This window comes from Agreia sp. Leaf283, from assembly GCF_001422485.1.
Lineage (GTDB): Bacteria > Actinomycetota > Actinomycetes > Actinomycetales > Microbacteriaceae > Agreia.
Genome location: NZ_LMNF01000003.1, coordinates 1 through 57671 on the forward strand (window position 1 = coordinate 1; position 57671 = coordinate 57671).

General features: G+C 68.2%; 49 protein-coding genes, 1 tRNA gene and 1 pseudogene (1 of these 51 running past the window's edge). 23 read left to right on the forward strand and 28 right to left on the reverse strand.

Annotation, left to right across the window (positions count from 1 at the left end; translation table 11 throughout):
* Positions 1 to 1368, reverse strand: a pseudogene (locus ASF51_RS13640) (hypothetical protein); the annotation flags it as partial.
* Positions 1369 to 1521: 153 nt separating this feature from the next.
* Here ASF51_RS13640 and ASF51_RS13645 point away from each other — a divergent pair.
* Entirely contained in the window at positions 1522 to 3180 is a 1659-nt protein-coding gene (locus ASF51_RS13645) for a cell wall-binding repeat-containing protein (protein WP_082480024.1), read from the forward strand.
* A 7-nt stretch (positions 3181 to 3187) separates the two neighbouring features.
* Here the strand turns inward: ASF51_RS13645 and ASF51_RS13650 are convergent, their stop codons facing one another.
* The 3 genes from ASF51_RS13650 to ASF51_RS13660 form a co-directional block, all read right to left on the reverse strand.
* Positions 3188 to 4498 (reverse strand): O-antigen ligase, encoded by a 1311-nt coding sequence (locus ASF51_RS13650; RefSeq protein ID WP_235497260.1) that lies wholly within the window; start codon positions 4496 to 4498, stop codon positions 3188 to 3190.
* A complete protein-coding gene (locus ASF51_RS13655; RefSeq protein WP_082480026.1) occupies positions 4495 to 5871 on the reverse strand; it encodes an O-antigen ligase in 1377 nt (458 codons plus the stop codon). Before ASF51_RS13655 ends, ASF51_RS13650 begins: the two co-directional genes overlap by 4 nt.
* Positions 5872 to 6030: 159 nt before the next feature.
* Complete coding sequence (locus tag ASF51_RS13660; protein ID WP_055930924.1) at positions 6031 to 7209, reverse strand: acyl-CoA dehydrogenase family protein; 1179 nt, start codon at positions 7207 to 7209, stop codon at positions 6031 to 6033.
* A 177-nt stretch (positions 7210 to 7386) separates the two neighbouring features.
* Between ASF51_RS13660 and manA the strand changes: the two genes are divergently transcribed.
* On the forward strand, positions 7387 to 8622 hold the full coding sequence (gene manA / locus ASF51_RS13665) for a mannose-6-phosphate isomerase, class I (protein ID WP_055930927.1): 1236 nt from the start codon (positions 7387 to 7389) through the stop codon (positions 8620 to 8622).
* A 67-nt stretch (positions 8623 to 8689) separates the two neighbouring features.
* On the opposite strand, the gene ASF51_RS13670 is transcribed toward manA, so the two are convergent.
* Positions 8690 to 9415: a hypothetical protein gene (locus ASF51_RS13670; protein WP_157412162.1), complete on the reverse strand. Its 726-nt coding sequence runs from the start codon at positions 9413 to 9415 to the stop codon at positions 8690 to 8692.
* Positions 9416 to 9770: 355 nt separating this feature from the next.
* Positions 9771 to 10730 (reverse strand): GlxA family transcriptional regulator, encoded by a 960-nt coding sequence (locus ASF51_RS13675; RefSeq protein ID WP_055930933.1) that lies wholly within the window; start codon positions 10728 to 10730, stop codon positions 9771 to 9773.
* Positions 10731 to 10940: 210 nt separating this feature from the next.
* Between ASF51_RS13675 and galE the strand changes: the two genes are divergently transcribed.
* The 4 genes from galE (at position 10941) to ASF51_RS13695 (ending at position 17637) form a co-directional block, all read left to right on the forward strand.
* Positions 10941 to 11900 (forward strand): UDP-glucose 4-epimerase GalE, encoded by a 960-nt coding sequence (gene galE, locus ASF51_RS13680; RefSeq protein ID WP_055930936.1) that lies wholly within the window; start codon positions 10941 to 10943, stop codon positions 11898 to 11900.
* Between the two features lie 170 nt (positions 11901 to 12070).
* Positions 12071 to 12391: a WhiB family transcriptional regulator gene (locus ASF51_RS13685; RefSeq protein ID WP_055930939.1), complete on the forward strand. Its 321-nt coding sequence runs from the start codon at positions 12071 to 12073 to the stop codon at positions 12389 to 12391.
* Between the two features lie 82 nt (positions 12392 to 12473).
* Positions 12474 to 16214, forward strand: coding sequence for a glycosyltransferase (locus ASF51_RS13690; protein WP_055930941.1), 3741 nt, complete (start codon positions 12474 to 12476; stop codon positions 16212 to 16214).
* Positions 16204 to 17637, forward strand: coding sequence for a DUF5719 family protein (locus tag ASF51_RS13695; protein WP_157412163.1), 1434 nt, complete (start codon positions 16204 to 16206; stop codon positions 17635 to 17637). The genes ASF51_RS13690 and ASF51_RS13695 overlap by 11 nt, the downstream gene beginning before the upstream one ends.
* A gap of 8 nt (positions 17638 to 17645) precedes the next feature.
* Here ASF51_RS13695 and ASF51_RS13700 read toward each other — a convergent pair whose 3' ends face one another.
* On the reverse strand, positions 17646 to 18095 hold the full coding sequence (locus tag ASF51_RS13700) for a metallopeptidase family protein (RefSeq protein ID WP_055930946.1): 450 nt from the start codon (positions 18093 to 18095) through the stop codon (positions 17646 to 17648).
* A 98-nt stretch (positions 18096 to 18193) separates the two neighbouring features.
* Between ASF51_RS13700 and ASF51_RS13705 the strand changes: the two genes are divergently transcribed.
* Both ASF51_RS13705 and ahcY read left to right on the forward strand, forming a co-directional pair.
* Positions 18194 to 18400 carry a DUF3499 family protein gene (locus ASF51_RS13705; RefSeq protein ID WP_055930949.1) on the forward strand — a complete coding sequence of 69 codons (207 nt, stop codon included), beginning with the start codon at positions 18194 to 18196 and terminating at the stop codon, positions 18398 to 18400.
* Between the two features lie 35 nt (positions 18401 to 18435).
* Positions 18436 to 19920 carry an adenosylhomocysteinase gene (gene ahcY / locus ASF51_RS13710; RefSeq protein ID WP_055930952.1) on the forward strand — a complete coding sequence of 495 codons (1485 nt, stop codon included), beginning with the start codon at positions 18436 to 18438 and terminating at the stop codon, positions 19918 to 19920.
* A gap of 39 nt (positions 19921 to 19959) precedes the next feature.
* On the opposite strand, the gene ASF51_RS13715 is transcribed toward ahcY, so the two are convergent.
* On the reverse strand, positions 19960 to 20835 hold the full coding sequence (locus ASF51_RS13715) for an RDD family protein (RefSeq protein WP_082480036.1): 876 nt from the start codon (positions 20833 to 20835) through the stop codon (positions 19960 to 19962).
* 17 nt (positions 20836 to 20852) lie between these two features.
* Between ASF51_RS13715 and ASF51_RS13720 the strand changes: the two genes are divergently transcribed.
* On the forward strand, positions 20853 to 21848 hold the full coding sequence (locus ASF51_RS13720) for a stage II sporulation protein M (protein WP_055930955.1): 996 nt from the start codon (positions 20853 to 20855) through the stop codon (positions 21846 to 21848).
* A gap of 99 nt (positions 21849 to 21947) precedes the next feature.
* Here the strand turns inward: ASF51_RS13720 and ASF51_RS13725 are convergent, their stop codons facing one another.
* From ASF51_RS13725 to ASF51_RS13750, 6 genes are all read right to left on the reverse strand, one after another.
* Positions 21948 to 22559: a hypothetical protein gene (locus ASF51_RS13725; protein WP_157412164.1), complete on the reverse strand. Its 612-nt coding sequence runs from the start codon at positions 22557 to 22559 to the stop codon at positions 21948 to 21950.
* Between the two features lie 475 nt (positions 22560 to 23034).
* Entirely contained in the window at positions 23035 to 24366 is a 1332-nt protein-coding gene (locus ASF51_RS13730; RefSeq protein WP_055930961.1) for a DUF58 domain-containing protein, read from the reverse strand.
* A 25-nt stretch (positions 24367 to 24391) separates the two neighbouring features.
* Positions 24392 to 25366, reverse strand: coding sequence for a MoxR family ATPase (locus tag ASF51_RS13735; protein ID WP_055930964.1), 975 nt, complete (start codon positions 25364 to 25366; stop codon positions 24392 to 24394).
* A gap of 103 nt (positions 25367 to 25469) precedes the next feature.
* Positions 25470 to 26681, reverse strand: coding sequence for a DUF4350 domain-containing protein (locus tag ASF51_RS13740; protein ID WP_082480038.1), 1212 nt, complete (start codon positions 26679 to 26681; stop codon positions 25470 to 25472).
* The gene (locus tag ASF51_RS13745; protein ID WP_055930966.1) at positions 26678 to 27361 is read right to left on the reverse strand and encodes a DUF4129 domain-containing protein; all 684 of its coding nucleotides are present in this window, start codon (positions 27359 to 27361) and stop codon (positions 26678 to 26680) included. The genes ASF51_RS13740 and ASF51_RS13745 overlap by 4 nt, the downstream gene beginning before the upstream one ends.
* Positions 27362 to 27374: 13 nt before the next feature.
* Positions 27375 to 28616: a hypothetical protein gene (locus tag ASF51_RS13750; RefSeq protein ID WP_200926138.1), complete on the reverse strand. Its 1242-nt coding sequence runs from the start codon at positions 28614 to 28616 to the stop codon at positions 27375 to 27377.
* A 125-nt stretch (positions 28617 to 28741) separates the two neighbouring features.
* Here ASF51_RS13750 and mtrA point away from each other — a divergent pair, with 125 nt between their 5' ends.
* The 6 genes from mtrA to secA all read left to right on the forward strand — a co-directional run bounded on the left by mtrA (position 28742) and on the right by secA (position 37474).
* The gene (gene mtrA / locus ASF51_RS13755) at positions 28742 to 29422 is read left to right on the forward strand and encodes an MtrAB system response regulator MtrA (RefSeq protein ID WP_055930972.1); all 681 of its coding nucleotides are present in this window, start codon (positions 28742 to 28744) and stop codon (positions 29420 to 29422) included.
* Positions 29423 to 29428: 6 nt separating this feature from the next.
* Positions 29429 to 31120 carry an MtrAB system histidine kinase MtrB gene (gene mtrB, locus ASF51_RS13760; RefSeq protein WP_326941729.1) on the forward strand — a complete coding sequence of 564 codons (1692 nt, stop codon included), beginning with the start codon at positions 29429 to 29431 and terminating at the stop codon, positions 31118 to 31120.
* Entirely contained in the window at positions 31117 to 32805 is a 1689-nt protein-coding gene (locus ASF51_RS13765; RefSeq protein ID WP_055930975.1) for a GerMN domain-containing protein, read from the forward strand. Before mtrB ends, ASF51_RS13765 begins: the two co-directional genes overlap by 4 nt.
* A 91-nt stretch (positions 32806 to 32896) precedes the next feature.
* On the forward strand, positions 32897 to 33712 hold the full coding sequence (locus ASF51_RS13770) for a ComF family protein (protein ID WP_157412165.1): 816 nt from the start codon (positions 32897 to 32899) through the stop codon (positions 33710 to 33712).
* Between the two features lie 11 nt (positions 33713 to 33723).
* Positions 33724 to 34449 carry a ribosome hibernation-promoting factor, HPF/YfiA family gene (gene hpf / locus ASF51_RS13775; RefSeq protein ID WP_055930979.1) on the forward strand — a complete coding sequence of 242 codons (726 nt, stop codon included), beginning with the start codon at positions 33724 to 33726 and terminating at the stop codon, positions 34447 to 34449.
* A 169-nt stretch (positions 34450 to 34618) separates the two neighbouring features.
* Entirely contained in the window at positions 34619 to 37474 is a 2856-nt protein-coding gene (secA, locus tag ASF51_RS13780) for a preprotein translocase subunit SecA (RefSeq protein WP_055930983.1), read from the forward strand.
* Positions 37475 to 37574: 100 nt separating this feature from the next.
* Here secA and ASF51_RS13785 read toward each other — a convergent pair whose 3' ends face one another.
* Complete coding sequence (locus ASF51_RS13785; RefSeq protein WP_235497261.1) at positions 37575 to 38078, reverse strand: Rv3235 family protein; 504 nt, start codon at positions 38076 to 38078, stop codon at positions 37575 to 37577.
* 281 nt (positions 38079 to 38359) lie between these two features.
* On the opposite strand from ASF51_RS13785, the gene ASF51_RS13790 reads away from it, so the two are divergent.
* Positions 38360 to 38974 (forward strand): hypothetical protein, encoded by a 615-nt coding sequence (locus ASF51_RS13790; protein WP_055930986.1) that lies wholly within the window; start codon positions 38360 to 38362, stop codon positions 38972 to 38974.
* A 17-nt stretch (positions 38975 to 38991) separates the two neighbouring features.
* Here ASF51_RS13790 and ASF51_RS13795 read toward each other — a convergent pair whose 3' ends face one another.
* Positions 38992 to 39273, reverse strand: coding sequence for a helix-turn-helix domain-containing protein (locus tag ASF51_RS13795; protein ID WP_055930989.1), 282 nt, complete (start codon positions 39271 to 39273; stop codon positions 38992 to 38994).
* Between the two features lie 86 nt (positions 39274 to 39359).
* On the opposite strand from ASF51_RS13795, the gene ASF51_RS13800 reads away from it, so the two are divergent.
* The 3 genes from ASF51_RS13800 to ASF51_RS13810 are packed head-to-tail and all read left to right on the forward strand — an operon-like array spanning position 39360 to position 42779.
* Entirely contained in the window at positions 39360 to 40004 is a 645-nt protein-coding gene (locus ASF51_RS13800) for a flagella basal body P-ring formation protein FlgA (protein ID WP_055930993.1), read from the forward strand.
* Between the two features lie 5 nt (positions 40005 to 40009).
* Positions 40010 to 41281 (forward strand): P-loop NTPase, encoded by a 1272-nt coding sequence (locus ASF51_RS13805; protein ID WP_157412166.1) that lies wholly within the window; start codon positions 40010 to 40012, stop codon positions 41279 to 41281.
* A 4-nt stretch (positions 41282 to 41285) separates the two neighbouring features.
* A complete protein-coding gene (locus ASF51_RS13810; RefSeq protein WP_055930996.1) occupies positions 41286 to 42779 on the forward strand; it encodes a sensor histidine kinase in 1494 nt (497 codons plus the stop codon).
* A gap of 157 nt (positions 42780 to 42936) precedes the next feature.
* Here ASF51_RS13810 and ASF51_RS13815 read toward each other — a convergent pair whose 3' ends face one another.
* Entirely contained in the window at positions 42937 to 43185 is a 249-nt protein-coding gene (locus ASF51_RS13815; protein WP_044442296.1) for a WhiB family transcriptional regulator, read from the reverse strand.
* Positions 43186 to 43465: 280 nt separating this feature from the next.
* On the opposite strand from ASF51_RS13815, the gene ASF51_RS13820 reads away from it, so the two are divergent.
* Positions 43466 to 43831 (forward strand): hypothetical protein, encoded by a 366-nt coding sequence (locus ASF51_RS13820; RefSeq protein WP_235497262.1) that lies wholly within the window; start codon positions 43466 to 43468, stop codon positions 43829 to 43831.
* 22 nt (positions 43832 to 43853) lie between these two features.
* Here the strand turns inward: ASF51_RS13820 and ASF51_RS13825 are convergent, their stop codons facing one another.
* On the reverse strand, positions 43854 to 44201 hold the full coding sequence (locus ASF51_RS13825; protein WP_055930999.1) for a DUF2200 domain-containing protein: 348 nt from the start codon (positions 44199 to 44201) through the stop codon (positions 43854 to 43856).
* A gap of 18 nt (positions 44202 to 44219) precedes the next feature.
* Complete coding sequence (bcp, locus tag ASF51_RS13830) at positions 44220 to 44702, reverse strand: thioredoxin-dependent thiol peroxidase (protein WP_055931006.1); 483 nt, start codon at positions 44700 to 44702, stop codon at positions 44220 to 44222.
* Between the two features lie 84 nt (positions 44703 to 44786).
* On the opposite strand from bcp, the gene ASF51_RS13835 reads away from it, so the two are divergent.
* Positions 44787 to 44859, forward strand: a tRNA-Lys gene (locus tag ASF51_RS13835).
* Between the two features lie 120 nt (positions 44860 to 44979).
* Here the strand turns inward: ASF51_RS13835 and ASF51_RS19435 are convergent.
* The 3 genes from ASF51_RS19435 to ASF51_RS13850 form a co-directional block, all read right to left on the reverse strand.
* Complete coding sequence (locus ASF51_RS19435; protein ID WP_055931007.1) at positions 44980 to 46530, reverse strand: hypothetical protein; 1551 nt, start codon at positions 46528 to 46530, stop codon at positions 44980 to 44982.
* Positions 46531 to 46619: 89 nt separating this feature from the next.
* Complete coding sequence (locus tag ASF51_RS13845; RefSeq protein WP_055931010.1) at positions 46620 to 47633, reverse strand: alpha/beta hydrolase; 1014 nt, start codon at positions 47631 to 47633, stop codon at positions 46620 to 46622.
* Positions 47630 to 48364, reverse strand: a complete 735-nt coding sequence (locus tag ASF51_RS13850; protein ID WP_055931013.1) for an alpha/beta hydrolase — start codon at positions 48362 to 48364, stop codon at positions 47630 to 47632. The genes ASF51_RS13845 and ASF51_RS13850 overlap by 4 nt, the downstream gene beginning before the upstream one ends.
* A gap of 36 nt (positions 48365 to 48400) precedes the next feature.
* Here ASF51_RS13850 and arfB point away from each other — a divergent pair, with 36 nt between their 5' ends.
* A complete protein-coding gene (arfB, locus tag ASF51_RS13855; RefSeq protein WP_055931015.1) occupies positions 48401 to 48823 on the forward strand; it encodes an alternative ribosome rescue aminoacyl-tRNA hydrolase ArfB in 423 nt (140 codons plus the stop codon).
* Between the two features lie 22 nt (positions 48824 to 48845).
* Here arfB and ASF51_RS13860 read toward each other — a convergent pair whose 3' ends face one another.
* Positions 48846 to 50639, reverse strand: a complete 1794-nt coding sequence (locus ASF51_RS13860; protein WP_055931018.1) for a glycoside hydrolase family 15 protein — start codon at positions 50637 to 50639, stop codon at positions 48846 to 48848.
* Between the two features lie 56 nt (positions 50640 to 50695).
* Between ASF51_RS13860 and ASF51_RS13865 the strand changes: the two genes are divergently transcribed.
* Positions 50696 to 52072 (forward strand): glucose-6-phosphate dehydrogenase, encoded by a 1377-nt coding sequence (locus tag ASF51_RS13865; RefSeq protein ID WP_055931021.1) that lies wholly within the window; start codon positions 50696 to 50698, stop codon positions 52070 to 52072.
* An 86-nt stretch (positions 52073 to 52158) separates the two neighbouring features.
* Here the strand turns inward: ASF51_RS13865 and ASF51_RS13870 are convergent, their stop codons facing one another.
* The 5 genes in view from ASF51_RS13870 to ASF51_RS13890 are tightly spaced (at most 11 nt apart) and all read right to left on the reverse strand, a layout consistent with a single transcriptional unit that may run on beyond the window.
* Positions 52159 to 53511 carry an AMP-binding protein gene (locus tag ASF51_RS13870; RefSeq protein WP_055932159.1) on the reverse strand — a complete coding sequence of 451 codons (1353 nt, stop codon included), beginning with the start codon at positions 53509 to 53511 and terminating at the stop codon, positions 52159 to 52161.
* A gap of 11 nt (positions 53512 to 53522) precedes the next feature.
* Positions 53523 to 54194 (reverse strand): phosphohydrolase, encoded by a 672-nt coding sequence (locus ASF51_RS13875; protein ID WP_235497263.1) that lies wholly within the window; start codon positions 54192 to 54194, stop codon positions 53523 to 53525.
* Complete coding sequence (locus ASF51_RS13880) at positions 54187 to 56157, reverse strand: hypothetical protein (RefSeq protein ID WP_055931024.1); 1971 nt, start codon at positions 56155 to 56157, stop codon at positions 54187 to 54189. Before ASF51_RS13880 ends, ASF51_RS13875 begins: the two co-directional genes overlap by 8 nt.
* Complete coding sequence (locus ASF51_RS13885) at positions 56154 to 56873, reverse strand: hypothetical protein (RefSeq protein WP_055931027.1); 720 nt, start codon at positions 56871 to 56873, stop codon at positions 56154 to 56156. The genes ASF51_RS13880 and ASF51_RS13885 overlap by 4 nt, the downstream gene beginning before the upstream one ends.
* Positions 56870 to 57671, reverse strand: the 3' portion of a protein-coding gene (locus tag ASF51_RS13890; RefSeq protein ID WP_055931031.1) for an AAA family ATPase. 773 nt of this gene lie beyond the right edge of the window; only the last 802 of its 1575 coding nucleotides appear in the window; its start codon lies beyond the right edge, outside the window; the stop codon is at positions 56870 to 56872. Before ASF51_RS13890 ends, ASF51_RS13885 begins: the two co-directional genes overlap by 4 nt.

Below are 57671 nucleotides of genomic sequence, written 5' to 3' on the forward strand. Positions count from 1 at the left end.
CTGAGTGGTGCAGCCGAGCACGGTTCCGGGTGCGGGGTTTCCCGGCAGGGGCATGGAGGTGACGCAGGTGACGTACTTGCCCTTCTGCGTGATCGGCATCGACCAGCTGTAGCCGTGGTTCACTCCGAGGCCGGGCACGGCGACGTTCAGCTCCGGGCGCGGCACCGAAGCGGTCGAGTAGGCGGTGGTGTTCGAGCCATTCGGCAGATAGACGTCGATCTTGACCTGGTTGGAGGTCGAGAGGGAGGAGGCGTCAGCGGCCCAGCCGGTGAGGGCGAGGGTGCCGCCCGTTGCCGTGGCCTTCTCGTACGCTCCGACCGGAGCGACTGGAGGCCCCATGGGCACCGGGCCGAACCAGTTCTTGTAGAGCGTGTAGAAGTTCAGGTTTCCGAACGCCGAACACGTGTCCGGGTTGCCGTTGATGGCCGCCTGGTTGGGCTGGTAGGGCGTGTAGTAGTAGAGAGCGGCGGTCGCCTTGTTGCGCACGACCACGTTCGACGAACCGCAGGCGGCGTTGGGGGAGAAGCGAATGGAGCTGTTGCCGCCCACGGGGTACCACGTGAAGAAGTTGCTCGTACCCGGCGGGTTGCCGTAACGCTTGAACTGGTACGCCGCCCAGTAGACCTGGTTGTAGAAGCCGGCGTAGTTCGCGTCGCAGTCAGCGGTGTCGGGGCACGCGTATCCGGTGGCGGCCGCGTATTGACGGGCGCTGGGCCAGCTGTCCGTGATGAGCGACTGCTCCTTCTGGAGCAGCACGAGCATCGCCTTCTGGCTGATACCGCAGGCGACGCCGACCTTGTAGATGATCGTTGCCGCCGACTCCACGCCGCCGCCGTTGTAGGCGTTGCACATCGCGCTCGCCGGGCGGGACGTGGTCATCGTGGAGTAGTCCTTGAGACAGACGTAGCCGGCCCTGCACGAAGAGAGCATGGCATTGAGGAAGTTCTGCACGGAATCCGCGTTCGCGGCGTTGCCGTCGTAGAAGAGCTCGTCGCTGATGATGAATCCCGGATCGAAGCCGGAGGCAGCCAGCGGCGATACGAACGGCGAGAGGGAGTTGTGCTCGGGAACCTGCGACTGCAGCTTCTCCTGCGCATCCGCCTGTGCGGCGAGCTCTTCCGTGCTGGAATCTGGCGTGACGTTGGGGTCGGCAGCCTGGAAGCCGCCAGGGTCCACTGGATCGACGGGATCGGAGGAACCGTCGGTCACGGGGGCGTCTGCAGGAGGAGCGGGCGTGTCTTGGGGAGCAACCGGCGCCGTTGTCGACGTGCTGGTCGGTTCGGGGGTCGGCGTCACTGTCGACGCGGCTGCTGCCTCGGCCTGCACCAATCCTGTTGCGATCAGCGCGATGCTGACGATCGCTGACACCAATGTCCTACGAATATTCCCCATGCGTGTGATGTTACAGTCACACGGCCTGCAACCGAAAGGATGCGTTAATAATCCTCGATTGCGCGGAGCCGGTCTGGCGCATCCCGCACCGGTGTCGGTATCGTCACCCAAGAGGGGGTGTCTGAGGTCATGGGCAGAATTCGATTGGGGCGAGCGGCCACCGTGCTTCTCGTCGGCCTGTTGGCAGCGGTCGGGTTGAGCGCCGTCCCGCCCTCGACTCCTCCGGCCTGGGCGGCCACGCAGGAAGACGAGGTCTTCGCGCGTGTGAACTCGGAGCGCTCGGCGAACGGGCTCCAGCCGCTCTCCCGCGACTCGACCATCGAGGCCGCCGCAGAACAATGGGCGCAACACCTCAGCGACTCCGGAACTTTTGAGCACAGTTCGAACGACTGGCGAAGCGCCCGGATCCCGGCCGGCTGGAATTCGCAAGGCGAGAACATCGCCAGGGGATATACGAGCTCGGATGCCGTGATGACCGGCTGGATGAACTCCGACGGGCATCGCCGCAACATCCTCAGCAGCAGCTACACGCGGATCGGGATCGGCTACGTGGCGGCCGGCAACTACTGGGTGCAGATCTTCGCGGGTTACTCCGGCGACACTCGACCGCCGCTGTCTGCGGGTACTCCGACCCTCACCGGAACGCCCGCCGTCGGGCAGACCCTGACGGCGCAGACCGGCACCTGGGGTCCCAGCCCCGTCTCGCTGTCCCTGCAGTGGTTCAGGGGCGGCACTGCGATCGCCGGGGCGACCGGCACCACGTATACGACGACCTTCCTCGATTCGGGCGCGAGGCTGAGTGTCTCGGTCACCGGCACCAAGTCCGGCTACAGAACCACCACAGTGTCGAGCGCGTCGACGGCCGAGGTGGCGACAGACAAGGTCGTCGAACGCATCGACGGTTCCGACCGCTACGCGGTGTCCGTGGCCATCGCGGCGAAGGCCTACCCCGGCACCGCCCCCGTCGTCTTCGTCGCGTCGGGCGAGAACTATCCCGACGCGCTTGCGGCGGGTCCCGCCGCGGCAAAAGAGGGAGGGCCGCTTCTGCTGACGCCGGGTTCCTCCTTGCCGCAGTCGGTCGAAGAGGCGATACGGCGCCTGGCACCAGACCGGATCGTCGTCGTGGGCGGAGTCAAATCGGTATCAGAGGTCGTGGTGAGCAGACTCAAGACGATCCAGAGCGAGGTCGACAGAGTAGCCGGCGCGGATCGGTTCGAAGTGTCTCGCAACCTGGCCGTCCGGTCGTTCAGCGATACTCCTCCGTCGCGGGTCTATGTCGTGACGGGCAACACCTTTGCCGATGCACTGAGTGCGGGGGCGGCCGCGGCGGCACAGCGGGTTCCGGTCATTCTGGTCAACGGAGTGCAATCCTCGGCTGATGCGGCGACCCTCGACACGATCTCGGCCCTGGGGGTGACGAAGGTCACCATCGGCGGAGGCCCCAACTCCGTATCGCCGGGCATCGAGGCCTCCCTCACCCAATTGTTGCCCGACACCACCCGGCTCGCAGGGGCCGACCGCTACGTCGCTTCCCAGGCGATCTCCCGGGATGCCTACCCCGGGACGGCTTCACAGGTCCTGTTGTCGACAGGGCTGAATTTTCCGGACGCGCTGGCCGGTGCCGCTTGGGCAGGAGTCATCTCGGCACCTCTCTACGTCGTGCCGGGAAACTGTGTGCCCCGAGGTGTTGTCGAGGAGATCTACCGGGTGAACGCCTCGACCGTGTCGTTGCTGGGAGGGCCGGCCTCGCTCACGCCAGAGGTGAAGAAGCTGGTCGTCTGCGGGTGACCTGCGCCTAGGACCCCGCTCGGGGCAACTCGGTCGTCGGCGGCTTCAGCGCGAGCCCTTGTCGCCAGCTGAGCGAGTGCGCGGCCTTCACCATGCACATCACGAAGAACATCCACCCGTACTCCACGAGAATGACGCTCTCCGCCGCGCTCGTCACGAGCAGGACGATGAGGATGAGGGCCGGCCACATGTAGATGACGCTCTTCTTCGACGTCGCCAGGATCCAGGAGCGCACGAGCGCGAGTCCCACCATGCCCACGAAGATCGCGAGGCCGATCAGCCCGACCTGAAAGTAGACATCGATGAACGCGTTAAGGCCCGACGTGTGCTGCCGGTTGCCCACGAAGTCGAGGGCGAAGAACGGCGACACGTTGGGCCGCCACAGGCCCACCCAGCCCCAGCCCTCGAGCTGGTTGTAGTCGATCAGGTTCGAGAGCTGGTTCCAGATCTCGAGCCTGTAGGTGAATTCCGCCCGAGCGCCGACGATCGCGAGGATGCGTGTGCGCACGAAGTAGGCGCTGATCGTTCCGATCACCAGAATGACCAGCATTCCGATCTGCAGGCTGCGGCGCAGCTCGGGCCTGGCCCGGCGCAGCGCGAGAACGGCCAGGGCGGCCACGAGCACGATCACGGCGACGCCCAGCGAGATGGGGGAGCGGGAGCCGATGAGGAGCACCCCGGCCAGAACGATCGAGTACAGGCTCAGGCCGCGTTGCACGGACCGCGTGTTGCGCTCGACCAGGAAGGTGACAAGAGCGATCAGGGCGACGAAGCCCAGCATGTTGCGCGATCCGAAGATGCCCTGCAGAGGTCCGCCGTCGTCGAGGTTGCCCTGGATGCGCAGGAACGCGATCGGCAGGTCGAGCAGCAGGCCCGACAGGATCTCGAGCGCCAGCGAGGCCGTGAGCAGCACGCGCATGACGTCGCCGACCGCGCGCACGATCTGGATGAGGTCGCGCACGAGTGCCACGTACAGCGCCAGGAACGAGAACGTCAGCTGGTAGACGACGCCCGTGATGCTCGACGTCTGGTACCTGCTCCACACGATCGTGATGGCGCACCAGCCCAGAAACACGAGGAGCGACAGGGGCAGAACGCCGTGCCAGTCGAGGTCTTTGCGGCGGGCCACCAGAGACACGGTCGCGAACACCACGAGGGTGCTCAGGATGCCGACCAGCCCGGCCCAGCCCATGGTCGCCTTGATGACGTGTACGGACAGTGCCGAGCCGATGGCCGCCACCGACAGCGCGGCCGAGAACCGCGGCGAGCCGAAGATCGCGGCGACCACCGCCCATCCGGGGTGCTCGGAGATCCTCACCGCGCGAGGCCGACCCGTCGCGGCCGCACCGGCGCGTCCGATTCGACAGGGCCGCCGTCGGGCACGGTCAGGTCGATTCCGGTGGCGCCCACGTCGAGTCGGGTCTTGAGCGCCATCAGCGCAAGGAGGGCGAACCCGCCTTCGACGAGCATGCGCGATTCGACGAACGACTGGGCGACAAGAAGCGTGAGGATGAGGGCCGGGAGCAGGGTGACCGGAACGAACGGAACGGCCGTACCCCGGGCATCCAGTTGCTCATCGACCGCGAACCACCACGACCGCCAGCACGCGCCGACGACCGCGCCGACGAACAGCACGAGCCCCACGATGCCGAGCTGCAGCCAGACGTCGAGCCAGGCGTTGTGGGCCTGCAGGTAGGTCACGCCCTTGCGCTCGGCGAGGTGGGTGAACGGCTCGACCCACGGCACCCAGTAGCTGACCCAGCCCCAGCCGAACGCCGGACGCTGCTGGGCGAGCCCGGTCACGGCGTTCCAGATGTCGAGGCGACCCGTGAGGTCGGAGCTCTTGCCGAAGAGCCGGAGGATCTGCGACGAGAATGCTCCCACCAGAACGGCGATCGCGGCGATGCCGGCGGCGCTCGAGACGAGGACCACCCTGCGCTGCCTCTGGTTCGACCGGCGCATCAGAATCAGGATGCCTGCGGCGGCGGCCACGATGACGAGCACGGCGATGGCCGTGGTCGAGCGGGTGAGCGCCAGCGTGGCCACCGCCACGGCGATCCACGAGTACGAGCGTGCGCGGCCCAGCGACCTCGACGTGAACTCGAGCGCGAGGCAGACGAGCGCGATCACGGCGATGAACGCCAGCAGGTTGCGGTTGCCGACGATGCCCTGGATGGGGTCTCCCGTGAAGAGGTCGGCCTGGCTCCAGAAGAAGGCGTCGGGGAGTTTTCCGTTGCCGTAGTCGACCCAGAACGGGATGATCGGGTGGCGCACGAACACGGCCACGATGAACTCGAAGAGCAGTGACAGGCCGAGGATCCAGCGCGTCGCGCGGCCGAGGGCGGTGAGGATGCGCGGCCACGACATCGAGGTGGCGAAGAAGATCGCCGCGATCACAGGGCCCGCCTGGGCGACCAGGCCGAGGAGCGTGGCCCCGGGGTAGAACGACCACGCGATAGACACGACCGCGAGGGCCAGGAAGGCGGTGAGCCCGAGCGGGACCCGACGGGGGGTCAACTGGCGCCATCCCTTGTCGCGGCTGATCAGCACCACCAGCGTGATCACGACCGCGAGGCAGAGGGCGGCGAACCCGTACCAGCCGATGAGGTTGCGCCAGAAGTCGCCGGCGAGGAGCGTGAAGAACGTGAGCACGGCCAGCGTCGAGCGGCCTGTGCTGGTCACGGAGTTCATAGAGGCAAGACTACCGATGCTCGTTCCCTGAGCCTGTCGAAGGGACCGGACGTGCGCTGCCTCGTTCCCTGAGCTTGTCGAAGGGGCCCGGCGTGCGCTGCCCCGTTCCCTGAGCTTGTCGAAGGGACCAGCCCCTCGACGAGCTCAGGCAACGAATCACTACACGAACGCGGCGAAGCCCGTTAGCGCGCGGCCCACGATGAGCGTGTTCATCTCGCGCGTTCCCTCGTACGAGTACAGCGCCTCGGCATCGGCGAAGTGCCGTGCCACGTCGTAGTCGAGCACGATGCCGTTGCCGCCGAGCGCCTCGCGGCACCACGCGACCGTCTCGCGCATCCGGGCGGTCGCATATGCCTTGGCGAGCGCCGAGTGCTCATCGCGCTGGATGCCCTGATCGAGCATCTGCGAGACGCGCACGACCATGCCGAGGCTGGCAGTGATGTTGCCGATCGACTTCACGAGCAGGTCCTGGATCAGCTGGTGCGACGCGATCGGCTTGCCGAACTGCACGCGCTCCTTCGTGTAGCGCAGTGCAGCCTCGTACGCGCCGATCGAGTTGCCGACCGCGGCCCAGGCCACCTCGGCGCGGGTGAGGCGCAGCACCTTGGCGGTGTCGCGGAACGAGTTCGCGTTCTGCAGGCGCAGCGACTCGGGGACGCGCACGTCGGTGAGCGTGATGTCGGCGTTCTGCACGATGCGCAGGCTCTGCTTGTTCTCGATCTTCGTTGCCCGGTAGCCGGCCGTGTCGGTGGGAACGATGAAGCCCTTCACCTGGTTGTCGGCCGTGTCCTTCGCCCAGATCACGGTGATGTCGCTGAAGGTCGCGTGCCCGATCCAGCGCTTCTCGCCGTTCAGCACCCACTCGTCACCGTCGCGCGTCGCCGTGGTCTTGAGGCCCTGGGCGGAGTCCGAGCCCGACGTGGGCTCGGTGAGGCCGAAGGCACCGACGACCTCTCCCGCCGCCATGCGGGGCAGCCACTCGGCGCGCTGCTCGTCGGAACCCGTGACGCTGATCGCGCCCATCGCGAGTCCGTTCTGCACGCCCACGTGGGTGGCGACGGATGCGTCGATGCGGCCGAGTTCGAGGGCGACGAAGCCGCGGAACACGGCGGAGTTCTCGAACGGCTTCGTCTCGTCCCAGCCGAAGCGGTAGACGTCGAGGTCGGCGAGGCCCTTCACGATCTCGTGCGGGAACGTCGCCTTCTCCCAGTGCGCGTTCACAACCGGCTTGACCTCGTTCTCGAGGTAGCGGCGGATGCCGGCGAGGGCATCCTTCTCCTGGTCGGTCAGCATCGACTCGTAGCCGTAGAAGTCGCTCGCGAGAGGTTCCAATGACATGTGTGCTCCATTGCTCAAGGGTGTTCGGGTGCAACTCAATCAGCGAGGCCGCCACCGCTCCAACTGATTGGTAGTTTGGGCTAAGACTCGGCAGGCCGCACCGGGCGACGTTGTAGGTCGCTCATAATGCTGCCCCCGGGTCGTGCTCCTCCCCGGCTTGTCAGAAAGGCGCCCGACGTGTTCGTTGGCATCACCAATACTCCCCGTGACTACTCGTGGGGGTCCACGACGGCGATCGCCGAACTGCTCGGAATCCCGTCGACCGGAGGGCCGGAGGCCGAGCTCTGGCTGGGGGCGCACCCCGGATCCCCTGCGCGCATCATCGACGGATCGATGCGGCACGGCGTCGACGATCTCGCCCAGTGGATCGCCGATGACAGGGAGACGGCCCTCGGGGCACACGCGCAGCTGCCGTTCCTGCTGAAGATCCTCGCCGCCGACGGGCCGCTGTCGCTGCAGGCGCATCCCACGCTCGAACGGGCCCGGCAGGGATTCGATGCCGAGAACGCCGCCGGCATCCCGCTCGACGCACCCAACCGCAACTACAAGGACCCGCTGCACAAGCCCGAGGTCATCGTCGCCCTGAGCGAGACCTTCGACGCCCTGTGCGGGTTCCGCCCGGTCGCCGAGATCCGCGATATCGTCGCGCTGCTCGAGACGTGGGACACAGAATCGGATGCCCCGGCGCCGGCCGTTCTCGCGCCTCTCGCCGCGCGGGCGCGCGCCGACGGCGACGAGGGAAGCGTCCTCCGCTCGCTGGTGGAGTGGCTGCTGGGCGGTTCGGAGGATGTCGCGACTCTCGTGAGCCGTGTCTCGGCGCTCGCGGAGGAGAACGAGCCCTCCGCCGCGGGGGAGTATGCGGCGTCGCTGCAGACCGTGCGCGACCTGGCGGTCGAGTACCCGGGCGATCCGGGAATCGTCACCTCACTGCTGCTCAACCGGGTGACCCTCTCGGCCGGCGAGGCGCTGTATCTGCCGGCCGGCAACATCCATGCGTATCTGAAGGGGCTCGGCGTCGAGCTGATGGCGGCCTCCGACAATGTGCTGCGGGGTGGACTCACGCCGAAGTACATCGACGTACCCGAGCTGCTGTCGGTGCTCGACTTCGAATCGCTGCCCGTTCCGTACCTCCGCCCCACCTTCCCCTCGGAGGGGGTGGAGGAGTTCCGGCCCGGCGTTCCCGACTTCGTGCTGGTGCGCATCCAGACCCGGCTCAACGAGCGCGCGGCCTATCGACCCGACGGTGCGGCGATCGCGATCTGCACGTCGGGGTCGTTCGAGATCCACGGGGAGCGCAGCGACACCACCCTCGAGCGCGGCCAGTCGGTGTTCATCACGCCCGAGGAGGGTGCGATCACGTTCACGGGAGTGGGCACGATCTTCCTGGCGGCTCCGGGCGCTCCCGCCAACTAAATACGGGGTCAAGTCAGCACGTTTCACGAGACACGCCGCCCCCTGGTGACGCCGTGGCAGCGTGTCACTACGAGTGTGCTGACTTAGGCCTGCCACCTTCTCGGTAGCTGCGCAGGTCGAGGGCGTCTTGAACGGCCCGTTCGATCGCCTGCAGGGTCTCTGGCCAATACTCGAACAGGTGATGAGGCAGGATTCGGATCGCCGGCCGCCCCCAGGCGAAGGACTGCAGGGTCTTGTCGTAATCCCATTTCTGCTGCGCCTCGTCGGAGTGCCATCTCTTGCTGTCCAGATCGACGGCGACGACATCATCGATGAGCGCGTCGAACTTGCTCGACCCGGGCACCGCCCGCTGCAGCTCGACGATGTGACCCAGTCTGCGCATACGAACCCCGAAGATGGACTCGGTGCCGGAATCAGCGAGGGGGTCGAGCTCCGTCCGAAGCCCGTGCAGGCGCTGGGGAAGGGTGTCGAACAGCAGATCGAGCTGGCCGGGGAGGATGAAGTTCTTCCGCAGAGCGGAGTCGATCGAGGCGATCGCGTGCTCCTCCTCCTGGCAGAGCACTGCTTGGCGGAGGGCGAGAAGCGGAGGAACCATCCAATCGCTGGTGCCGTGGCGCTCACCCATAGGGATGCCCCGGATGGGTCGCTGCCAGTGAACGCGGGGCACCCCGGCCTCTGCGAGGTAGTTCGTGTCGCTTCGTGCAGTGCTCGTGTCACGGCCGAATGCGACCACGGAGTCGACCCGCAGCCGCTTGGATCCGGCCGGCACGTGCACGTGCAGTCGGGTGTCCATCCCGGCCCAGACTCCCGATCGTCGGAGGGCGCTGACGCAGCCGATCAGGCCGCCCAGGCGAACGGCTCTGCGTTGATCGAGATCGGCTGTGGCGCTGGCGTAGAGCCCGCGTCGCTCCGAAACGATCAGCTTCGCCTGTCTGGCTAGATCGATGGCGCGTGGCGAGGCCCCGTTTCGAAGGAGAGTCGCTCGGGATGCGATGCCTCCGTTCCGGTCGACAAGACGGCTCACCGAGACGGCATCATGACTGATCACAAGGAAGAAGGTGGTTCACCCGGTGGTATCGATCACCCGGTCCGGTGGGATCCGTGGACAACTCTCCTTCGTGTGCAACGGGGAGGATGGGAAGTGCGCGTCAGCTCACGAGTTCTCGAACGCAGAAGGTGCGCCGGTAGTTGGCCGGCGTGGTCTGCAGGGTCTTCACGAAGTGATGCCGCATCACCGCGGCCGACCCGAAGCCCGTCTCGGCGGCGACGGCCTCGAGCCCCAGGGTGGTCTCCTCGAGGAGGTGCTGCGCTCGCATGAGGCGCTGCTTGTTCAGCCAGGCCGCCGGCGTCGTTCCCAGATCCGCGCGGAATCGGCGCGCGAAGGTGCGCGACGACATCAGGGCCTTGCGGGCGAGCTCGTCGACGCTGAGGTCGCGATCGAGGTTCTCGAGCATCCATTCCGTGACGCCCGCGAACGAGTCGCTGGGCTCCGCGGGAAGCGGCGTGGCGATGTACTGGGCCTGGCCGCCGGCCCGCTGAGGAGGCACGACCATGCGACGGGCGATGACGTTCGCCGCGGCGGCGCCCAGCTCGGTACGCACGAGGTGCAGGGCCGCGTCGATGCCCGCCGACGTTCCGGCGCCGGTGATGATGTTGCCGTCCTGAACGAACAGAACGTCGGCGTCGACCTCGATCTGGGGGAACTCGCGCGCCAGCCTGTCGGCGTGCATCCAGTGAGTGGTGGCCCGCTTGCCGTCGAGCAGCCCGGACTTCGCGAGCGTGAACGCCCCGCTGCACACCGTCAGGATCCAGGCGCCCCGGTCGTTAGCCTCATGCAGCACCCGCAGGACCTCGGGGTGCACTGCGCCCTCGATGATGTGGGCCGGAATGGCGATGAGGTCGGCGTCGGCCGCTGCGGAGAGGTCGTTCAGGATCATCATGTCGTAGCCGAGGCTGGTCGGAATGGGCCCGGGTTCGGCGGCCGCAATCGTGAAGTCGAAGACGGGCCCGCCCATGTCGGAGCGATCGATGCCGAAGACCTCACAGATCACTCCGAACTCGAACGGGGCGACGTGGGGGAGGGCGATGAGTACGACCTTCTTGAGCATGGCTGTTCCTTCGCGGGAGGTGTGGCAGTAAAGCGTGGAGTGTTGACATTCTTCCATCTGGTGGCCGATATTCGCAATTCGTAGCGTTACTGCCATGATGATTTTTCTGGTTGTTATGGGAGTTCTGTCGGCCGCGGCGATCGTGTGGACGATGCGAGACTGGGTGCGCGATGGATACCGTCGCATTCCCACGGGTAGAGGAGACGACGAATGGCGTGGTTGGTAACAGGAGGCGCGGGTTACATCGGCTCGCACGTGGTGCGGGCGTTCCGCGAGCAGGGCATAGATGTCGTGGTCGTCGACGATCTCTCCAGCGGCCACCGCGCGTTCGTCGATGACGGCGTGCCGTTCATCGACGGCAGCATTCTCGATGCCGACCTTCTGCGCCAGACATTCGAAGACCACGCGATCTCGGGTGTCGTTCACGTCGCCGGCTACAAGTACGCCGGCGTCTCCGTCACGCGGCCGCTCCATACCTATGAGCAGAACGTCACGGGAACCCAGGTTCTGCTCGGTGCGATGAGCGATGCCGGGGTCGACCGCATCGTCTTCTCATCGAGCGCGGCCGTCTACGGAACGCCGGACACGGATCTCGTGACCGAGTCCACCGCCAAGAATCCCGAGTCGCCCTACGGCGAGTCGAAGCTGATCGGCGAGTGGCTGCTGCGAGACCAGGGCGTGGCGGCCGGACTCGCCCACACGTCGCTGCGCTATTTCAACGTCGTCGGTTCGGGATATCCGGACCTGTTCGACACCAGCCCGCACAACCTCTTCCCCCTCGTGTTCGAAGCGCTCCTCGACGGCCGCGTTCCCCGCATCAACGGCGACGACTACGACACCCCCGACGGAACGTGCGTGCGCGACTACATCCACGTGTCCGACCTGGCGCTGTCGCATGTCGCGGCCGCGCGGCGATTGGATGCCGGTGAGCCGGTCGAGCAGGCCTACAACCTCGGGAGCGGGGCCGGTGTGTCGGTCGGCGAGATCATGACGGCGATGGCCGAGGGCACGGGGATTCCCTTCACTCCCGAGATCGCGCCGCGCCGACCGGGCGACCCCGCCCGCATCGTCGCATCCGGCGAATCGGCCGCGCGAGACCTCGACTGGCGGATGCGCCACACGCTCGACGAGATGGTTCGCAGCGCGTGGGCGGCACGCCAGGGCGAGTAGTCGATTTGGCGTGTTGCGCCGTTGTCGATTGCCGCGACACGGTGTTTCCCCAAACCCTCCAGAAGCACTTGAGGGTTTACGATCTGCGACTTGACTCCAACGAACTACACGGGTGTAATTAGCGGGAGGGGTTCGGCAGGTCGAATGCAGATCAGAAGGTAGAGCGTGGTATGGCTATGGAATACCGCTCAGGCGTCCCAGAGGACTGGTTCGTCGATCCCGTCAATCTCGGTGTTCCGGGCGTTCGTCAACAGGCGCCGGTAGAAGACGAGAACCCGCTGGCGTGGCAGACCGACTCTCTCTGCGCTCAGACCGACCCCGAGGCCTTCTTTCCTGAGAAGGGCGGCTCGACCCGCGATGCCAAGCGCATCTGCACGTCGTGCGAGGTGAAGGCCCAGTGCCTCGAGTACGCGCTGAAGAACGACGAGCGCTTCGGCATCTGGGGTGGCCTGTCCGAGCGTGAACGGCGCAAGCTGCGCAAGCAGGCCTAGGGTCATAGTTTTCTCATAGGTATCCCGGCACGCCGGGGCCTGACCCGTCGCGGGCGCATGCCGCCCTTAGGGTCTAAGGGATATGCGCGCCCGAGTTACAGCAGTTCTAGTCGCCTCCAACGGAGCGGACTACCTTCCGCGCACCCTCGACGCGCTGAAGGCGCAGACGAGGCAGCCCGACAGCCTCATCGTGGTCGATGTGGGTTCGTCGGATGAGACGCCCGCCCTGCTGTCGGCGGCGCTTCCCACTCACTTCATCTCGGCATCCGGCAGGCTGAGCTTCGGCACGGCCGTCGCGCACGCCCTCGGTGTCGTCCCTCCTCCCGCCGACGAGAACGAGTGGCTCTGGCTGCTCGCGCACGACACGGCGCCGGAGCCCGACGCCCTCGCCGCCCTGCTCGCCGCGGTCGAGGTCAACCCCTCGGTGGCTGCCGCGGGCCCCAAGCAGATGGACTGGGAGCACCCCGACTACATCAGCGAGTTCGGTGAGACGCTCACGCGCTTCGGTGCCACGTATTCCATGGCGGAGACCGAGCTCGACCAGGCCCAGCACGATCGCATGAGCGATGTTCTCGGAGTCGGCGCGGCCGGCATGCTCGTTCGCCACACTGTGTGGAACGACCTGGCCGGGTTCGACGACGCCCTGCCGACCGCCGACAACGGCCTCGACTTCAGTGTGCGGGTGCGACTCGCCGGCCACCGGGTGATGGGCGTCCCCGCAGCGCGGATCGCGTCGGCGGGCGTCGGTCTCGCCGGACCCGGCCGCAGCGAGAAGGGCCGCGCGCGGAGAAAACGACAGGCGGATCGACGGGCTGCGCAGCTTCACCGCAGGCTGGTCTACGCGCCCGCGTTCGCCGTGGTCTTCCACTGGCTCTCCCTCGTTCCCCTGGCCGTGGCCCGCAGCCTCGGCCAGCTGGTGCGCAAGCAGCCCGGCGCCATCGGCGGTGAGATGTCGGCCGCGTTCCGCACGGCATTCGGATCGCGCATCGCCGAGGCCCGCAAGAACCTGCACGCCGCCAAGAGGGTCGGCTGGAGCACGATCGCTCCGCTGCGCATTCCAGGAGACGAGGTGCGCCGCCGCCGCTCTCTGCAACGCGAGATCGCCCTCACACACCTGCGCGGCGAGAAGGACCGCATCCAGTTCATCGCGACGGGCGGCGTGACCACCGTTCTGATCTTCGCCGTGCTCGGGCTCATCATGTTCGTTCCCCTGATCGGCGCGATCGCTCTCACGGGCGGTTCCCTGCTGCCGGTGAGCGCGACCCTCGGCGAGCTGTGGAGCCACGTCGGCTACGGCTGGCGCGACATCGGCCTCGGCTTCGTCGGCGCCGCAGACCCCTTCACCACCGTGCTGGCCGTGCTGGGGTCGATCACGTTCTGGTCGCCGTCGCTCTCGATCGTCGGCCTCTATCTCGCCGCTCTGCCGCTCGCTGCGCTGGCGGCCTGGTTCCTCGCCGCGCGGCTCACGGACAAGCCCTGGCTGCGTGCGGTCGCCGCCGTTCTCTGGACTCTCGCCCCCACCTTCCTCGCCTCGCTCGACAACGGCGCAATCGGCGCGGTTCTGGCCCACCTGCTGCTGCCGTGGCTCGTGCTCGCCGGCCTTGCCGCACGCAAGTCGTGGTCGGCATCGGCGATGGCCGCCATCCTGTTCGCCGTCACCTTGGCTGCAGCCCCGTCGTTGTGGCCCGCGTTGCTGGTCATCTGGGTGGTCTCTGTGGCCACCGCGGGCCGCAACGTCGCCCGCTACATCGGCATCCCGATTCCGGCCGTCGCCCTCTTCCTCCCGCTGGCCTGGGATCAGTTCCGCGCCGGAAATCCGATCGGCATCCTCGCTGACCCCGGTGTTCCCGTGGTGCGCGAGCCGGGGTCGATCCTGGCGCTGCTGAGCGGCATCCCCGACTCCGCACAGAGCGGATGGACCGGGCTCGCGTCGATGGCCGGCATCGATTCGTCGGTGCTGCAGATCGTGCTGGCGGTCGCCGTCGTTCCCCTCGGCCTCCTCGCCGTGCTCGCCCTCGTCAATCCCGGTCCGAGCGTCACACGGGCCATCGTCGCCGTCGTCGGCGCACTGCTCGGCCTGGCGACCGCGATCGCATCGACCCGCATCTCGCTCGACGCCATCGGTGCTGATCCCGTCGTGCTGTGGGCGGGCCCCGGTCTCAGCCTCTACTGGCTCGGGCTCATCTGCGCGGCCGTCATCGGCCTGCACTTCCTCAAGAGGTTCTCCCTCGCCCCCGGATTCGTCGCGGCCACCACCGTGGTCGTGGTCGCGGTGCCCCTCGTCGCGTCGACCCTGCTCGGATCCTCGGCCATCCAGATCACCGATGGCCGCCTGCTTCCCGCGTTCGTCACGGCCGAGGCGGCATCCACACCCCGCGTCGGCACCCTCGTGCTCACCCCGCAGCCCGACGGCGGCCTCGCGTCGACGATCGTGAACGGAACGGGCGTGATGCTCGACGACCAGTCCACCCTCGCCTCCACCAACCGCGACCCGGCACGCGATGCCGAACTCGCGGAGCTCATCGGCAACCTCACCTCACTGAGCGGAGAGGACAGCACCCCGCGCCTCGCAGACCTCGGTGTGGAGTTCGTGCTGCTCGCCAACCCCGCGCCGGGTGACAACGAAGCGGCGTTGGTCACCACGACCACCCGATCGACCGCCGCGTTCGATGCGAACGCATCGCTCACGACGGTGGGCAAGACCTTCGCGGGAACGCTCTGGCAGATCACGGGAACCGAGAGCATGTCGAGCCTCCCTGCGCCCGTTCCCACCAACCTCGGATCGGCCACCGGCGTGCTCGTGCTCGTCGGGCAGGGCATCGTCTTCCTTCTGATGCTGCTTCTCGCACTGCCTGCCGGGCGACTGCAGCCGCACGGTGCCCGCGCCGTGAGCGCGCTGGAGCCCGCCGGCCCGGTGATACCCGATGAGCCCGATGACGAGGGTTCCGACGGCGACGAGAACGGCGACGACGGGGCCGCGGTTCCGGATGGGCAGGCCGCCGAGACGGCGGGCACCCCGGAGCCCGGTTCGACAGAGCCCGGTTCGACAGCCACCGCTTCGACCGCGCGCCGCCGTCGCCGGCTGTTCGCGCGTAAGGAGCGTCCCGACGCCGCTGCAGAGGCTGCTACCGCGGCCGCCGCGGCGAGTGCGGCCGCGATCGCCTCGGCTCCGAATGCCGCCCCTGACGAATCGACTCCTGACGAGTCTGCTCCCGACGAGTCTGCTGCTCGCGAGTCGGCGACGGAAGCGCTCGAAGCGCCCGAGTCGTCGGTCGCCGAGTCGTCGGTCGCCGAGTCGTCGGTCGCAGAGCCGACGACCGTCGTGTCGCCCGAGCCTGACCGTACCCCGGAACCGGAGACGGCATCGAGTGCCCGGGCCGAGTCGAGCGCTGCGGCTGTCGCCGCCCCGCAGTCGGTCGTGATCCACCCCGGCGAGGACTTCGATCTGCTCGATCCGGCCGAGGTCCTGACTGCTACGGAACGCACTGCGGAGCCGGCGACGCCGACTCTCGACGAGCTCGTCGAAGAGCCCGCCTCGACGGAGCTGCCGCCCATCGAGGCGGAGCCGACGACGGAGTTCGTCGCATCGCCCGAGGCTAAGCCTGAAGCAGTGCCAGAGCCAGAGCCGGCGCAGACCCCCGTGGCGGAAGAGGCCCCCGAGCCGCATCGCCCGGAACCCGAGGCCGACCCTGAACCGGCCTTCTCGCATCCGCGTGCCCTGCCCGACGATATTGACGACGACTACGACCCCGACGCGGAGACCGTGATGCGCGTGAAACCGATCGACCTGAGCAACGAGGAGGATGAGCACGATGGCCGCTAGACGCACAGTCATCGCCACCAGCGCACGCGCGCTGGGGGCAGCACTGACCCTCGGAGCGGGCGTCGCGCTCGTCGCCGGAGCGGTGCTCATCCCGCTGCCGCAGCATTCCGTCTCGGTGACGGCCGTCGAGGTCGCCCCGACGCCGCTGCCCCAGTCGCTCGTGTGCCCCGGATCGCTCCTGCAGCTCTCGAACGGTGCGGGAGCCGACGCGACCTCCTCCTCCGGAATCGGCTCGCCGAAGCGCAGCAGCGGGGCCTCAGAGGCCGATGTCGACATCGACCAGACTCCGATTGCGGCTCCCGACAACTCGACCGTCACCGATGAGACCGCGCCCACAGTGGTCACGGCGCCGGATGCCGATCCCGGCGTTCTCGTCGCTGCCGCCCAGTCCGTCGCCGTCTCTCAGGAGGACGTGGCCGGCCTCGCCTCCACGAACTGCGCCGAGGCAAAGGCCGACTCATGGCTGGTGGGAGGGGCGACGACCGTGGGTCGCACGAGCTTCGTGCTGCTGAGCAACCCCTCCGAGGTCACGGCCGACGTCGACCTCACCTTCTTCGACGAGAACGGTCGGCTCGAGGCTCCCGGATCGACGGGAATCACCGTCGATGCGCAGTCGCAGCGCGTCTTCTCGCTCGCCGGCTTCGCCCCGAACGCCAAATACCCCGTCGTGCACGTGGTCAGCACCGGCGGCTATGTCGCCGCGAGCCTGCAGCAGACCGTGATCCGCGGCCTCGAGCCCGGCGGCATCGAGCTATCCGGCACGACGACGGCGCCCTCCACCGAGATGGTCTTCCCGGGAGTCAAGATCGCCGGAACGTCCGCCATCGCCCAGCGCCTCTCCGCCGACGGCTATGCCGATCTGCAGGCGGCGCTGCGGGTCTATGTGCCCGGCAGCTCCGATGCCACCATCACGGTGTCGGTCGCCAGTGAGAGCTCCGGATCAGCCGACGGCTCCTACAGCCTCAGCGCCCCGGCAGGCGTCGTCAGCGAGCTCCCGCTAAAAGATCTTCCCGACGGCACCTACTCCGTGACCCTCGATTCCACGGAGCCGATCGTCGGCTCCGCGCGCACGTCCGCCCTGTCCTCCGGTGCCATCGACTTCGCCTGGAACCAGGCGGCGGAGCCGCTCGACGACGATGTTCTCGTTCCGATCGCGCCCGGCCCGTCCCCGCGCATCCATCTGGCGAATTCCGGCGACGACGAGGCGACGGTCACGCTGCGCACGGCCTCGGGCAGCGAGGTCAAGATCGTGGTGCCCGCGGGCGGCACAAAAGGCCTCGAGGCCCAGCCCAACACGGTCTACACGGCGACGATGACCGAGCCGGTGAGCATCAGCGTCAACTACAGCAGCGACGGGCAGCTCTCCGCGTACACGGTCGCGGCACCGAGCGAGCTCGCAGCCCCCATCGTCATCTACCCGTAGCCAGCGGCTCAGAAGTGCCGGAAGCCCTCGGGCGCGAGATCCCACGGATCCTTGCCGAGGTATTCGGCGACGGCGCGGAACACGCAGCTCTCGACGAGCATGCGACGGTGGGCCTCGTCGTTGCGGTGCAGATGGGCGAGGCGCTCGATGGGCACGCGGTAGAGGATGATGCGGTCACCCAGAACACGCCAGCGCTCCACGCCTGAATCCGCAGTGCCCGGCTTTCCATTGGGACCATAGGGCAGCGCGCCGATCTCGAAGACGGCGTCGGCCAGTTCGTTCGGCCAGATGCTGCGCAGGTACTCGGCCGTGGATGCGACGGTGGTGTCGAAGAAATCGATGCGGGTGTTCATCATGGGCAGATGAGGGCCGGTCACCGCCGAGCGGAGCCCTCTGCCGTGGCGGTTGCGGCCGGTTCCCCGAGACGAGGCCGGTGCGATGCGACGTGAGCGAGCCATGGCGAGAGTCTATTCTCTGCGCTCGCGCGCGGCAGTACCCGCGACACACGATCGAGCCTGACTGCCAGGTCGCCGCCGCGGGCGTACCGTGGAGCGTGATGACGAATAGACCGTGTTCCCGTGTGGCGTGCCCCGACGAGGCCATCGCCACGCTCACGTACGTCTACGCCGATTCCCTCGCCGTGCTCGGCCCTCTGAGCCTCAGCCACGAGCCGCACAGCTACGACCTGTGCGTTCGCCACTCCGAGCGGCTCAAGGCGCCGCAGGGCTGGCAGGTCATGCGTCACGTGCAGTTCACCCAGTAGGCGTTCGTGCAGCGTCACCTCTTTACAATGGAGACATGACTTCTGCTGCCGCTCCGGTGACCACTCTGCCCTTCAAGGTCGCCGACCTCACGCTCGCCGAGGCCGGTCGCCACCAGATCCGCCTCGCCGAGAACGAGATGCCGGGGCTCATGTCGCTTCGGGCCGAGTTCGCCGACTCCCAGCCACTGGCCGGAGCGCGCATCATGGGATCGCTTCACATGACCGTTCAGACGGCCGTGCTCATCGAGACCCTCACCGCGCTGGGTGCTCGCGTTCGCTGGGTCAGCTGCAACATCTTCTCCACACAAGACGAGGCCGCGGCCGCGATCGTCGTCGGTGCCACGGGCACCCCTGACGCCCCCGCCGGGGTTCCGGTCTTCGCCTGGAAGGGCGAGACGCTCGAGGAGTACTGGTGGTGCACCGAGCAGGCGTTCGACTGGTCGGCAGAGGCCGAGGCCGACGGTGCCGAGTACACCGGTCCGAACATGATCCTCGACGACGGCGGAGACGCCACCATGCTGGTGCACAAGGGCCGTCAGTTCGAACTCGACGGCGCTGTTCCTGCGAGCGACCCGTCAGACAGCGAGGAGTACGGCGTCGTACTCGACCTGTTGCGCCGCTCGCTGGCCTCGTCGACCGATCGCTGGACCCGAATCGCCGCCGACATCCAGGGCGTCTCCGAAGAGACCACCACGGGCGTGCACCGCCTCTACGAGCTGATGTCCGCCGGCGAACTCCTCTTTCCCGCCATCAACGTCAACGACTCGGTCACGAAGAGCAAGTTCGACAACAAGTACGGCATCCGCCACTCGCTTCCGGATGGCCTGAACCGCGCGACAGACGTTCTCATCGGCGGCAAGGTCGTGTTCGTGGTCGGCTACGGCGACGTGGGCAAGGGCGCCGCGGAGGCTCTTCGCGGACAGGGTGCCCGGGTCATCGTGAGCGAGGTCGACCCGATCTGCGCGCTTCAGGCCGCGATGGACGGCTACCAGGTTGCCAGGCTCGAGAGCGTGATCGGCGACGTCGACATCATCGTCACGGGAACCGGAAACGAGAACGTGGTCACGGTCGATCACATCCTCGGTCTCAAGCACCTGGCCATCATCGCCAACGTCGGCCACTTCGACAACGAGATCGACATGGCCGGGCTCGAGAAGCTCGAGGGCGCCGTCAAGGTCGAGATCAAGCCGCAGGTGCACGAGTGGCGCCTGCCCACCGGTCGCAGCGTGCTCGTGCTCTCCGAGGGGCGACTCATGAACCTGGGCAACGCCACCGGCCACCCCAGTTTCGTCATGAGCAACTCGTTCACCAACCAGGTGCTCGCCCAGATCGAGCTGTACGCCTTCGGTGAGCGCTACCCGATCGGCGTCTACGTGCTGCCGAAGCACCTCGACGAGAAGGTGGCGAGGCTCCATCTCGACGCGCTGGGTGTCGAACTCACCGAGCTCACACCCCGCCAGGCGGCCTACATCGGCGTGCCCGTCGAGGGACCGTACAAGGTCGACCACTACCGGTACTGAGTCCGACCCCGGGCGCCGGGGACGTCAGCGCCGGGGACGTCAGCGCCGGGGGAAGGCGTGCGGGAGGCTCTGCAGGATCGGGTCGAGGCGGTTCAGGGCAGCCTTCTGCAGGGAGAGAGCGGCGTACTCGCGATCGCGGCGTACGGCCGCGACCCCCGACAGGAACAGTGCGGGATGCACCTGCGGAATGGGTGACACGAACGGCGTGACCTCGGCCGCCAGGTCCACGGCGAGTCGTTCCCGCGTGGCCGGGGCCATCTGCGGCGCCTGCACGAGGAACTGCGAGACTCGGTGTCCGAGGCGGTCGGGCAGGCGGGCGACGTCGACGACCTCGGCCCATGCCTGGAGCATCACCGGAACCCCTCGCGCGTGGCTGACCGGAACCGGTACGCGCTCGTGCTGGCTGTACGTGCCTGCGAGAAGGTCGCCGAGCCGCTTCGACCTGCCGTTGAGCAGCGCCGTCACGATCGCGATCGAGCCCAGGGTCATGTAGATCTCGAGGACGCCGACCATCCCTCGGATCACGGAATGCCTGATCGAGATGGCTCCTCCGTCATCGCGCACGATGCGTGCGCCGACGGCGAGCTTGCCCACCGACCTGCCCTTCAGCACCACTTCGAGGGTGGTGGGCACGACGACGAAGCACAGCACCAGTGCAGAGACGCTGAACGTCGCGGTGAGGGCCTCGTCGATGAGGGCGTTCTCTGCGAGAGCGCCGATGCCGAGCAGGAGCACGATGAGGATGGCCACCGAGATGACGACGTCGATGGCAGCGCCGCCGGCGCGCAGGATGAAGCCGGCGGGGCGCACGTCGATGGCCACGGCTTCGCCGATCAGCAGCTCGTCGTCGGCGTAGGCGTCGGCGAGCGGGTCGGCGAACGCCGGAGCGGGTGAGGCGACACGGGCGTCGGTCATGAATACAATTCAAGCAGATGGATCTCGACGCCTACACAGCAGCCCACCGCGACGAGTGGGCCCGTCTCGATGCCCTGGGCAGACGAGGGCAGTTCTCGGGCGCCGAGGCCGACGAGTTGATCGAGCGCTACCAGGCCGGCGCATCCGATCTGTCGGCGATCAAGACCACGGCCGGATCGACGGCCCAGGGCGCACAGCTCTCCCTGTTCCTCTCGAGGGCCCGCCTGCGTTTCACCGGGGCCGGCCCGAACATCCTTCGGCAGATTCCCGCCTTCTTCGTCCTCCAGCTTCCGGCGGCCCTCTACCGCATCCGTTGGCTCACGCTCGTGCTCGCCGTCGTCACGGTCGGCGTGGCCGCCCTCTACGCGCTGTGGGTGTCGAACGATCCGCAGGTACTGGCGAACCTCGGTTCCGATGCCCAGCTGAAGAAGCTCGCCGAGCAGGACTTCGTCGACTACTACTCCGAGAATCCCGCCGCATCGTTCACCGGCCAGGTCTGGACGAACAACGCGTGGCTTGCCGCGCAGTGCATCGCGTTCGGCATCACGGGCTTCTATGTGCCCGTGCTCATCATGTCGAACGCTCAGAACCTCGGACTCAGCGCGGCCGTGCTGTTCCACTACGGAGAGGGCGACACGTTCTTCCTCTACATCATGCCGCACGGTCTCCTCGAGCTCACGGCCATCTTCGTCGCCGGAGCCGCGGGCCTGCGCATCTTCTGGGCGTGGGTCGCTCCCGGCGCCCGCACCAGGGCGCAGGCGCTGGCCGAAGACGGTCGGGCACTCTTCACGGTGGCCCTCGGTCTCGTGATCGTGCTCTTCATATCGGGGATCATCGAGGGCTTCGTCACGCCCCAGCCCTGGCCATGGGCGGTGAAGATCGGCATCGGCGCCCTCGCCCTGGCTGCATTCCTCGCCTACATGCTCATCGTCGGACGAGCCGCCGTTCGAGCCGGCCAGACGGGTGACCTCGACGAGTTCGAGGCGGGCGCGAAGCAGCTCGTCGCGGGCTGACGTTCGCTCCTGCCCGACCCGCCGCATCCATCCGTCACTCGATGCGCGCAAGACCGCAGCTGACGACATCTATCGACGGATGGATGCGCGCGACTGAAGTCAGGGGCGCCATCCGCGAGAGCGAAGGGCGCGCTCGACCCGAGCGATCGCGCTCTTTCCGGCGGCGGACATCGCCCCCTTCCTGATGCGCACCACACTCCAACCGGCTTGGACCGCGTCTTCGATCTTGATCTCATCGCGGTCGTACTGCCGATCATCGAGCCGGTGCTGCTCGCCGTCGTACTCGACGATCACCATCCATCTCCTGTGCACCTGGTCGAAGCGCCCGATCCACCGGCCCTCGCTGTCATAGACGTCGACGTTGAGGTCTGGCTCGGGAAGCCCGGCCCGCTGGAGGAGAAGGCGAAGCAGCGTCTCCCGTCTCGACTCGGCGCCGTCTCGCACATCGACCAGTGCCTTGCGTGCGGCCCGCGCGCCCGGCCCGTGATAGGTGTCGACGCGATGGCGCAACTGCTCGACGGTGACGTAGGGGCGGCGATCTCCGGCGCGCTGCCTCGCTGGCGTCAGCACCAGGTGGTCGGCTGCGGCGACGAGGTCATCGTGTGACAGCAATGCCGCCAGGTGGCACCACGTCGTGGCCGCATCGGTTACCGGCACCCCGAAGCGCATGACCGCTGTGGCGCACGGATCGCTCAGCTCGTGTCCGGTCACGCCGTGTCCCCGAGGCCGGGTATTCGGCGCTCTGACCGACACGTGAACGCCCTCACGTCTGGTGAAGACCGTCGGAAGAGGCATGCCCCACACTCGCGCCGCTGTCAGGTGCGAGAACACCTGCCCCGGGCGAGACCGCGCCATGTAGGCGGACCGCGCGAGCTGCTCGGTGTACTCCATGCCAGCGGGAACTCGCACCCCTCGGTGCGCGGAGCTCAGATCGCGTGCCCGTAGCCGTCCCCGCCTCACTCCCGCGGCGTCCGATTCGTGCACACCGAAGGCCCGGCCCGCAAGATGCGGGGGCAGAGGCTCGGGACTTTTCACCCCCACATGGTGCCCGACCCCTGACAGCCCTTGTCGAAACCATCCACAGGCGCCTTGGTCGACGCATCCATCCGTCACTCGATGCGTTTTCAACCGCAGATGACGACATCTATCGACGGATGGATGCGTGCGCCCCGCGCGCGGCGCTCGGTCAGAGCTTTCCGGCGGCCTTGAGGGCGAGGTAGCGGTCTGCGAGCATCGGGGGCAGCGCGGCGGGGGAGCCCGTGACCACGTCGCCGCCCAGTCGTCGGATGGCCGTGGTCACCCGCTCCATGTCGAGCAGCGAGCGTTCGGCCGACGCGGCGCGGTAGGTCTCGTCGCGGTCGCCGCGCTGCGATACAGCCTTGAGCACCTCGGGGTCCGAAACGGCAGCCACGACGACGGTGTGGCGCTGAGTCAGCTGGGGCAGCACGCTCAGCAGCCCGCTGGAGGACGCCGGGGTGTCGATCGTGGTGAGGAGCACGACGAGAGCGCGCTGATTCGTCACCGCGCGAACCTGCCCCGCCACCGAAGACCAGTCGGTCTCGAGCAGCTCGGGGTCGACCGTGGCCATCGTGTCGACCATGCGGTTCAACAGCTCGCCGCCGGTCGCGCCGGTCACACGACCCCGGATGCGGCGGTCCCACGCGATCAGGTCTACACGGTCGCCGGCCCGCGTCGCGAGGGCGGCCAGCAGCAGTGAGGCCTCGATCGACGTGTCGATGCGGGGCTCGTCGTCGATGCGGGCGGCCTGCGTTCGTCCGGTGTCGATCACGATCACGATGCGTCGGTCGCGCTCGGGTCTCCACGTGCGAACCATGAGTTTCTGCTCGTGCCCGGCCCGGGCATCCCCCTGTCGCGCCGTGGCGCGCCAGTCGATCGAACGCACGTCGTCGCCGCGCACGTATTCGCGCAGGCTGTCGAACTCCGTTCCTTGGCCTCTGATCTGCACGCTCGTCGCGCCGTCGAGCTCGCGCAGCCGGGCCAGCCGTGACGGCAGGTGCTTGCGCGAGGTGAAGGGAGGCAGCACGCGCACGCGCCCCGGGCTCGACAGGGTGGCCTGCCTGGCCCAGAGCCCGAGCGGCCCGAAGCTTCTCACCGTGAGGCCGGCGGTTCTGCGGTCTCCGCGTCGGAACGGGGTGAGAGCGGTGCGCAGCATGCGGCGCTCCGACGGCGGAACGACGAGGGACTGACGGGTGACGGCGGCACCGGCCGAGGGCTGCCAGGCGTCGCGAACGAGAGCCCGCAGCGTTCTGCCGTTCTCGTTCGTGAGATAGACCTCGCTCGCGACCGTCTCTCCGAGACGAACCCGATGCGGCAGCACCCGCTCGACGACCAGTCGACGCGGTGACGCGGCCAGGATCAGGTCGACGACACCGACAGCAACGGTGAGCAGCAGCCACAGCACGAGGGTGATCTCGGCCTGCCGGTAGGCCTCGCCCAGGATGACGACGGGAACGACGCCGAGGGCGACGAGCAGAACGTAGCGTCCGGTGACGGCCATCAGGAGGTCAGCTCTCGAGGCGACATCAGATGGGAACCTGCACCTGGCTGAGGATCGAACGGAGGATCGAGTCGACGGAGACGCCTTCGAGCTCGGCCTCGGGCCGGAGCTGGATGCGGTGGCGCAGCACGGGCAGCACCATCGCCTGCACGTGGTCGGGAGTGATCGCGGGGGAGGCGTTGAGCCAGGCCCAGGCCTTCGCCGACGCGACGAGGGCCGTGGCGCCACGCGGGCTCACGCCGAGTTTGACCGAGGGGCTCTGTCTGGTGGCCCTGGCCAGGTCGACGATGTAGGCGAGCACGTCGGGGCTGGCGCCGACCGCGGCTGCGGATGCCTGGGCCTGGCGCAACTCGGATGCTCCGAGCACGGCCGAGAGACCGGCACCGGCCAGATCGCGCGGGTTGAAGCCGGCCGCGTGCCGCTGCAGCACGGCGATCTCGGTGTCGCGCGGAGGAAGGTCGAGCACGAGCTTGAGCATGAACCGGTCGAGCTGGGCCTCGGGAAGCGTGTAGGTTCCCTCGTACTCGATCGGGTTCATGGTCGCCGCCACCATGAAGGGGTCGGGGAGCGGGCGGCTGAGACCGTCGACGCTCACCTGCCGCTCCTCCATCGCCTCGAGCAGGGCCGACTGCGTCTTGGGGGGAGTGCGGTTGATCTCGTCGGCGAGCAGGATGTTGGTGAACACGGGCCCCTCGCGGAACTCGAAGTCGCCCGACTTGGCGTCGTAGACGAGAGAGCCCGTCACGTCGCCGGGCATCAGGTCGGGGGTGAACTGCACGCGGGTCGTGTCGAGCGAGAGCGCGTGGCTCAGCGAGCGCACCAGCAGGGTCTTCGCGACGCCGGGCACGCCTTCGAGCAGCACATGACCCTTGGCGAGCAACGCGACGATGAGTCCGGTCACCGCGCCATCCTGGCCGACGACGGCCTTGCCGACCTCTGCGCGCACTCGGCCGAGGGCCTCGCGGAGCTGATCGGGGGTCTGTTCTGGCTGGTCTGTCATGGTCGGCCTTTCGGTGGGGACACGGGCAGGTGGGGTGGCTTGGTGGGTGCGATGGCTATGGCGACGGCGGGGTCGGATGCGGTGGCTGGGCCGGTCTCGGTCGTCACGGCCGCACCGCGCTCGTCACGGCGTTCTCGAGAAGAAGGAGTCGGTCGGAGAGAGCGATCAGATCGCCCTCGCCAGACGGCATCGCATCGACCAGAACGGCCCGGATGTCGCCGAGCGACCAGCCGGGCAGCACGGCGGCCGCCGATGAGGCGACCTCCTCTACCGAGGCATTGCGGGGGAGTCCGAGCACGGACGACAGGCGCGTGATGGTTCCGATGCGCAGCGAGTCGAGCGCGTGGGTGTGCGCGCCGGCCTTGGCGTAGAGCCGTGCGCGGCCCTCCATGGTCTCGCGCGAACGCACGGTGACCGGGAGGTTCTCGACCACGAGCGCACCGAGCCTGCGCCCCCGCCAGATTGCGGCGGCGAGGAAGGTGAAGACGGCGAGCAGAAGCACGGGAGTCACCCAGTCGGGAGTGAGCGACGCGACGTCGGCCGGCCCGTCGGCCACGACGTCGTCTGCCGTGGGCACGTACCAGACGAGGGTGTCGTCTTCGCCCAGGAGGCCCAGCGCGAGCGCCGCGTTTCCTGCTCCGGTGATGCCCTCGTTGCTCAGCACGTCGGCCGCGCCGAGAACGGTGGTCGTGCCGTTCGGGGTCTCGGTGCTCACCACGTAGTAGGCGTCGTCCGAGCTGCGGAAACAGAGCTGGGCGTCACCGTCTGCCGCCGCGCGGTAGGACTGTCCACCACCGATGATGGTGCCCGCACGTTCGGCGGCCGGCAGGGAGCATCCGGCGTCGACGCCGTCGATGTCGCGGGGTGCGCCGGCCGCGGCGACTCCGGGCGCGAAGGCGCGCAGTTCGTTGAACCCCGGCAGGAACAGCACGACCCGGTCGGCGAGCTCCGCGGCGTCGCCCAGCTGTTCGTCGGTCAGATAGCCGCCGGGGTCGGCGAAGGCGAGGGTCGCGCCGGGTGCCGCATCCACTGCGGCCCGCGCCTGCGGGAGCGTGTCTGCCTGCACGACGTCGACACCCTGCTGCCGCAAGACCTCGGCCACCGCCTTGCTGCCGTCGGGCGCGGCGTTCGTGATCGAATACGGCGACCTGCTGCCGGTTCCGGTTCCGGATGCGACGGTGACGAGGAGCAGGCCGATCACGGCGACCGCGGCGAGAATGAGCCAGAACCGCCAGCGTCGCGCCGTGGCGCGGAGCGTGGGCGTCGTCGCCTCGGCCCGGGAGGGCGACTCCTGCACGGTCGCGGGCGCGCTCACAGTGCGGCTCCCGAGTCGGCGACGCGCTCGAGTCGAGCCGGCCGCGCGGCGAGCAGGTCTCGATCGAGTGCCGAAATCTCGTCGAACTCCTCGCGGCTGCCCGGCCGGTCGAGATAACGCACGCTGTCGAAGGAGCGGGCTCCGCGGACCAGACGGTCGCCGTGCTCGGGGAAGGTGCGACCGGCTCGGGCGGCGAACTCCTGCGCCGTGGTGCCAGGAGTGACCGACACGACGGTGCGCTCGGCGAGCTGGCGGGCGACGGCGCGGAACATCTCCTCGATCGCCGCGACGAAGTCGCCGGCTGCGGCGGCCCGGTGGGCCGACGCCCGCAGTTCTGCCGAGGTGCGCGTGTCGTCGTCGTCGGAGAACAGGGCGCCGGCGACGGCGCTCCTGCGCTGCAGGCGGGGGCGGCCGAAGACGAAGAAGGCCGCCACGATGAGACCGACCACGAGCACGGTCACGACCAGCGGGAAGACGTTTGGCACCGAGCTGTCGGCCGAGCCCTGGAAGGACCCGAGCCAGTCCTGGATGGCCTGGGCGAGGCGGTCGATCAGGGTCGGCCTGGCCGCCGCGTACTCGGGCTTGCCGAGCTCGTCGAGCAGCAGCTTTCGCGCGTCAGGCGCGTCGGGATCGACGGGAACGTCGAGAAGGACCGTGGGCAGAGCGGAGAACGGGCGCATAGGAGAGGAGAGGTCAGCCGTTTCTCTGGGAGGAGACGAGGTAGGGATCGACGACATCGTGGGCGCCGCCGGCCTGCCGGGCCTCGACGTAGCGCATGAGGTCGAGATCGAGACCCTCGCGGCGCATCCGGAGGTCGATGTAGACGACCGCGACGGCCGACGACTGCACGACGGCCGCGATGGAGCCCAGGATGAGGCTGACGATGAGCGCGAGTCCGTAGGTCACTGCCAGCACGGCGATGTACGAACCGGAGTCGTCGGAGCTGCCTGTGGGGAACAGGAAGCTCGCGACGAGTCCGCCGATGAACGACACGGGAGTGGTGATGATCTGCGTCGCCGCATAGAGAATGACGCCGATGAGGGCGAGCACGCCGAACGTCTTCCAGAACGAGTGGGTGGTGAGCCCCCAGGAACGCCTGATCGACGAGATCACGCCTCGACGCTCGAGCACGATGATCGACGGCACCAGGGCAGTCTTCGTGCCCAGCCAGATTCCGGCGGCGGCGAGCACGAGCGTGCCCAGAACACCGAAGAGGACGGCGAAGCCGATCGCGGCCCCGCCGATCATGCCGATGAGCACCGCGATGCCGATGACCCCGGCGACGGCCACGACGATCAGGCCGAGGAGGATCGCGAACCAGGCGATCAGGGGCCAGAGCCGTCGACCGGCGGCCTTCCAGAGCGCGCCCATGCGGTTCTTCTCGCCCAGGGTGCCGCGGGCGACCTCGACGACGAGCACGCCCTGCAGGAGAGCGGAGCCGAGGATCGACAGCGCCAGAGGCACGAGGCTGGCGAGGATCACCGTCGCCCAGGCGCCTGCAGTGACGGCGTCTCGGTCTTCGGGGAGGGCGCTGTCGATGCGGCCGAAGGCGAGGATGCCGACGCCGCCGATGACGAAGACCGCGACGAGAGAGGTGACGAGTTGAACGATCAGGGCGCTGCCGAAGGTGGCGCCGGGATTGCGTCGCAGAACCTGGAACGGGGTACCGAGGAGCGTTCCGAACCCCAACGGTCGGAGGGGGAGCAGGCCGGGACGAGGCGGTGGCGACCAGGCGCCGGGCGCGGGCGGCGGAACGGTCGGGTAGCCCGTGGGCGGGGCGCCGTACGCAGCCTGCGGCGCACCGCCGTACGGAGCCTGGGGCGCACCGCCATACGGAGCCTGCGGCGCACCGCCGTAAGGCGCCTGCGGCACACCGCCGTACGACGGTGGAAGGGTGGGGGGCGCCTCAGGCCCGCCGTTCTGGCTGTCGTTCACCGGTGTTCCTTCATGTCGTATCGGTGTCCCCCCGGCATGTCACGTGCTCCCATGCTTCCACACACCCCGCCCCGCCCGCAGGATGCTGTGAATCAATGACGGGAGGCTCGACTAATCTGTAGCGCATGGATGCTCGCATACTGGTCGTCGACGATGACACCGCCCTGGCAGAGATGATCGGCATCGTTCTGCGCGCCGAAGGATTCGAGCCGGTGTTCTGTGCCGACGGCGCGGAGGCGCTCGGCATCTTCCGCGAGTCGAAGCCCGACCTCGTTCTGCTCGACCTCATGCTCCCCGGTCTCGACGGCATCGAGGTCTGCAGGCTCATCCGCGCGGAGTCCGGAACGCCGGTGATCATGCTCACGGCGAAGGCCGACACCACCGACGTGGTGAAGGGGCTCGAGGCGGGGGCCGACGACTACGTCGTCAAGCCGTTCAATCCCAAAGAACTCGTGGCACGCATCCGCACCCGCCTGCGGCCCAGCGCCGCCGGCTCGCCGGAGCTTCTTCAGGTCGGCGACCTCGAGCTCGATGTCGCCGGGCACGAGGTGCGCCGGGGCGACGCGCGCATCGGACTCACCCCTCTCGAATTCGATCTCCTCCACGCCCTGGCCGCCAAGCCGCAGCAGGTCTTCACCCGCGAGATGCTGCTCGAACAGGTCTGGGGCTACCACTACAAGGCCGACACCCGACTGGTGAACGTGCACGTGCAGCGCCTGCGCGCCAAGGTCGAGGAAGATCCCGACAACCCGCGCATCGTCATGACCGTTCGTGGCGTCGGCTACCGGGCGGGTCAGGTCACGTAGCGACCCGTGTCGACAGACAGCATCGCCACCGTCGAAGGGCGCCGCACGAGCCGCATAGGCCCGACGATCGTGCGGGAGTGGCGCACCTGGCCCATGCAGATCGCGCGCGGCTGGCGGCGATCGCTGCAGTTCCGCACCATCGTGATCACGGTGGCGCTCTCGGCCGTGGCCCTGTCGGCCACGGGTGCGTTCGTGTCGACGAGCATCAGCAACGACCTCTTCAACTCGCGACTCGACCAGGTGCTCATCGAATCGAAGCGCGCTGCGACGGCGGCGCAGAAGATCTTCGACTCGTCCGACGTGACCGGGCAGGCAGCCAGCCTGTCGCTGCAGAACTCGGTGAAGAACGCCATCACCGCATCGACGTCGTCGCGGCTGGTGGCGCTGTACGTGACGCCGGGAAAGGAGTCCGATCCGAACACCGCGATCTCCTTCACCGCGCTCAAGCTGGTCGACGTCATAACGCCGGAACTGCGCTCCCAGGTGTCCTCCGGCAGCGACGACCAGTCTCAGTACTGGCAGTCCGTCTCGCTCGGTGACGGGCAGAGCTCGTCGGTGCCCGGAATCGTCGTGGGCACGCCTCTCTCGGTTCCGGGCTCGGGCGAGTTCGAGCTGTATCTCGGCTACGACCTCGCCGAGGCCGACCGCACACTCGTGTTCGTCCAGCAGATCCTCCTCATCGCGGCCCTCGCGCTGAGCCTGCTGATCGGCGTGATCGCCTGGGTCGTCGTGCGACTCGTCGTCGAGCCGATCCGGGTGGCCGCCGAGACCAGTGAGAAGCTCGCCGCGGGCGAGCTCGAGGTGCGCATCCCCGAGAAGGGCGACGACGTGATCACGACGCTGGCGAGATCCTTCAACGGCATGGCCGACAGCATCCAGTCGCAGATCACCCAGCTGGCCGATCTCTCGAGGGTGCAGCAGCGATTCGTGTCGGATGTCTCGCACGAGCTGCGCACGCCCCTCACCACGATCAGATTGGCCGGCGACGTGCTGTTCGATCAACGCGACTCCTTTCCGCCCGCGACGTCGCGCACGGCCGAGCTGCTGCACACGCAGACGGAGCGCTTCGAGCTGCTGCTCGGCGACCTGCTCGAGATCAGCCGGTTCGACGCCGGCTCCGCCGAGCTCGAGACCGAGCCGGCCAGCCTCGTGCACCTCGTGGAGGGCTCCATAGACGAGATGAGCCAGCTGGCGCAGCAGGCGGGCAGCGAACTGCGGCTCGTCGCGCTGGGCGGGTACTTCGAGGCCGACATCGACGCGCGACGCATCCGGCGCATCGTGCGCAACCTTCTCGGCAATGCGATCGAGCACGGCGAGGGGCGCCCCATCATCGTGTCGATCGACAGCACGGCCACGGCCGTCGCGCTCGCGGTTCGCGATTACGGAATCGGTATGACCCCCGAGTCTGCCGCCCGGGTCTTCGACAGGTTCTGGCGAGCCGACCCGTCGCGCAAACGCACCATCGGCGGCACGGGGCTCGGCCTCGCGATCTCTCTCGAAGACGCGGCGCTGCACGGGGGAGAGCTCGAACTGTGGAGCGAGCCAGGCGCCGGCACGTGCTTCCGGCTGACCCTGCCGCGCATCAAGGGCAGACCGATCGGCGTCTCGCCGCTGCCGCTGCCGCCACTCGATGCCGACGGCGAGGCGCAGACGCACAACGCGTTCGACGAGCAGGCCTTCAACGGAGACAAGTCATGATGCGTTCACGCTCCCGCGCCCTGATCGCCGCGATGGCATCGCTGACCGTGCTGCTCCTCGCCGGATGCGTGGGCATCCCCAGTTCCGGTCCTGTGGAGAAGGGCGACGCGCTCTCGACCACCGACGAGATCGACATCATCTTCCAGCCCTCGGGCCCCGGCGTCGACGAGAGCCAGGAGGACATCCTCAATGGATTCATCCGCGCCGCGCTGAACCCCCTGAACAACTTCGCGGTCGCGAGGTCGTTCCTCAGCAAGAGCTTCTCCGACGACTGGAAGCCCGACGCCGGAGTCACGATCGACCAGAGCGGCCGCAGCACCCAGGCGGTGTCGGAGACCTCGATCGACCTGAAGGTCAGCCCCATCGCCACCGTCGACGCCGACGGGGAGTACAGCACCGTGCCCGCCGCGGCCCCGGTCACCCGCAGCTACACCTTCGTGCAGGAGGACGGCCAGTGGCGCATCAACACGGCGCCCGACGGCATCGTGATGCTCGCCACCGAATTCGCCGAGGTCTACAACTCGTATCCCCTCTACTTCTTCGACCCGAGCTACCAGCGTCTGGTGCCCGACGTGCGCTGGTTCCCGCGCGTCGCATCCAATACCGGAACGCGCATCGCGCGCGCCCTGATCAACGGCCCCTCCGCCTGGCTCGACGGTGCCGTGGTCACCGCATTCCCCGAGGGAACGGGAGTGACGAGCGTTCCTGTCGACGCCGGACTCGCATCCGTCGACCTGTCAGGGCCCGTTCTCGACTCGAGCGAGGCGACGCTCGAGCGAATGCAGGTTCAGCTCCGGGCGAGTCTGCTCACCCTGAGCGGCGTGTCGACCGTGCGCCTGACCGTCGATTCCACCGAGGTTCCTCTGGCCACCTCGGGCGACGCGGCGCCCATCACGAGTCCTCGCGTCGACAGTCGCGCGCTCGTGTTGCGCTCGGGGCAGTTCGGCTTCTTCACCGGCAGTTCGCTCACGCCGATCGAGGGCATCAGCGATGACGTGGCGTCGCTCGCGGCCACGTCGATCGCGTTCTCCGACTCGGTTCCCGGCCTGCAGCTCGCCGCGGTGGGAACGGCCGCCGGCGTGTACGCGGCAGCCCCCTCGTCGACGCCCGGTCTCGTCGACGACCGCCCCGGCCTCATCGAGCCGAGCCTCGACCCCGAGGGGTTCGTGTGGACGGTTCCGCGTGGGTCGCCGCTCGACGTCCGGGTCGCCGCGGGCGGACGAACGCCGTCGAGCTTCACGGCCACGTGGGATGGCGCGAGCGAGATCGTGTCGCTCGACGTCTCGCGCGACGGCGCCCGGGTGCTCGCATTCCTCACGATGGATGGCGAGCCCCGTCTCGTGGTCGCGTCGGTCATCCGCGATAAAGACGGCACGCCCACGGGGCTCGGCGAGCCCGTCGACCTGGCCGAAGGGCCCGGCACGGCGGTGGATGCGACGTGGGTCGACTCCCTGTCGGTCGCGTCGGCGACGCTCACCGCCTCAGGCGACAACGCGATCGTGCAGCAGCAGATCGGCGGCACGACGACGCAGCTGGCCGACGCGTCGGATGTGGTGTCGCTCGTCGGCTCGAACGACGTCGTCGGGTTGCGTGTGCTCGCCTCCGACGGCACGATCCTGCAGCAGAGCGCCAACACGTGGCAGGTGCGCGCCGCCGATGTGGCGCTGCTGGCCACGCAGTACTGAGACCGCTCCGCACAGCCGCCGGGCGAGCCTTTCTCTCCGCAGAGACCACCGGACCGGGCGAGCTGAGCCGGGTGCCCGCCAGGCTGGGGTCATGGATGCCCGTGGCCCGATCTCGACGGCGCTCTTAGACGGTCTCGCCGTGCTTCTGCCCGTGGAGTGCGCCGGGTGCGGCGCGACCGACAGAGGGGTCTGCGACGCCTGTCGGGCGGCGCTCCAGCCACCCGAGCGGGCCGGCCGACACCTGATGACCCCGCCCGATGCCGGAGGGGCGGCAGACGGGCGCGGTCTTCCCCTGTGGTTCGCTGTCGACTATGCCGGGGTGCCCAAGGCGGCGCTGCACGCGCTCAAAGAAAGCAGTCGCGTCGATACCGCGAAGCCACTCGGGCGACTCCTCGGGGTCGCCGTGACGCAGGCGGTCACCGCCCTCGAACCCGGCCTGCCGTCGGGTGCCGTGCTCGAGACCCTCGTCGTCCCCTCGTCGCGCGGTGCCTTCCGACTGCGCGGGTACAACCCCGTCGAGTCGCTCCTTCGATGGGCGGGGCCGCAGCCTCGCCGGGCCACCGGGCTCCGCTACGTGCGCGCTCCCCGAGACCAGGCATCCCTCGGCGCCGAGGAGCGGTGGGCCAACCTGCAGGGCTCGGTCGAGGCGGTTCGGCAGAGGCTCTCGGGGCGTCATCTGCTGCTCGTCGACGACGTGGTGACGACAGGCGCGACCCTGCTCGAATGCCGTCGTGCAGCCGAGGCCGGAGGCGCCATCGTGTGGGGTTCGGCAGCTCTCGCCCATACAGCAAAAGTCAAGAGAACAAACAGTGAATTACACGGTGACTTAGTCAGCCGGCAGGTCTACGGTGGGGGAAAAGGCGCGGAATCCAATCGCCCTCGACTCGGGCGCCGCGTCTTGGACTAGGAGAGATCGCCTTGGAAATCAACATCACCGGACGAAACCTAGGAATCACCGATCGGTTTCGGGATTACGCGACAGAGAAGGCCGAGAAGGTCGAGCATCTCGCCGACAAGGCCCTCGCACTCGAGGTCAAACTCTGCCGCCACAACTCGGCCACGGCGTCGCCGGGCGACGACCGGGTCGAACTCACGCTGATCGGTCCTGGCCCCATCGTGCGGGCGGAGAGCGCAGCGAGCGACAAGTACGCGGCGTTCGATCTCGCCCTCGCGAAACTCATGGAGCGCGTGCGCCGCGCCAAAGATCGAAAGAAGGTGCATCGGGGCAAGCATCGCCCGGTCTCCTTGCGCGAGGCATCTACGGGCGGCTTCTCGGTCATCGACATCACACCGGCCGACGTCGAGGTCCTCAACAGCGTCGACAGCACCGGAGCCGTCAAGCCGCGGGCCGAAGAGCCCGACCAGCCGAGCTACTCCGAAGACGACGACTACACCGAGTACACGCCCGTCGTCATACGAGAGAAGGTGTTCCCCGCCGCGCCGATGACGGTCGACGACGCCCTCTACTACATGGAGCTCGTGGGCCACGACTTCTACCTCTTCATCGACGCCGACAGCCTGCGCCCCAGCGTGGTCTACCGTCGCAAGGGCTGGGAGTACGGCGTGATCGGGCTCGACGACCAGGCGACGGATGCCGACGGCACAGTCGCCGCGGCCGCTGCGGCCGGAGCGTCGGCGCGATAGACGCTCGAACGCAGCCTGCCTGACGAAGGCCCGGCCCCGCACAGGGTCGGGCCTTCGTGGTGTTCGGCCGGGATTCAGGCGCAGTTCCGGTGACGCACAGGCAAGGCAGGCTAGAATTGCTGGGATTGTCGGCCAAATGCGCCGCGATATCAGCAGTAGGAGACTCTCTGTGGCTTCAGTTCTTGAAAAGGTTCTCCGTGTCGGTGAAGGCCGTATTCTTCGCAGACTCGAGAGCTACGCGAAGGCGATCAACGCCCTCGAAGACGGGTTCAAAGACCTCACTGACGAGGAATTGAAAGAAGAGACGCCTGCCCTGCGCAAGCGCTACGAAGACGGCGAAAGCCTCGACCACCTGCTGCCCGAGGCCTTCGCGGCCGTTCGAGAGGCTGCCCGCCGCACGCTTGGCCTGCGACACTTCGACGTTCAGCTCATGGGTGGTGCGGCGCTGCACCTCGGCAACATCGCCGAGATGAAGACCGGTGAGGGCAAGACCCTCGTCGCCACGCTGCCGGCCTACCTCAACGCGCTCACCAGCAAGGGTGTGCACGTCGTCACGGTCAACGACTACCTCGCGAGCTACCAGTCAGAGCTGATGGGCCGCGTCTTCCGTGCCCTCGGCATGACCACGGGCGTCATCCTGTCTGGCCAGACGCCGGCCGAGCGCCGCGTTCAGTACGAGGCCGACATCACCTACGGCACGAACAACGAGTTCGGCTTCGACTACCTGCGCGACAACATGGCGTGGCAGGCCAGTGACATGGTGCAGCGCGGTCACAACTTCGCCGTGGTCGACGAGGTCGACTCCATCCTCATCGACGAGGCGCGCACCCCGCTCATCATCTCCGGTCCCGCCTCCGGCGAAGCCAACCGCTGGTTCACCGAGTTCGCCGGCATCTCGACCCGGCTCGTCATCGACGAAGACTACGAGGTAGACGAGAAGAAGCGCACCGTCGGAATCCTCGAGCCCGGCATCGAGAAGGTCGAAGACTACCTCGGCATCGACAACCTCTACGAGTCGGCGAACACACCGCTCATCTCGTTCCTGAACAACGCCATCAAGGCGCGCGCGCTCTTCAAGAAAGACAAGGACTACGTCGTTCTCAACGGCGAGGTGCTGATCGTCGACGAGCACACCGGCCGCATCCTCGCCGGCCGCCGCTACAACGAGGGCATCCACCAGGCGATCGAGGCCAAAGAGGGCGTGGCCGTCAAGGCCGAGAACCAGACGCTCGCCACGGTCACCCTGCAGAACTACTTCCGTCTCTACGACAAGCTGTCGGGCATGACGGGTACCGCCGAGACCGAGGCGGCCGAGTTCATGTCGACCTACAAGCTCGGTGTGGTCGCCATTCCCACGAACCGCAAGATGCAGCGCATCGACCAGTCCGACCTCGTCTACAAGAACGAGCAGGCCAAGTTCGACCAGGTCGTCGAGGACATCGCCCTGCGCCATGAGAAGGGCCAGCCCGTTCTCGTGGGAACCACGAGCGTCGAGAAGAGCGAATACCTCTCCCGTCTGCTCGCCAAAAAGGGCATCCGGCACGAGGTGCTCAACGCCAAGAACCACGCTCGCGAGGCCGCGATCGTCGCTCAGGCGGGTCGTCTCGGCTCCGTCACCGTCGCCACCAACATGGCTGGTCGTGGAACAGACGTGATGCTCGGCGGAAACGCCGAGTTCCTCGCCGTCGCCGAGATGAACTCACGCGGTCTCAGCCCCATCGACACCCCCGACGAGTACGAGGCCGAATGGGATGCGGTGTTCGCGAAGGTCAAGTCCGACGTTCAAGAAGAGGCCGACAAGGTCGTCGAAGCCGGCGGCCTCTACGTTCTCGGAACAGAGCGGCACGAGTCGCGCCGCATCGACAACCAGCTGCGCGGTCGCTCCGGCCGACAGGGAGACCCTGGGGAGAGCCGCTTCTACCTGTCGCTCACCGACGACCTGATGCGCCTATTCAATGCGGGTGCCGCCGAGAGCCTCATGGGCCGCAGCAACGTTCCCGACGACCTCGCGATCGAGTCCAAGGTCGTCTCCCGCGCCATCCGCAGCGCCCAGTCGCAGGTCGAGGGCCGCAACGCCGAGATCCGCAAGAACGTTCTGAAGTACGACGACGTTCTGAACCGCCAGCGCGAGGCGATCTACTCCGACCGCCGCCACATCCTCGAGGGCGAAGACCTTCAGGAGCGTGCGCAGAAGTTCCTGGTCGACGTCGTCGACGACGTCATCGACACCCACGCCGGTTCCGGCACGGGCGACGACTGGGACTTCGACGCCCTGTGGACCGAGCTCAAGACGCTGTACCCCGTGTCGATCACCATCGACGAGGTCGTCTCCGAGGCCGGCGGCAGCAAGGGCCGCATCGACCGCGCCTTCGTGCGTCGCGAGATCCTCTCGGACGCGCAGCTCGCCTACAAGAACCGTGAGGAGACCCTCGGAGAGACCGCCATGCGCGAGCTCGAGCGTCGTGTCGTGCTCTCGGTCATCGACCGCCGCTGGCGCGATCACCTCTACGAGATGGACTACCTGAAAGACGGCATCGGCCTGCGCGCCATGGCGCAGCGCGACCCGCTGGTCGAGTACCAGCGGGAGGGCTTCGCCCTGTTCCAGTCGATGATGGGCCAGATCCGCGAAGAGACCGTCGGCTTCCTCTTCAACCTCGACGTGCAGGTCAACACTCCTGCCGGCGAGGTCGACGCTCCTGTCGTTCAGGCCAAGGGCCTCGAAGACTCGACGGCCACCGAGAAGCTCAGCTACTCGGCTCCGAGCGACTCGGGCGGAGTCGAGGTGCGCAACCAGAAGGGCCAGATCGAGCAGGCCGCCACGGCCCGCGCGAAGAAGGCCGAAGAGGAGTCCGCTCCCGTCGCGTCCGCGTTCTCCCGTGGAGCCTCGGCTCCGGCGGCCGCCCCGGCGGCATCCGGTCAGCAGGGCGCAAAGCGGCCCGCCGCGGGCCCGCAGGCCAAGCGCCCCGCCAATGCCCCGGCTGCCAACAACCGCGCCGACCGCCGCAAGCAGGGCAAGAAGAAGTAGCCGCCGCCGTTCCCTGAGCTTGTCTCAGAGCGCCCGTTCCCTGAACTTGTCGAAGGGCGCCGCTTCGACAGGCCCTTCGACAGGCTCAGGGAACGACGCGTCAGAGCACGTTGATCGCGCTTGCGCGCCAGCGCTTGTCGAGTCCCTCTAAGCGAATGGCGACGGCTCTGGTGCGCGCTTTTCCGTGCACGATCACGACCCCCTCCACTACGCCGTCTGCCGGCTCGCACGTGATCGTGTTGCCGATGCGGAACGATGGCCGGCCGACGGGTGTGCCCCGAGCTTGTCGTGCCCGGGTAGCCAGCACCACGCGTTTCAGCAGGTGGCGATAGACGTCGTCGGCGACCCAGCGCGAGAGCTGGTCGAGGTCGCGTGCGCCGGCCAGTACCTCGAGTACGCAGCGAGCGAGATTCTCCATAAGCGGCACCGGGTTCGGCAGCGACGAGGTCGAGGTGGGCTGCGCGTCGAAGTACTCGGGATGCGGGCGCTCGGGCGGCTCGGATATCGGTGAGTCTGGCGCGAGGGGAGGAACGGCGCGCAGCGTTACTGCGTGCTGCGGGTCGACTAGAGGGGTCGTCGACTGTGCGGTGCGGGGACTCTGCATGGTGTCTTCTCTGGCGAAACGGACGAATGAGACGTCGAAAGCTGCGTGAGCAGGGCGCTGAGGCGTGCGTGAGCGCGCCGCAGTGACTTCGGTGCGTCGAGCGCCTGTTCTTGTCCCCATCCAGGCGAGCGATGCACTGTCAGTGGCTGGCAGTGATGCATGTCCCCCGCATGGGGGATCTTTGGATACTCAACCAGTTTTAGAGTCATGGTGTCTATAAGCCTTTCTGCCCTGTGGACAGATTTCACCCGGGTGCGCGATCACCCGTTACCGTTCCTGCTATGCGATGGGACAACCTGTTCTCCGATCTCGAGAGCCAGCTCGAGTACGGTCTTCACGCCGAGGAGAACGATCTTCACGACGAAGAGGAGCGGCTGCGGCTCGGCCGGCTCACGCTGAGAGACCGCCTGCTGCAGCTGGCGAGTGTCTCGGAGCGAGGGGCGAACTACTCGATCTCGTTCGTTCTGTTGGGCGGCGGCACCCTGTCGGCGATGGTGAAGACGATCGGAAAAGACTGGTTCGCGGCCGACCTCGACCCGAGGGCGTCGGGTGGCGCGCGACGGCAGCAGCAGTGCATCGTGCCTCTCACCGCAGTGCAGGGGCTGTCGCTCACGAAGCGGCAGATCCGCCACTCGCTCGAGCCCCGACCGTCGCACGAGGGCGCCGGTGCGATCACCGACAGGCTCGGGCTCGCTTTTCTTCTCAGAGACCTCTGCCGCAGGCGCACCGCAGTCGAGGTGGTGCTGGCGACCGAGTCGGTGTTCGGCACCATCGACCGGGTCGGTCGCGATCATTTCGATATCGCCGTGCACGACGCCACATCGTCGCGTCGCGACGTCGAGGTCGTGGGCTATCGCCTCATCGCGTTCGACTGTGTCGCGCTCTTCAGGGTGTGATTCTCAGCGTGTGACCCTTAGCGCCTGATGATTCGGCCGTCGGACAGCTCGGGCAGCGGTGCGACGTCGGACTGCTGCCACAGACTGAGGCGGCGGCTCTCCTCGTACATCGCGTCGATGTACGACTCGAGAACGAGTCGCTCGATGCGCCAATGCCCGGCGGCTCCCACCTTGATGGCCGGCAGCTCGCCCGATCGAACCAGGGCGTAGACCTGCCTCGCCGAGACGTTCAGCACCTCTGCCGTGTCGGCAAGGGTGAGGAAGCGACCGAGGCGATCGGGCGAAGCGGGATCGTTCATTCCTCAATTATGAAACCGGCGCGATGCATCCTGCAGGCCTGTGGATAACTTTCCCACGGCGCCGCGAACCTTGGCACCATGTGCGTATGGACCGCCCCGCTGAACGCCTGCGAACGCATCGAAGGTTCTTCGTCGACCCTCGGTTTCTCATCGGAATCACGCTCGTCGTGGTCGCTGCGGTCGGCGTCACCTGGCTCGTCGCCACTGTTGACGAGACGACCGACGTCTATGTCGCGTCGTCCACGATCAATACGGGTGAACGACTCACCGTCGACGATCTGGCGGTCGCTCATGTGAGGCTCGGTTCGGCGGCCGATCGCTATCTCAGGCCCGACGACGTTCCGGCGGAGGGGGCCGTCGTCGTGCGAGCCATCAAACGGGGTGAACTGGTGCCGAGCGCGTCGGTGGGCGCTGCTCGGTCTGTCGACGAGGCGCAGGTGGTCGTCACGGTGTCCGGTCCGGTTCCGTCGATCGTCGACACATCCTCCCGGGTCACCCTTTGGGCCTCGGCCGCGTCCGACTCCGGTTCGGTGTTCGAGGCTCCCGTGGTCCTCGTCGCCCAGGCCGAGGTCGTCTCGGTCGTCGAATCGGCCGGGCTCGTCGCATCCGGCACCGACGTGCAGGTCGAATTGCGTGTTCCGCGCGAGTCCGTCGCATCCGTTCTCGAGGCCATGGCCAACGGTGCCGCGCTGGCAATCGTGCCCGACGACGAGCCGCTCGTCGAGAAATGAGCCCGGTGCTGACACTTCTGACCTGCCTCGACGACACGGCGGGCGACCGGCTGATCCAGCAGATCTCCTTCGCAGGACACGACATCGTCGCGCGGCTCGACACCGCGCACGATCTGGTGTCCGCCATTCGGGGTCGCACCCCCGATGGCATCGTCGTGTCCGCCACGAGGCGCCATCTGACGCTCGACGTACTCGCAGAGGCCGACGATGCCGGCATCCGCATGGTGGCGGTCGCGGCCGACGACGCCGAGAGGCGCTACGCGCTGTCGCTCGGGCTCTTCGAGGTGGTCGATGCACGCGCATCGTGGAACGACATCGAGGCCCTGTTGCGCGGGGGAGTCGCCGTGCCTCGCGCCCCGTCTCCTGACGGCGAGGTGGGCACCGTGATCGCCGTGTGGGGCCCTGCAGGTGCCCCGGGCCGCACGACCGTGGCCATCCAGCTCGCCGCCGAACTCGCGTTCAGGGGCAGAACCGTGGCTCTGGTCGACGCGGACACCTACGGCGGAGCGATCGCCCCGAGCCTGGGCATGCTCGATGAGTCACCGTCGTTCGCGGCGGCCTGTCGACTGGCCTCGAGAGACAGCCTCACCCTGGCCGAACTGGAGCGCATCGCGTCGCGCTACACCTCGCCGCGGTCGGCGTTCTGGATCCTCAGCGGAATCGGGCGGGCCTCGCGGTGGCCCGAACTCGGCGCCGATCGTGTGACGACGGTGCTGAGCACGTGCCGCCAGTGGGTCGACTACGTGGTCGTCGACACGGGGTTCAATCTCGAGACAGACGAGGAGATCTCGAGCGACATGTTCGCCCCGAGACGCAACGCAGCGACGCTTGCGGCACTGCGTCAGGCCGACAGGGTGGTGGCCGTGGGCTCAGCAGACCCGATCGGACTGTCGCGGTTCCTGCGTGCCCACGTCGACCTGCTCGAGCAGGTCGAGACGGCCGAGATCTCGGTGGTGATCAATCGCCTGCGCGCGAGCTCGGTCGGCAGCAATGCGCAGCATCAGGTGCAGCAGACTCTGGGCCGCTTCGGCGGGCTCGATGACGCCGTGTTCCTTCCGCTCGACACGGCGGGTGTCGATGCGGCCGTGCTTGCGGGAAAGACCGTGCTCGACGCTGCCCCTCGTTCACCGGTCCGTACTGCCATCGCGCAGCTGGTCGATCGCAGCATCATTGCGCCGTCGCCGCTGGGCACATCGAGACGAGAGGCACGACAGGCGGCACGGCAGGAGCAGAGGGGTGGGCCGCTGCAGATGCTTCGCGCGCGTCGCCTAGGCTAGGCAGGTGTCGACGCTCAGTGATCTCGTACTTGCCCAAGGCCGTTCCTCCGAGGCCGATGTCGAGTGGCTGCATCTGCTCGTGAGCGACTGGCAGTTGCTCGCCGACCTCGCGTTCGCCGACATCGTGCTCTGGGTTCCCACGGCCGACGACTCGTTCCTGGCCGTTGCGCACGCCCGGCCGTCGAGCTCGGCCACGCTGTTCTACCGCGACTTCGTGGGCCAGAAGATCAAGCCGGAATGGAACACCCAGGTCACCGAAGCGTTCCGCAACTCGGTCATCGTCGATACGGCCGCGCCCGACTGGTACGAGGAGACGCCCACGCGGGTGCGCGCCGTTCCCGTGCTGCGCCGGCTCGCTCCGAACGACCGCCAGACCACCGACCACCCGATCGCGGTGATCACCCGCCACACGAACCTCAGCGAGACGCGCACCCCCAGCCGTCAGGAACTCACGTTCAACGAGTGCGCCAACGACCTGTTCGCCATGATCGGCACCGGCGATTTCCCCGACCTGGGCGCGCCGACCGGACCTCGACGAGGCGCCCCCCGCGCATCCGACGGCCTGATCAGACTCGATGCCGACGGCATCGTCACCTTCGCCAGCCCCAACGGCCTGTCCGCGTTCAACCGCATGGGTTTCCCCGAAGAGCTCGAGGGCCAGTCCCTGGCCGAGGTCACGACCGCCCTCCTCGGCGGGCGGCTCGAGGTCGACGAGTCACTGCCGCTGGTCGTCACCGGCCGAGCCCCGTGGCGCACGGACATCGAGGCGAAGGGTGTCACCGTGTCGCTGCGCGCGATTCCGCTGCGCCTGCAGGGCACGCGCTTCGGCGCCATCGTTCTCTGCCGCGACGTGACCGAGCTCAGGCACACCGAGCGCGAGCTCATTACAAAAGACGCGACGATCCGCGAGATCCACCACCGGGTCAAGAACAACCTGCAGACCGTCGCGTCGCTGCTGCGCATCCAGGCGCGGCGCACGCACTCCGAAGACGCCAAAGACGCTCTCACGCAGGCCATGCGTCGCGTCGCCGCGATCGCCGTCGTGCACGACACCCTCTCGGAGGGGCTCAACCAGCGCGTCGACTTCGACGAGGTCTTCGACCGTGTGCTGCTGCTCGTCGCCGAGGTCGCCTCGGCCCACAACACCACGGTGCACCCGAAGTCAAGTGGAAGCTTCGGCATCCTGCCGAGCGAGTACGCCACACCCCTCGCCCTCGCCCTCACCGAACTCGTGACGAACGCGGTGGAGCACGGGCTGGCCGGCCAGGAGGGGCAGGTCGAGATCGTCGCCACCCGCTCGGAGGAGAACCTGACCGTCGAGGTGCGCGACAACGGCACCGGACTGCCCGAGGGCAAGGTGGGCTCAGGTCTGGGAACCCAGATCGTGCGCACCCTGATTCAGGGAGAGCTCGGCGGAACGATCGACTGGCACACCATGGTGGGGTCGGGAACGGTCGTCACGATCGAGATCCCGTTCCGCTGGCTCACGAAGCCCTAGCGCGGTTCCGGCGCATCCGGTCGCCCGCACGCACCACGTCGCCCGAGTCACAAAGTCGCCCGCGCAAACAAACGAACCGCGGATTCTCTGTGCTGGTCGCGGGTAAGTACGACTCGCACGAGAATCCGCGGCTCGCGGATGTGGTGCTGTTTAGCGTCTAGGAGGCGCGGCGCGCGCGTGCGGCGCGACGCTTGAGGGCGCGGCGCTCGTCTTCGCTGAGGCCACCCCACACGCCCGAGTCCTGACCGGTCTCGAGGGCGTACTGCAGGCAGATCTCGGTGACCGTGCATCGTGCACAGACGGTCTTGGCCTTGTCGATCTGGTCGACGGCCGGGCCGGTGTTGCCTACGGGGAAGAACAGCTCGGGGTCTGCGGTGAGGCAGGCTGCTTTGTCGCGCCAATCCATGGGGGTGCTCCTTATAGTGCGGAAGCTTCGGCTGCCCTACGAGTGTAGAAAGAGGGCTCGGCCTAAGATTCGGGTGAGGGTCAATGGCACAGGGACTGCTGCAGAAAGAAATCTGCATGCGCCCACGTCACTGTGAGCAACATTGACCTCAAATATGGTCGCATACTGGTAATTGCAAATCAAGACTTTTCTAGGGGTAACGGCTGTGAGTGAACCGCTGAATTCGAAGCCAAATTCGGGTGAACAGGCACCGGATCCGTCGTCGCGACGACCGATTCTGTTGGTCGCGCTCTCAGTTGTGCTCGCCGCCGAGGCCCTCCTCGCGACCGGTGTGACGGTGTGGCTCGTCATCGAACTGCTCACGGCAACGCCCGATTCCTTCGCCTCGGCTGTCGTGATTCTGCTCCTCGCGGCCGGTCTCGCATGCGCGCTGTGGGCGATGGTCGTCGGGCTGCTCCGTCGGCAGACCTGGGTGCGCGGCGCGGCGCTGACGTGGCAGCTTCTGCAGATCGCCGTGGCGATCGGATGCTTCCAGGGCGTCTTCGCCGTGCCGTCGCTCGGGTGGGCGCTCCTGATTCCGGCCGCCATCGCCATCCTGCTGCTGATGAGCCCGCCCGTCGTCGCGGCCACCCGCCGCGTCTCCTAGGCGCCCCGCCTCGACGGGCCGATCAGGTTCGCAGGATCGACGTCATCTTCTTGCCCCGGCCGACCTCGTCGACCAGCTTGTCCATGTAGCGGATCTTCTGCATCAACGGATCGTCGATCTCTTCGACCCGGATGCCGCAGATCACGCCCGTGATGAGCGACGCGTTCGGGTTGAGGGCCGGCGCATCGTCGAAGAACTGCTCGAACGTGACCTCATCGGAGATGGCCTTCTCGAGCTGCTCCTGGCTGTAGCCGGTGAGCCAGCGGATGACCAGGTCGACGTCGGACTTCTGCTGGCCTTTGCGCTCGGCCTTCGCCACATAGTGCGGGTAGACGCTCGCGAAGCTCGTTGTGAAGATGCGGTGTTGCACGGGGCGGCCCCTTTCGGTTCAGCTGTCGATGCCGAGCTTCTTGCGCAGCGAGGCCACGTGGCCGGTGGCCTTGACGTTATAGAGGGCGAGGGTGATGACGCCGTTCTCGTCGAGCACGAAGGTCGATCGGATGACTCCCGTGACCGTCTTGCCGTACAGCGACTTCTCGCCCCACGTGCCATATGCCTCGTGCACGGCCTTGTCGGGGTCGGAGAGGAGCGGGAACGTGAGGTTCTGGTGTTCCTTGAAGGCGGCCAGTTTCGCGGGCTTGTCGCGCGATACACCGAGCACCTGGTAGCCGGCGGCCTCGAGTGAGTTGAGGCTGTCGCGGAAGTCGCACGCCTGGGTGGTGCAGCCGGGGGTGTCGGCCTCGGGGTAGAAGTAGACGATCGTCTTCTGCCCACGGAAGTCGCTGAGCGACACCTCCACGCCGTCCTGGTCGAGGAGCGTGAACTCCGGTGCGGGTGTTCCCGCGGACAGTCGCGAAACGGTGTCGGTCATGGTTCTCCTCTGGTCGAACGAGCGTCGCACGACGCTCTCATCTCATGGTAGTGTTTTCCCTCGGCGCCGCAGTTTCGCGCCAAGGCACCTCTAGCTCAATTGGCAGAGCAACTGACTCTTAATCAGTGGGTTCCGGGTTCAAGTCCCGGGGGGTGCACCGCAAGCCCGGAGTTCCTACGAACTCCGGGCTTTTTTCGATTCTGACGCACGTGGCGCACGAAGAAGCCCGGGGTCGCAGGACCCCGGGCTTCTCTAGTGCCTGGCTACTGCCTTGGCGTCAGTCCCAGTTCACCACCGGGTTGTCAGACGCCATGTCGACCGAGGGGGTTCCGAGGGCCGGGGCGAAGTAGATCGAGCAGCGCCCGGTCGCTCCATCCTTCGTGCAGTCGGCCTCGACCGACGGCGAGCCGATGTACTCGCCCTCGACCAGCGTGGGATTGTCGTAGCTCGGCGTCGCCTCGAGGGAGTCGAGCGTCGCGTTCGAGTCGGCGCTGAGGCTGCGGGTGATGGTGCCGTCGGCGAGCTGCGTGCCGTCGCTGATGGTCGCAGGCAGATCGATGCCACAGCCGGCGGCCAACGTGGTCGACGCGATGCAGGCGTCGACCGCTGCCCTCACGAGACCGCGGAACTGCTGCAGGGCCTCTTCGGTGAGCGCGGGCTTGATCTGCGACGTGTCGGCCGATTCATACGGCTCCGTGATCGTCACCGTGGTGGGGCCGGAGAGCGTGAAGTTCTTCAGCGAGGTGGCCAGCTCGTACGTGCCGGGGAACACCTCCACCGATTCCGCGTCGACCTCTACACCGTTGATCGTGAGTCCCAGACCGTCGAAGGGCTCGGTGTAGATCGAGCCGGTGCCTCCGCTGATCTCCCACTTTCCGTCGTCGTCGTAGTCGGACGTGCTGAAGGTGGTGGTGATGGGCTCGCCGTTCAGCATGTACGTCGCCGTGACATCGGCCGAACCGCTTTCGCCCTTCGTCTCGGGAACGTCGATCTCGGTGATCGGTGCCAGCTCGGCCGACGCCGCGAGGGCCTCGTCGGTGAGCAGCGTCGAATCGTTCGGAGGCGAGCTGAGGTAACCGAGCGCGGTCTTGGCGTCGCCGTCGGCGATGGCCGTGAGATAGTCGGTCACGGCGTCTGAGGGCGATGACGCCTGTGCCTTGGGCTCTTCGCCACCCCCGCCGCCTCCGCCGCCGGCCATTCCGCCGATGCGCGAGATACCGAAGACGACGCCGACCACCAGAAGCACGACCACGAGAATCGCACCGCCGATGATTCCGATCAGGGCGCCCGTGCCGAGCTTGCGCTTGGGTCCCTTCGGCGCCGCGTAGCCTGCGGTGGGCTGAGCGCCGTACTGCGGTGCTCCGTTTTGCGGTGCTCCATACTGCGGCGCACCGTTCTGGGGAGCGCCGTTCTGAGGTGCTCCGTTCTGCGGTGCTCCGTACTGGGGCGCGCCGGGGGCCTGGGGCGGCGCCGAGGGCGGCACGTACTGCCCGCCCGCGTACGGCGGCTGCTGCGGTGCCTGAGGCGCGGACGGTGCCTGCGGGGGCGCGGCGGGAGCCTGCGGAGGCGCTGACGGTGCGTGCGGCGGCGCGGCGGGTGCCTGCGGAGGCGCTGACGGTGCCTGCGGCGGCGCGGCGGGAGCCTGCGGAGGTGTAACCGGCGCGGACGGCGCCTGCGGCACATCCGGCGCCTTCGGTGTCTCGGGAGCGGGCGGCACCTGCTGTGCGTCGGGCGCGTCAGGCGCCTCCGGCTGCGCCGGGGCGCCGGGGAATGCGGGGAGCGGGGGAGTGCCCTGTTTGTCTTCGGCCCTGTCGTCGTTGTCGCTCATGGGTTCCTTCGTCGTTACGGAATGGGCTGTGCGTTCGGGCACACGGGCGAGCGCCGCGACATCGATCGCTCGATATCGCGACAAGCTCGTCACCCCCCAGTCTGGTGCCAGACGAAGTCGATTGCAGCCCTCAACGCGGCGAGCCCCTCTGGACGGTCGAGATCGAACTGGTATTCGTGCGGCAGCGGGGGAGTGAGATCGTCGGGCCAGAACAGCCGCGTCACGTCGACGCCCAGCGACTCCAAGCGATCGGCGAACGGCTTCGCCTGGCCGTCGGTCAGGGGGTCGCCGTTGCCTCCGCTGATGAATGTCGGAGGAAACGCCGCGGTCGCCCGGTGCATCATCGACATCTGCCCGAGCAACGGCGACGTGGCGAAGCGACGGCCGCCCACGTAGGCGTGCAGGGCTGTTCGGTTGCCCCATCCGACGATGCCCGTCGCGGTCAGCAGGCCCTCCAGGTGGTAGATGCCGCAGTGCAGGATCACACCGCGCAGCTGGTGTGCCGCAAGACCGGGCCGGATGCCGAGCTCGGCCGCATAGGCCGGGTCGGTGATGGCGGTGGCCAGCTGGCTCGAGAGCTGGGCGCCCGCCGAGTCGCCGGCGAGCACGATGCGGTCGGGGTCGATGTGCAGCGCGTCGGCGTTCGCGACGAGATAGGCGTGGGCGTCGTTCAGCTGGTGCACGGCGGTGGGATAGCGGCTCGCGGGGCCTCGGGAGTAGTCCACGCTCACCACCGTGAAGCCCGCCGCGGCGAGCAGCTCGAAGTAGGGCGCCGCGTTCGCGCGGCCGCCCGAGATCCACGCGCCGCCGTGCGTCCAGACCACGGTCGGAAGGCCGGCCGACGCGCCCGACGGGTGGTAGACATCCAGAAGCGCGTGCTGGTCGTGCGGCCGATACCGGATGCCGGTGGCCCGGTCGACCCCGCCCGGTGCGTGGGCCTGCAGGGCCTTCAAGACGCGCGCCCCGTCTTTCTCGAAGACATATCGCACGAGTATCGCCGACGGCCACGGGCTCAGTTTCCACGCGGAGATCGCGGCCGCAGTGACGGCTCCGATGACGACCGCCGCCGTTCCGACGCGGGCGCGTGTGCGTCGATGGGTCATTGCAGGGCTCCCGTGATCGTGTCGGTGATGATGTCGCGCATATCGGAGTCGTCGATCGAGGAGTCACCGTCGCCGGCTTGCAGCCCGTAGTCGCCGAAGGCCGCGTGGTTGGCTCCCTCGATCTCGACGAAGGTCGTGTCTGCGGGCAGCGCCTTCGCGTTGGCGTCGATCTTGGCGGGCGTGCTCAGCCCGTCGGCGCTTCCAGAAAGCGAGACGACGGTCAGCTCGGAGTCGGAGAGGTTGTTGGCGCAGTACGACCCGAAGAGAACGAGCCCCTTCACATCAGGAGAGTCGGCGTACATGCACGCCTTCACCCCGCCCAGGGAGTGCCCGCCCACGAACCAGTCGGAGACGTCGGGCGCGAGTGAAGTGAAGGCCGAGAGAGGCCGCGTCTCGAACAGCCCGAAATTGAGGAACGGGCGCACGATCACGACCGTGTATCCGGCATCGACGAGGCCCGACAGTTTGTAGGCGTAGGCGACGGGTTCGATCTTGGCGCCCGCGATGAAGACGAGGCCCTCGCCGTTCGCGTCGGAGGCGGGAGCCATGACGACCGAGTCTCGCGAGTAGTCGAGGGAGATCGCCGGGTCATCTGCCACCTCGGCGAGAGGCTCGCGCTCGGCGGCGGATGTGACGTTGGCGTAGACGAGAAAACCGCTCGCACCCACGACGATCGCGGCGACGAGAACGGCGGCGGTGGCGCGCAGCGCGCCGCGACGGCGAGAAGTCATGGGGCCAATTCTCCCTGATCGTGCAACGCTGGGTATATGGATCTCGAGGTGGTGGATGGGCTCACCATCCCGGCGGCGGAGCTCGACTGGCGATTCTCGCGCTCGTCGGGCCCGGGCGGCCAGCACGTCAACACGTCCGACAGCAGGGTGCAGCTGTCGTGGAGCATCGCCGACTCCGCCGTGCTCAGCGAGTCGCAGCGCGAGCAACTGCTGAGCAGGCTCGGTCGACGTCTCACGGCTGGTCGCATCACCGTCACGGTCTCCGCCCAGCGCTCACAGCTGCGCAATCGCGAGACCGCCCTCGAGCATCTCGGCGAGCTCGTGCGCGACGCGCTGGCGCCTCCCGCGCCGCTCCGGCGCGCGACGAGGCCGACCCGAGGCTCGGCGAGGCGGCATCTCGCCGGCAAGAAACGCCGGTCGGAGACCAAGCAGCAGCGTCAACGGCCGTCGGCCGAATAGACGAGCCGGGCCTCGTCCGCGCTCAGTTCTCTTCCGTCGTCGGCGGCGAGTGGCGGTCGATAGCGTCGGCCGCGCGCACCAGCGCGAGGTGCGACAGAGCCTGGGGCGTGTTGCCCATCTGGCGTCCCGCGGCCGGGTCGTACTCCTCCGAGAGCAGCCCCACGTCGTTGGTGAACGAGACCAGCCTGTCCATGAGCGTGACCGCGTCGGCGAGCCGCCCCGAGCCGGCCCACTGCTCCGCAAGCCAGAACGAGCAGGCGAGAAACGGATGCTCGCCGGCCGGCAGCCCGTCGACGTCGCTCTCGGTGCGATACCGCATTACGAGCCCGTCGTTCAGGAGGTCGCTCTCGATGGCCTTCACCGTGCCGAGCATGCGCGCATCCGTCGGGGTGCAGAAGCCGGTTTGCGGAAGCAGGAGCAGCGACGCGTCGACCTCGGTACTGCCGTAGTACTGGGTGTAGGTGCCGCGCTCGGCGTCCCAGCCGTTCTGCTCGATCTCGTCGCGCACCTCGTCGCGCAGCTTCTCCCAGCGCTCGGCCGGCCCGTCGAGCCCGAACTCGCGCACGCCCCGCACGGCCCTGTCGAGGGCGACCCAGATCATGACGCGCGAGTGCGTGAAGTGCTGCAGCGCACCGCGGATCTCCCAGATGCCGTTGTCGGGCCTTGTCCAGTTCTCTTCGACGAAACTCATCAGGGCCCTCTGCAGCGGCCAGCTGAACTCCGTCTCCTCGGCGCCCGCGAGCCGTGCCTCGTGCAGGGCCATCATGACCTCGCCGATCACGTCGGCTTGGTACTGCAGCGCCGCCCCGTTGCCGATGCGCACGGGCGAGGCGCCCTGGTAGCCCGGCAGGCTCGTGATCTCGCGCTCGGGCAGTTCGCGTTCGCCCGCCAGACCGTACATGATCTGGATGTCTGCGGGATCGCCCGCGATGGCGCGCAGCAGCCAGTCGCGCCAGTTCACTGCCTCCTCGTCGAAGCCGTGCGAGAGCAGGACCTGCAGCGTGAGCGACGCATCGCGCAGCCACACGTAGCGGTAGTCCCAGTTGCGAACCCCGCCCTGCGATTCGGGGAGCGACGTCGTGGCCGCCGCCACGATGCCGCCCGTGTCCTCGTGGCTGAGCGCGCGCAGTACGAGAAGAGACCGGATGACCTCCGGCCCGTACGGCCCGTCGTGGGTGAGCGACTTCGACCACTCCGCCCACCACGACTTCGTGGCGACGAGGCGTTCGTCGAAATCGAGCTGCTGCGGGGGCTCCCGGTGCGACGGGAACCAGGTGAGCGAGATGTCGACGTGGCTGCCCTCGCGCACCTGGAACACCCCGCGGTGCCGGGTGTCGGCGGCCGTGAGCCGCGGGCCGCGCCGCACCAGCGCATCCGGCCCGGCGATGGCCACGAGCATCGGATGGCCGTTCTCGCGAGACTGGCGCACCCAGGGAACGGCCGTCGCGTACCCGAAGCGGATCACCAGCTCCTCGACCATCTCGACGTGACCCGAGACGCCGCGCACCCGACGCAGAACGTCGGCCCGTCGGTCGCCGTGCGGCATGAGGTCGGTGACCTCGACCACGCCCGTCGGGGTGGTCCAGGTGGTGACAAGCACGAACGTGCTGCCGTCGTAGACGCGGGTGCAGGTGGCGTCGGGCGACGACGGGGCCAGGAGCCAGCGGCCGTGCTCCTCGGTGCCGAGAAGAGCGCCGAACGTCGACGGCGAGTCGTAGCGGGGGAGGCAGAGCCAGTCGATGCTGCCGTCCCGCCCCACGAGGGCCGCCGTGTGGCAGTCGCTGATCAGGGCGTAATCCTCGATGGCCAGGCTCATTACCCCATCTTCACACCTGAAAGCCACGGTCGGCGCCCGGTACTAGCCTGACTACCATGTCGAAGAAATTGTCATCGCTGATCATTCTCGGAGCCTCAGGCGACCTCACCTCGCGCCTGCTCCTTCCCGGCCTCGGCCAGCTGCTCGACGAGCAGGGCGAGCGCCACCTGCAGCTGATCGGCGCGGGCAGCGCCGACTGGAGCGACGACGACTTCAGAAAGGTCGTCGACACGGCCTTCGACACGGTGAACTGCACCGGGCCGTCGGGCGATCACACGCGAACCACCGCCACCTATGTGAAGGCCGACGTCACCGATCCGGCCGTGCTGCAGAAGCTCATCGACTCGTGCGATGCCGCCCCCGCGATCTACTTCGCCCTGCCTCCCGCCGTGGCCGTGGCCGCCTGCACCGCTCTCGAGCACGTCACCCGGCCGGCCGGGCTCACGCTCGCCCTCGAGAAGCCGTTCGGCACCGACGTGGCGAGCGCGGAGGCGCTGAACGCGCAGCTGGCCAAGCTCGTTCCCGAGAACCAGATCCACCGCGTCGACCACTTCCTCGGCCGCTCCACCGTCTTCAACCTGCTCGGCCTGCGCTTCGCGAACCGCATCTTCGAGCCCGTCTGGAACGCCGAGCACATCGAGAAGGTCGACATCGTCTACGACGAGCAGCTCGGGCTCGAGGGCCGGGCCGGCTACTACGACACCGCGGGCGCTCTCATCGACATGATCCAGAGCCACCTGCTGCAGGTCATGGCGGTGGTCGCGATGGAGCCGCCGTCGACACTCGGCGCCGACGACCTGCGCGACGCGAAAGAGATCGTGCTGCGCGCCACGAGCCTGAAAGACGGCGATCCGGCCGCCTCGAGCCGACGCGCCCGCTACACCGCGGGCGACGTCGACGGCCGCGAGATGCCCGCCTACTCCAAGGAGCCCGGCGTCGTCGCCTCGCGCAAGACCGAGACGCTCGCCGAGGTCACCGTGCAGATCGACACGTGGCGCTGGGCCGGCGTGCCGTTCACCCTCCGCAGCGGCAAGGCGCTCTCCGAGCGTCGTCGCGAGATCGCGATCACGTTCAAGAAGGCGAACAGGGTGCCCACCGGGCTCACGGGAACCGAGCATCCGAACGTTCTGCGCATCTACCTCGCCCCCGACAAGATGTCGTTCGAGCTCAACGTGAACGGTCCGGGCGACCCCTACGAGCTCGAGAAGACACAGCTCGACGCCCTCTTCGGCGACGGCCAGCTGCTGGCCTACCGAGAGGTGCTCGCGGGCATTCTCGACGGAGACCCCTCGCTGTCGGTCAGGGGCGACTCTGCCGTGGAGGGATGGCGCATCGTGGCCCCGGTGCTCGAGGCGTGGCGGGCCGACGAGGTGCCGCTCGACACATACAAGGCGGGCTCCGACGGCCCGTCGAAATGGGCCCGCATCGGCTGACCCCGGATGGGCCCTGCGCTGGATGGACACGCAGCCCTTCGACAGGCTCAGGGAACGGACCTGGGGGATCGAAACCACTCCTGCTGTCAGGCGCGCGAGACGTAGCGGCGGGGTTTGCCCTCCCCGAGCTCAGAGAGCGAACCCCGCCGCTGCACCTCGACCGGGCGTCCCAGCAGCGCCTCGAGGGCGGCCGTGACCCGCGCCGAGTCGCCCCGCACGATCGTCGCCTCGACCCGGCCCGTCGCATCCTGCACCACCGACCAGCCGTGGGCGCCGGCCGCCTGCAGGTGCTGGGTCAGGTCGACGCACGGCACGCGGCTGCCATCGGAGGCGAGGAACGTGGTCGCCTCGCGGCCCTCGAGGTCGGCGATCGCGAGCCGACCGTCGACGTCGACCAGGCGCCCGAAGTCGCCGGTGCGGTAGCGCACGAGCGGCAGCAGCGGATTCTCGCCGGCGGTCACCACGATCTCTCCGTTCGCGCCGGCCGGGGCCGGCCGGCCCAGCTCGTCGACCACCTCGACGCGAACGCGCCGGTCGAGCACCACGAACGGGCCGTCGTCGGCTCGGGATGCGATGGGCCGGGTCTCGTGGAGTCCGTAGATGTCGATCACGGGGCAGCCGTAGGCGCGCTCGAGGTCGTGGCGCAGCGCGCTCGACAGGGCCATCGCGCCGGAGAAGATCACGAGGGGGCGGAGCGCCGCGACGAGCTCGGGGTCGAGCAGCTCGGCGAGGCTCGTGGGGCTGCCGCTGAACGCTTGCGGGTTCTGGGCGACGAGGAAGCGCGTGCGCGTGTCGGGGCTGCGCCAGCCGCGCTCGTCAAGGTTGAGACGCGCCATCGTGGCCTGGTCGAAGGAGCTGATCACCGAGGCGTAGGTGAACGCCTGTCGCTGCTTCACGACGTGGGCGAGTGCGAGGCGGCTGTGATCCGGCGCCCATTCGACGCCCTGCTCCGCCGCGAGCGAGACCATGAGGTGGAAGGTGCGTGCCGTGTCCTCGATGTCGTCGGGAATCAGCAGCGCCCGGCCCGTGCTGCCCGAGCTCGAGCCGTGCACGGCCCGTGCGAGATCGGCGTCGAGGGGCACGAACGCCGACACGTCGTCGACGAGGTCGTCGCGGACGATCAGAGGAAAGTCCTGCAGCGAGAGAAGCTCGGCCGCACGTCTTCTGTAGGCGGGAAGGCGTCGCGCGGTGTCGAGGTGCTCGTCGATCCAGCCGGTCGTCGGCAGCGGCTGGCGAACGCGCCGCACGGCCTCGGACGAGAGCCGGTCGCCTGTGGCGTGAACCCAGGCCGGGGCATCCGGATGCGACCGCAGCGTCTCGAGCCGTCGCGCGCCCTCGGCGCTGAGCGTCGGCCAGCGCTCGGCATCGACGAGGGCCGTCTGGCCGCCGGGGGCGTACTCGGCGATGGCCAGCGGATCGTCGGGGTCGGGCGCATTCATGCCGTTCACGCTCATTCGTGGGTGTACCGGGCTGCCGCCTCGCGTGCCCGGGCGTCGTTCAGCGCGCGGGTCACCTCGAGCCGATGAGCGTGCTCGGCGGCAGCGGCCGCCAGCGCTCCGTTGCGTTGCAGCGAGTCGCGCATGTCGAGCAGCGATCGAGCCGTCTCGCGATCCTCGCCGGCGGGCAGCGCACCCGACCAGAGCAGGAACGTGCGGGCGGCCTCGTCTCGGCGCTCGGCGTCGCTGATCCACTCGGAGGGATCGACCACTGCGGCCAGGCGCAGCGCGAGAGCCGCGAGGGTGCGCGACGCGTGGGCGGTCTCGAGCCGGGGAGTGAATGCGCCGAGCAGGTCTTCGCTCGCCCAGAGCCACAGGGCGATGGCCGCGCCCCGCCGAGCGGCCGACGACCTCGTCTGGGCGACGTCGGTGAGCAGCTGCACGATCTCGGTCGATGCGGGCGTGCGGCCCCTGTCGGCGCCGAGAACGTCGCCGGCGAGGCCCAGCAGGGAGACCCGGTCGTCGAGGAAGCTCTTCGGGATGCTCGACAGGCGACTGCTCACGACGTCGACCGACGGCCCGGGCACGGCCTGCTGCCAGGCGGCGTCGACGTCGTCGCCGCGGTCGAGCCAGCGCTGCAGCAGCTGCTCGGCCGAGTCGATCTCTGGTTCCGTGCGATCAGCCACGTCGACCTCCAGCGTCGGTTCGAGGGCCCAGCGGATCGGCGAGTCTCCGGGCCAGGCGCGCGCAGACGAGGGGCGCATCCGTCATGCGGTCGATGTACTCGACGTCGTAGCCCGCCTCGGTGGCGGGCTTCGTGAGGCGGCGACCGGCATCCTGCACGACGAGCGTGGCGGTGTCGATCACGCGGCGCACCGTGCGTGCCACGTCGGCGTACTGGGGCTGACCCGCGCCGAACATCGACTGCAGGCCGTCGTCGGAGAGCACGACCACGTGCCGCCGGGTGGCCGATGCGCCCACCCCGCGCGAGCGTCGCGCGTCTGCGTACCGCGCCGCGTAGAGGTCGAGCGGGAACGTCGTTCCGTGCCCGAAGTAGAAGGTGAGGTCTCGCATCAACTCGGCCCTGTCTCGGGTGAACCGCGCGCCGCCGGCGACCTCGCCGGCCGCCGAGAACGACGTCACGCGCGCCTGCCCGCCACCGCGGAGGGCGCTCAGGATCAGGATGGTGCCGGCCAGCACGCCCGGCGATTCGCGTCGAGGCGCGGTCATCGAGCCGGAGGAGTCGATGTAGATGTCGAGCTGCACGCTCTCGCGGGCGTCGGGAGGAGCATCCGGCAGAACGTCGCGGAGCCTCGTCGTGACGCCGGGAACGACGGTCGTGCTGTGCGACAGAGACGCCGGCCAGTCGATCGACGAGATGTCGTCGTCGATGTTCCACTGCTCCAAGGCGCCCGGGATGGTCTCATCGAGCGAGCGGGGCCTGGCCGAGGGCTGGGTGAGGGGCCGCACGTATCGGCGGGCAGCAGTGAGGTACCAGGCCGCCACGACGTCGTCGGCGCTCGCCGCCGAATAGAGCTCGAGTGTGTCGGCCAGTCCGTAGCCCTGGCCGAGCCCATCGACGCCCGCGGCTCCGGTCGAGCCATCGTCGGCCTCCATGCCGGTGCCCGAGGCTCGCTCGGCCTGTCGCGCTTTCTCGACGGCCGGATGCTCCGGCACCTCGCGCAACCGCGGGTCGCCGAGCACCCGCTCGAGTTCGGCCGCCGTCGGAGCCGTCTCGTCGGCCTGACCCGCGCATCCGCCCGCCGCCTGCGCGCCGGCCGATGTCGACCGCCGACGGGGTTGCTCGTCGGCGATCAGGTAGGGGGCCATGATCATGCCGAAGCGCAGCGCGCCGCTCACCGGGTCGTCTGCGAAAGTGCGCACGGTCTCGGCGAGGAGGGCGGCGTCGAGGGGCGGATTCGTGAGCACGAGCTCTGCCCAGACGGCCTCGGCGGCGATGCGGGCGTCGGCGGCCGCCGCTGCCTCGACGGCCTTCAGTCGCTGCTCCTCGGTCTTCGTCGCGGCCGGCACGGTCGGGGGCGGAGGCTCGCGGTGCACGACGGGCCGCGGTGGTGGTTCGGCCGGGCACAGGAATCCGGCAGGCCTGCTCCAGAGAATCTCGTAGGCACGCAGCACCACCCACCAGAGCTGGTCGCTCGGCGGCTCGGCAGACAGCACGCGCCACATGCGCACCATCTCGGGTTCGGGGGATGCGCCGCCGTCGCGCTGCCGCTGCATCGTCGCGACCCGGGTGTTGATCAGCATGTCCGACCACAGATTCGACATGCGGCGGGCCTTGCCGTCGGGATCGGGGATGCGGGCCCGGCCCGTGGCGGCGATGGCCCGGGCGATCTGCTGGGTGATCGTGAACGAGTCGATGCGCGTGCTCGGAGACAGCACGTGATGGCCGATCTCGTGCGCGAAGATCGATTCGTAGAAGCCGTCCACCCCGTGTCGGCGCGCCTCGACGGGATCGACGGAGACCTGCGGCGGAAACGAGAACCAGGCGAACGACGGCATCGTGGACCCGGGCTCGAGCAGGGGATCGTGCAGTCGCACGCCCCACAGCGCCTGCGCCGACTGCCAGGCCGCGCGCTGCTGCTCGTCGAGCGTGTGCTCGCGTGCGCGAGTGCCGAGAGGTGGCGTCATCGCGCCTTCTCCAGCACGAGCCAGGCGAGGTACGAGGTGTCGAAGACGGCGAGTCGGGTCGGCCAGGCACCGGATGCCTCGGGCCGGCCAGCAGGGTCGGTTGCGGTCGTGGGCGCCTCATCGGGCGGCAGCCGGGAGAGGGTCGTGCCGAAGATGTCGGCGTCGAGCTGCCACCGCTCGCCGTCGGTGAGGGTGATGACGAATCGGCCCTCCCGATCGCCGTGCTCGCCGGTCATGGGCGGTGCCGTCCATGCGCCGCCCAGCCCGCGGAATCCGCCGACGCGGGCGATCACCACGTCGCCGTCGCCCCGGGCCGGCCAGCCGAACGGGCTCTCGGCCTGGGCGCTCGCGAAGTCGTCGAGTTCGGAGGGCTGCAGGCCCACGGCACTCACCAGCGCCTGCCGCGGCACCGAGCCGGAGCCGAGCGCCTCGCCGAGCCGGGTGAGAGCATCCTGCCTCAGATCGAGTATGCCCGAGCGCCACGCCGCGAGGGCTGCGAGCGTGAGAACGGTGTGCGGAAGCGGCCCGTCGGTGCCGCCCGCGATGTCGTCGGCTGCGAGGGCCTGTGAGAGAAAGTGCCGGTAGAGGGTCGAGTCTCCGCCCCAGGACTCCACGTTGCGCACCGACTGGTCGACATCGAAGCCGGGAACGACGGGCGCGACCGTCGTCTGCGGCAGCAGGCCCTCGTCGACGGCCTGCCCGGGCCGCCTGATCATCGGGGGCGACCCTCGAGCCACTGCAGGTAGTTGGTGTAGCGCTGGTGCAGGTACTTCAAGGCCACGAGGTCGTCGAAATGCCGCCCGTAGAGCTTCTTCTGCTTCGAGATCGTCTGGATCTGAGACTCGATGGCCGTGAGGCGGCGCGATGACTCGACCTGGCTGACGCCGTCGAGGCCTGCCGCGAACTCCGCGAGCAGATCGCCGACAGGATCGCTCTTCGCGAGTCCGAGTGACAGGAACTGGCGGCGCGACTGCTCGAACAGATCGCCGAGCCAACTGATCGAGTCGGTCGCGAGCTCCCTGTCGGCTCCGGTCTCGAACCGGGGGTGCAGCTCGTTCGGAAGGAGTTTGCCCCGCAACGAGAACGGCAGCACGGCGGCGACGTCGTCGAGCCCGACCACGTCGACGCCCCGGAAGTAGGCCATGGCCTTCGCGTAGGTGATGAGCGACTGCAGCGCCCGCGCCGAGATGCTGTTCACGGTCTGCGCCCCGAGGTCGACCTGCAGATCGGCGCCCGTGTTGCTGTCGATGACCTCTCCGACCTGGCCTCCCGAGGTCATGACCGTGTCTTTCGTGCGGTATTCGAAGCGACGGCCGCCGTGCTGCACGAACTCGAACTGGCTCGCGAAGAACTCGAGCTGCCGACGCACGTCGCGGGGAACAGGCACTGCCCGGATGGCCGCCGCAAGAGCGGCCTGCTCGGTGGGGGTGAACACCAGCTCGGCGGGAACGTGGTCTTCGGGCTTCTCTCCTGCCTCGACCCGGGTGATCAGCTCGTCGAAGAACCTGCTGTTG

Coding starts and splice junctions, on each gene's coding strand:
- ASF51_RS13645 (WP_082480024.1), top strand. CDS start 1,522: ATGGGCAGAATTCGATTGGGGCGAGCGGCCACCGTGCTTCTCGTCGGC.
- ASF51_RS13655 (WP_082480026.1), bottom strand. CDS start 5,871: ATGAACTCCGTGACCAGCACAGGCCGCTCGACGCTGGCCGTGCTCACG.
- ASF51_RS13660 (WP_055930924.1), bottom strand. CDS start 7,209: ATGTCATTGGAACCTCTCGCGAGCGACTTCTACGGCTACGAGTCGATG.
- ASF51_RS13670 (WP_157412162.1), bottom strand. CDS start 9,415: ATGGACACCCGACTGCACGTGCACGTGCCGGCCGGATCCAAGCGGCTG.
- ASF51_RS13675 (WP_055930933.1), bottom strand. CDS start 10,730: ATGCTCAAGAAGGTCGTACTCATCGCCCTCCCCCACGTCGCCCCGTTC.
- galE (WP_055930936.1), top strand. CDS start 10,941: ATGGCGTGGTTGGTAACAGGAGGCGCGGGTTACATCGGCTCGCACGTG.
- ASF51_RS13685 (WP_055930939.1), top strand. CDS start 12,071: ATGGCTATGGAATACCGCTCAGGCGTCCCAGAGGACTGGTTCGTCGAT.
- ASF51_RS13690 (WP_055930941.1), top strand. CDS start 12,474: ATGCGCGCCCGAGTTACAGCAGTTCTAGTCGCCTCCAACGGAGCGGAC.
- ASF51_RS13695 (WP_157412163.1), top strand. CDS start 16,204: ATGGCCGCTAGACGCACAGTCATCGCCACCAGCGCACGCGCGCTGGGG.
- ASF51_RS13700 (WP_055930946.1), bottom strand. CDS start 18,095: ATGGCTCGCTCACGTCGCATCGCACCGGCCTCGTCTCGGGGAACCGGC.
- ASF51_RS13705 (WP_055930949.1), top strand. CDS start 18,194: ATGACGAATAGACCGTGTTCCCGTGTGGCGTGCCCCGACGAGGCCATC.
- ahcY (WP_055930952.1), top strand. CDS start 18,436: ATGACTTCTGCTGCCGCTCCGGTGACCACTCTGCCCTTCAAGGTCGCC.
- ASF51_RS13715 (WP_082480036.1), bottom strand. CDS start 20,835: ATGACCGACGCCCGTGTCGCCTCACCCGCTCCGGCGTTCGCCGACCCG.
- ASF51_RS13720 (WP_055930955.1), top strand. CDS start 20,853: ATGGATCTCGACGCCTACACAGCAGCCCACCGCGACGAGTGGGCCCGT.
- ASF51_RS13730 (WP_055930961.1), bottom strand. CDS start 24,366: ATGGCCGTCACCGGACGCTACGTTCTGCTCGTCGCCCTCGGCGTCGTT.
- ASF51_RS13735 (WP_055930964.1), bottom strand. CDS start 25,366: ATGACAGACCAGCCAGAACAGACCCCCGATCAGCTCCGCGAGGCCCTC.
- ASF51_RS13745 (WP_055930966.1), bottom strand. CDS start 27,361: ATGCGCCCGTTCTCCGCTCTGCCCACGGTCCTTCTCGACGTTCCCGTC.
- mtrA (WP_055930972.1), top strand. CDS start 28,742: ATGGATGCTCGCATACTGGTCGTCGACGATGACACCGCCCTGGCAGAG.
- ASF51_RS13765 (WP_055930975.1), top strand. CDS start 31,117: ATGATGCGTTCACGCTCCCGCGCCCTGATCGCCGCGATGGCATCGCTG.
- ASF51_RS13770 (WP_157412165.1), top strand. CDS start 32,897: ATGGATGCCCGTGGCCCGATCTCGACGGCGCTCTTAGACGGTCTCGCC.
- ASF51_RS13785 (WP_235497261.1), bottom strand. CDS start 38,078: ATGCAGAGTCCCCGCACCGCACAGTCGACGACCCCTCTAGTCGACCCG.
- ASF51_RS13790 (WP_055930986.1), top strand. CDS start 38,360: ATGCGATGGGACAACCTGTTCTCCGATCTCGAGAGCCAGCTCGAGTAC.
- ASF51_RS13795 (WP_055930989.1), bottom strand. CDS start 39,273: ATGAACGATCCCGCTTCGCCCGATCGCCTCGGTCGCTTCCTCACCCTT.
- ASF51_RS13800 (WP_055930993.1), top strand. CDS start 39,360: ATGGACCGCCCCGCTGAACGCCTGCGAACGCATCGAAGGTTCTTCGTC.
- ASF51_RS13815 (WP_044442296.1), bottom strand. CDS start 43,185: ATGGATTGGCGCGACAAAGCAGCCTGCCTCACCGCAGACCCCGAGCTG.
- bcp (WP_055931006.1), bottom strand. CDS start 44,702: ATGACCGACACCGTTTCGCGACTGTCCGCGGGAACACCCGCACCGGAG.
- ASF51_RS19435 (WP_055931007.1), bottom strand. CDS start 46,530: ATGAGCGACAACGACGACAGGGCCGAAGACAAACAGGGCACTCCCCCG.
- ASF51_RS13845 (WP_055931010.1), bottom strand. CDS start 47,633: ATGACCCATCGACGCACACGCGCCCGCGTCGGAACGGCGGCGGTCGTC.
- ASF51_RS13850 (WP_055931013.1), bottom strand. CDS start 48,364: ATGACTTCTCGCCGTCGCGGCGCGCTGCGCGCCACCGCCGCCGTTCTC.
- arfB (WP_055931015.1), top strand. CDS start 48,401: ATGGATCTCGAGGTGGTGGATGGGCTCACCATCCCGGCGGCGGAGCTC.
- ASF51_RS13860 (WP_055931018.1), bottom strand. CDS start 50,639: ATGAGCCTGGCCATCGAGGATTACGCCCTGATCAGCGACTGCCACACG.
- ASF51_RS13865 (WP_055931021.1), top strand. CDS start 50,696: ATGTCGAAGAAATTGTCATCGCTGATCATTCTCGGAGCCTCAGGCGAC.
- ASF51_RS13870 (WP_055932159.1), bottom strand. CDS start 53,511: ATGAATGCGCCCGACCCCGACGATCCGCTGGCCATCGCCGAGTACGCC.
- ASF51_RS13880 (WP_055931024.1), bottom strand. CDS start 56,157: ATGACGCCACCTCTCGGCACTCGCGCACGCGAGCACACGCTCGACGAG.
- ASF51_RS13885 (WP_055931027.1), bottom strand. CDS start 56,873: ATGATCAGGCGGCCCGGGCAGGCCGTCGACGAGGGCCTGCTGCCGCAG.